The 56916-nt window shown below is 63.2% G+C and carries 53 protein-coding genes, 1 tRNA gene and 1 pseudogene (1 of these 55 only partly in view); 26 read left to right on the top strand and 29 right to left on the bottom strand.

Annotated elements, in window-relative coordinates; all coding sequences use genetic code 11:
* Positions 1-76: 76 nt before the first annotated feature.
* Positions 77-253: a type II toxin -antitoxin system TacA 1-like antitoxin gene (locus tag FCU66_RS41165; protein ID WP_168992161.1), complete on the bottom strand. Its 177-nt coding sequence runs from the start codon at positions 251-253 to the stop codon at positions 77-79.
* Positions 254-272: 19 nt separating this feature from the next.
* Entirely contained in the window at positions 273-1328 is a 1056-nt protein-coding gene (locus tag FCU66_RS16725) for a CobW family GTP-binding protein (RefSeq protein ID WP_136621875.1), read from the bottom strand.
* Between the two features lie 202 nt (positions 1329-1530).
* Between FCU66_RS16725 and FCU66_RS16730 the strand changes: the two genes are divergently transcribed.
* Complete coding sequence (locus tag FCU66_RS16730; protein WP_136621874.1) at positions 1531-2277, top strand: intradiol ring-cleavage dioxygenase; 747 nt, start codon at positions 1531-1533, stop codon at positions 2275-2277.
* A 217-nt stretch (positions 2278-2494) separates the two neighbouring features.
* Positions 2495-2965 carry a MarR family winged helix-turn-helix transcriptional regulator gene (locus tag FCU66_RS16735; protein ID WP_095084311.1) on the top strand — a complete coding sequence of 157 codons (471 nt, stop codon included), beginning with the start codon at positions 2495-2497 and terminating at the stop codon, positions 2963-2965.
* A 22-nt stretch (positions 2966-2987) separates the two neighbouring features.
* On the opposite strand, the gene FCU66_RS16740 is transcribed toward FCU66_RS16735, so the two are convergent.
* A complete protein-coding gene (locus FCU66_RS16740) occupies positions 2988-3860 on the bottom strand; it encodes an AraC family transcriptional regulator (protein WP_136621873.1) in 873 nt (290 codons plus the stop codon).
* 50 nt (positions 3861-3910) lie between these two features.
* On the opposite strand from FCU66_RS16740, the gene FCU66_RS16745 reads away from it, so the two are divergent.
* A complete protein-coding gene (locus tag FCU66_RS16745; protein ID WP_136621872.1) occupies positions 3911-4318 on the top strand; it encodes a DUF2000 family protein in 408 nt (135 codons plus the stop codon).
* Between the two features lie 6 nt (positions 4319-4324).
* On the opposite strand, the gene FCU66_RS16750 is transcribed toward FCU66_RS16745, so the two are convergent.
* Positions 4325-5518, bottom strand: coding sequence for a multidrug effflux MFS transporter (locus FCU66_RS16750; RefSeq protein WP_425462857.1), 1194 nt, complete (start codon positions 5516-5518; stop codon positions 4325-4327).
* Between the two features lie 535 nt (positions 5519-6053).
* On the opposite strand from FCU66_RS16750, the pseudogene FCU66_RS16760 reads away from it, so the two are divergent.
* The 5 genes and pseudogenes from FCU66_RS16760 (at position 6054) to FCU66_RS16780 (ending at position 10140) form a co-directional block, all read left to right on the top strand.
* Positions 6054-6931, top strand: a pseudogene (locus tag FCU66_RS16760) (DMT family transporter).
* A 77-nt stretch (positions 6932-7008) separates the two neighbouring features.
* Positions 7009-8031 (top strand): LacI family DNA-binding transcriptional regulator, encoded by a 1023-nt coding sequence (locus FCU66_RS16765; protein ID WP_136621871.1) that lies wholly within the window; start codon positions 7009-7011, stop codon positions 8029-8031.
* Positions 8028-9011, top strand: a complete 984-nt coding sequence (locus tag FCU66_RS16770; protein WP_136621870.1) for a 2-hydroxyacid dehydrogenase — start codon at positions 8028-8030, stop codon at positions 9009-9011. Before FCU66_RS16765 ends, FCU66_RS16770 begins: the two co-directional genes overlap by 4 nt.
* Positions 9012-9028: 17 nt before the next feature.
* On the top strand, positions 9029-9616 hold the full coding sequence (locus FCU66_RS16775) for a hypothetical protein (protein WP_136621869.1): 588 nt from the start codon (positions 9029-9031) through the stop codon (positions 9614-9616).
* Positions 9617-9735: 119 nt separating this feature from the next.
* A complete protein-coding gene (locus tag FCU66_RS16780; RefSeq protein ID WP_168992160.1) occupies positions 9736-10140 on the top strand; it encodes a hypothetical protein in 405 nt (134 codons plus the stop codon).
* Here FCU66_RS16780 and FCU66_RS16785 read toward each other — a convergent pair whose 3' ends face one another.
* Positions 10141-10914 carry a gamma-glutamyl-gamma-aminobutyrate hydrolase family protein gene (locus FCU66_RS16785; RefSeq protein ID WP_126067369.1) on the bottom strand — a complete coding sequence of 258 codons (774 nt, stop codon included), beginning with the start codon at positions 10912-10914 and terminating at the stop codon, positions 10141-10143.
* Positions 10915-11183: 269 nt separating this feature from the next.
* Here FCU66_RS16785 and FCU66_RS16790 point away from each other — a divergent pair, with 269 nt between their 5' ends.
* Positions 11184-12293: a TRAP transporter substrate-binding protein gene (locus FCU66_RS16790; protein ID WP_136621867.1), complete on the top strand. Its 1110-nt coding sequence runs from the start codon at positions 11184-11186 to the stop codon at positions 12291-12293.
* 158 nt (positions 12294-12451) lie between these two features.
* Here FCU66_RS16790 and FCU66_RS16795 read toward each other — a convergent pair whose 3' ends face one another.
* The 5 genes from FCU66_RS16795 to FCU66_RS16815 all read right to left on the bottom strand — a co-directional run bounded on the left by FCU66_RS16795 (position 12452) and on the right by FCU66_RS16815 (position 17702).
* Entirely contained in the window at positions 12452-12826 is a 375-nt protein-coding gene (locus FCU66_RS16795; protein WP_136621866.1) for a VOC family protein, read from the bottom strand.
* A gap of 365 nt (positions 12827-13191) precedes the next feature.
* On the bottom strand, positions 13192-14223 hold the full coding sequence (locus FCU66_RS16800) for a zinc-dependent alcohol dehydrogenase family protein (RefSeq protein WP_168992162.1): 1032 nt from the start codon (positions 14221-14223) through the stop codon (positions 13192-13194).
* Positions 14224-14242: 19 nt separating this feature from the next.
* Positions 14243-16024, bottom strand: coding sequence for a TRAP transporter large permease (locus FCU66_RS16805; RefSeq protein ID WP_136621878.1), 1782 nt, complete (start codon positions 16022-16024; stop codon positions 14243-14245).
* Complete coding sequence (locus tag FCU66_RS16810) at positions 16024-16608, bottom strand: TRAP transporter small permease subunit (protein ID WP_136621864.1); 585 nt, start codon at positions 16606-16608, stop codon at positions 16024-16026. Before FCU66_RS16810 ends, FCU66_RS16805 begins: the two co-directional genes overlap by 1 nt.
* Positions 16609-16796: 188 nt before the next feature.
* Entirely contained in the window at positions 16797-17702 is a 906-nt protein-coding gene (locus tag FCU66_RS16815; protein ID WP_136621863.1) for a branched-chain amino acid ABC transporter permease, read from the bottom strand.
* A 150-nt stretch (positions 17703-17852) separates the two neighbouring features.
* Between FCU66_RS16815 and FCU66_RS16820 the strand changes: the two genes are divergently transcribed.
* The 10 genes from FCU66_RS16820 (at position 17853) to FCU66_RS16865 (ending at position 30169) form a co-directional block, all read left to right on the top strand.
* Positions 17853-18464: a CGNR zinc finger domain-containing protein gene (locus tag FCU66_RS16820; RefSeq protein WP_136621862.1), complete on the top strand. Its 612-nt coding sequence runs from the start codon at positions 17853-17855 to the stop codon at positions 18462-18464.
* The gene (locus FCU66_RS41170; RefSeq protein WP_181956559.1) at positions 18457-18993 is read left to right on the top strand and encodes a hypothetical protein; all 537 of its coding nucleotides are present in this window, start codon (positions 18457-18459) and stop codon (positions 18991-18993) included. The genes FCU66_RS16820 and FCU66_RS41170 overlap by 8 nt, the downstream gene beginning before the upstream one ends.
* A gap of 221 nt (positions 18994-19214) precedes the next feature.
* Positions 19215-22709 (top strand): indolepyruvate ferredoxin oxidoreductase family protein, encoded by a 3495-nt coding sequence (locus FCU66_RS16830; RefSeq protein ID WP_136621861.1) that lies wholly within the window; start codon positions 19215-19217, stop codon positions 22707-22709.
* A 145-nt stretch (positions 22710-22854) separates the two neighbouring features.
* A complete protein-coding gene (locus FCU66_RS16835) occupies positions 22855-25170 on the top strand; it encodes a putative bifunctional diguanylate cyclase/phosphodiesterase (protein ID WP_136621860.1) in 2316 nt (771 codons plus the stop codon).
* A 318-nt stretch (positions 25171-25488) separates the two neighbouring features.
* Positions 25489-26268, top strand: coding sequence for an N-acyl amino acid synthase FeeM domain-containing protein (locus FCU66_RS16840; RefSeq protein ID WP_136621859.1), 780 nt, complete (start codon positions 25489-25491; stop codon positions 26266-26268).
* Positions 26269-26390: 122 nt separating this feature from the next.
* Entirely contained in the window at positions 26391-26540 is a 150-nt protein-coding gene (locus FCU66_RS16845; RefSeq protein WP_013528205.1) for a DUF3096 domain-containing protein, read from the top strand.
* Between the two features lie 206 nt (positions 26541-26746).
* On the top strand, positions 26747-26971 hold the full coding sequence (locus tag FCU66_RS16850) for an aa3-type cytochrome c oxidase subunit IV (protein ID WP_136621858.1): 225 nt from the start codon (positions 26747-26749) through the stop codon (positions 26969-26971).
* An 85-nt stretch (positions 26972-27056) separates the two neighbouring features.
* Positions 27057-28340: a Re/Si-specific NAD(P)(+) transhydrogenase subunit alpha gene (locus FCU66_RS16855; RefSeq protein WP_136621857.1), complete on the top strand. Its 1284-nt coding sequence runs from the start codon at positions 27057-27059 to the stop codon at positions 28338-28340.
* A complete protein-coding gene (locus tag FCU66_RS16860; RefSeq protein ID WP_136621856.1) occupies positions 28340-28765 on the top strand; it encodes a proton-translocating transhydrogenase family protein in 426 nt (141 codons plus the stop codon). Before FCU66_RS16855 ends, FCU66_RS16860 begins: the two co-directional genes overlap by 1 nt.
* A gap of 6 nt (positions 28766-28771) precedes the next feature.
* Positions 28772-30169: an NAD(P)(+) transhydrogenase (Re/Si-specific) subunit beta gene (locus tag FCU66_RS16865; RefSeq protein WP_136621855.1), complete on the top strand. Its 1398-nt coding sequence runs from the start codon at positions 28772-28774 to the stop codon at positions 30167-30169.
* A gap of 68 nt (positions 30170-30237) precedes the next feature.
* Here FCU66_RS16865 and FCU66_RS16870 read toward each other — a convergent pair whose 3' ends face one another.
* The 4 genes from FCU66_RS16870 to FCU66_RS16885 all read right to left on the bottom strand — a co-directional run bounded on the left by FCU66_RS16870 (position 30238) and on the right by FCU66_RS16885 (position 37295).
* Positions 30238-31155, bottom strand: a complete 918-nt coding sequence (locus tag FCU66_RS16870; protein ID WP_136621854.1) for a hypothetical protein — start codon at positions 31153-31155, stop codon at positions 30238-30240.
* Positions 31156-31386: 231 nt separating this feature from the next.
* On the bottom strand, positions 31387-33858 hold the full coding sequence (gene gyrB / locus FCU66_RS16875; protein ID WP_136621853.1) for a DNA topoisomerase (ATP-hydrolyzing) subunit B: 2472 nt from the start codon (positions 33856-33858) through the stop codon (positions 31387-31389).
* Positions 33859-34003: 145 nt separating this feature from the next.
* On the bottom strand, positions 34004-36634 hold the full coding sequence (locus FCU66_RS16880; RefSeq protein WP_246093928.1) for a caspase family protein: 2631 nt from the start codon (positions 36632-36634) through the stop codon (positions 34004-34006).
* Between the two features lie 91 nt (positions 36635-36725).
* On the bottom strand, positions 36726-37295 hold the full coding sequence (locus tag FCU66_RS16885; RefSeq protein WP_136621852.1) for an NADPH-dependent FMN reductase: 570 nt from the start codon (positions 37293-37295) through the stop codon (positions 36726-36728).
* Between the two features lie 176 nt (positions 37296-37471).
* Here FCU66_RS16885 and FCU66_RS16890 point away from each other — a divergent pair, with 176 nt between their 5' ends.
* On the top strand, positions 37472-38839 hold the full coding sequence (locus FCU66_RS16890; protein ID WP_136621851.1) for a cytochrome P450: 1368 nt from the start codon (positions 37472-37474) through the stop codon (positions 38837-38839).
* A 183-nt stretch (positions 38840-39022) separates the two neighbouring features.
* Here FCU66_RS16890 and FCU66_RS16895 read toward each other — a convergent pair whose 3' ends face one another.
* The 8 genes from FCU66_RS16895 to FCU66_RS16930 all read right to left on the bottom strand — a co-directional run bounded on the left by FCU66_RS16895 (position 39023) and on the right by FCU66_RS16930 (position 45785).
* Positions 39023-40000 carry a complex I NDUFA9 subunit family protein gene (locus FCU66_RS16895; protein WP_136625423.1) on the bottom strand — a complete coding sequence of 326 codons (978 nt, stop codon included), beginning with the start codon at positions 39998-40000 and terminating at the stop codon, positions 39023-39025.
* Positions 40001-40117: 117 nt separating this feature from the next.
* Positions 40118-40570, bottom strand: coding sequence for a DoxX family protein (locus FCU66_RS16900; protein ID WP_136618334.1), 453 nt, complete (start codon positions 40568-40570; stop codon positions 40118-40120).
* 194 nt (positions 40571-40764) lie between these two features.
* Positions 40765-41046: a hypothetical protein gene (locus tag FCU66_RS16905; RefSeq protein WP_136618333.1), complete on the bottom strand. Its 282-nt coding sequence runs from the start codon at positions 41044-41046 to the stop codon at positions 40765-40767.
* 243 nt (positions 41047-41289) lie between these two features.
* The gene (locus FCU66_RS16910; RefSeq protein ID WP_168991892.1) at positions 41290-42291 is read right to left on the bottom strand and encodes an Ldh family oxidoreductase; all 1002 of its coding nucleotides are present in this window, start codon (positions 42289-42291) and stop codon (positions 41290-41292) included.
* Between the two features lie 143 nt (positions 42292-42434).
* Complete coding sequence (locus FCU66_RS16915) at positions 42435-43244, bottom strand: ABC transporter permease (RefSeq protein ID WP_136618331.1); 810 nt, start codon at positions 43242-43244, stop codon at positions 42435-42437.
* Entirely contained in the window at positions 43244-43909 is a 666-nt protein-coding gene (locus FCU66_RS16920) for an ABC transporter permease (RefSeq protein WP_095084307.1), read from the bottom strand. The genes FCU66_RS16915 and FCU66_RS16920 overlap by 1 nt, the downstream gene beginning before the upstream one ends.
* A gap of 206 nt (positions 43910-44115) precedes the next feature.
* Positions 44116-44916 carry a transporter substrate-binding domain-containing protein gene (locus tag FCU66_RS16925; RefSeq protein ID WP_136618330.1) on the bottom strand — a complete coding sequence of 267 codons (801 nt, stop codon included), beginning with the start codon at positions 44914-44916 and terminating at the stop codon, positions 44116-44118.
* A gap of 53 nt (positions 44917-44969) precedes the next feature.
* Complete coding sequence (locus tag FCU66_RS16930) at positions 44970-45785, bottom strand: ABC transporter ATP-binding protein (RefSeq protein ID WP_136618340.1); 816 nt, start codon at positions 45783-45785, stop codon at positions 44970-44972.
* Between the two features lie 244 nt (positions 45786-46029).
* Here FCU66_RS16930 and FCU66_RS16935 point away from each other — a divergent pair, with 244 nt between their 5' ends.
* The 3 genes from FCU66_RS16935 to FCU66_RS16945 all read left to right on the top strand — a co-directional run bounded on the left by FCU66_RS16935 (position 46030) and on the right by FCU66_RS16945 (position 49371).
* A complete protein-coding gene (locus FCU66_RS16935) occupies positions 46030-46878 on the top strand; it encodes a dimethylarginine dimethylaminohydrolase family protein (RefSeq protein WP_136618339.1) in 849 nt (282 codons plus the stop codon).
* A complete protein-coding gene (locus FCU66_RS16940) occupies positions 46875-48476 on the top strand; it encodes a 5-guanidino-2-oxopentanoate decarboxylase (protein ID WP_136618329.1) in 1602 nt (533 codons plus the stop codon). The genes FCU66_RS16935 and FCU66_RS16940 overlap by 4 nt, the downstream gene beginning before the upstream one ends.
* Positions 48477-48663: 187 nt before the next feature.
* A complete protein-coding gene (locus FCU66_RS16945) occupies positions 48664-49371 on the top strand; it encodes an SDR family NAD(P)-dependent oxidoreductase (RefSeq protein WP_136618328.1) in 708 nt (235 codons plus the stop codon).
* Positions 49372-49471: 100 nt separating this feature from the next.
* Here FCU66_RS16945 and FCU66_RS16950 read toward each other — a convergent pair whose 3' ends face one another.
* The 7 genes from FCU66_RS16950 to aroA form a co-directional block, all read right to left on the bottom strand.
* A complete protein-coding gene (locus FCU66_RS16950) occupies positions 49472-49771 on the bottom strand; it encodes a hypothetical protein (protein WP_136618327.1) in 300 nt (99 codons plus the stop codon).
* Positions 49772-49880: 109 nt separating this feature from the next.
* Positions 49881-50504 (bottom strand): MOSC domain-containing protein, encoded by a 624-nt coding sequence (locus FCU66_RS16955; RefSeq protein WP_136618326.1) that lies wholly within the window; start codon positions 50502-50504, stop codon positions 49881-49883.
* The gene (locus tag FCU66_RS16960; protein WP_136618325.1) at positions 50501-50701 is read right to left on the bottom strand and encodes an MOSC N-terminal beta barrel domain-containing protein; all 201 of its coding nucleotides are present in this window, start codon (positions 50699-50701) and stop codon (positions 50501-50503) included. The genes FCU66_RS16955 and FCU66_RS16960 overlap by 4 nt, the downstream gene beginning before the upstream one ends.
* Before the next feature lie 237 nt (positions 50702-50938).
* The gene (rpsA, locus tag FCU66_RS16965; RefSeq protein WP_023811516.1) at positions 50939-52636 is read right to left on the bottom strand and encodes a 30S ribosomal protein S1; all 1698 of its coding nucleotides are present in this window, start codon (positions 52634-52636) and stop codon (positions 50939-50941) included.
* Positions 52637-52844: 208 nt separating this feature from the next.
* On the bottom strand, positions 52845-53495 hold the full coding sequence (gene cmk, locus FCU66_RS16970) for a (d)CMP kinase (protein ID WP_136618324.1): 651 nt from the start codon (positions 53493-53495) through the stop codon (positions 52845-52847).
* Entirely contained in the window at positions 53492-53818 is a 327-nt protein-coding gene (locus FCU66_RS16975) for a hypothetical protein (RefSeq protein ID WP_136618323.1), read from the bottom strand. The genes cmk and FCU66_RS16975 overlap by 4 nt, the downstream gene beginning before the upstream one ends.
* Positions 53819-53821: 3 nt before the next feature.
* Positions 53822-55180: a 3-phosphoshikimate 1-carboxyvinyltransferase gene (aroA, locus tag FCU66_RS16980; RefSeq protein ID WP_136618322.1), complete on the bottom strand. Its 1359-nt coding sequence runs from the start codon at positions 55178-55180 to the stop codon at positions 53822-53824.
* 207 nt (positions 55181-55387) lie between these two features.
* On the opposite strand from aroA, the gene FCU66_RS16985 reads away from it, so the two are divergent.
* The 3 genes from FCU66_RS16985 to FCU66_RS16995 all read left to right on the top strand — a co-directional run.
* Positions 55388-55777 carry a TIGR02300 family protein gene (locus FCU66_RS16985; protein ID WP_136618321.1) on the top strand — a complete coding sequence of 130 codons (390 nt, stop codon included), beginning with the start codon at positions 55388-55390 and terminating at the stop codon, positions 55775-55777.
* Positions 55778-55949: 172 nt separating this feature from the next.
* Positions 55950-56025 (top strand) — tRNA-Ala (locus FCU66_RS16990).
* Between the two features lie 164 nt (positions 56026-56189).
* Positions 56190-56916 carry the 5' portion of a 4'-phosphopantetheinyl transferase family protein gene (locus FCU66_RS16995; protein ID WP_136618320.1) on the top strand. 11 nt of this gene lie beyond the right edge of the window, so only the first 727 of its 738 coding nucleotides appear in the window; the start codon lies at positions 56190-56192; the stop codon falls past the right edge of the window.

Raw genomic sequence — 56916 nt, forward strand, 5'->3', positions numbered from 1 at the left:
TCGGCTGGACACCGGCAGGCGGATGAGGGGCGGCGCCGGCCGTTGGAGGATACCATGCATTGGCGTCGAATTGTTGCTACAGAGTATTTGGCAACGCTTCGATCACCCTAAGCAGCTTCGCATTCGGCTTTGGGGGGTGCTCCAGCAAATCCAGGATAAGCGCGAAATCGGGAGCAGATACTCTCACGACTTCGGTCGCATTGATCGAAATCTGCGGCTTATACCCTGTCTTGGTGTCGATGAGTTTCGACATCTCTGTCCTTAGTCAATGGTTAGGCCACCTGGCAGGCGTCGAAGCTCTTCTTCAGCCGTTCGGCGTCGAGTTCACGGCCGATGAACACCAGCCGGCTCTCGTGCTTTTCGCCGTCTTTCCAGGCGCGCTGGTGGTCGCCCTCGATGATCATGTGGACGCCCTGGATGACATAGCGCTCATCATCGCCTTTCAAGGCAATGATGCCTTTCAGCCGCAGGATGTTGGGGCCTTCCATCTGGGTGATCTTCTCGATCCACGGGAAGAACTTCTTCGGGTCCATCTCGCCGCCGCGCAGCGACACCGACTGCACCGTCACGTCATGGATGTCGGAAGCATGCGCGTGATGGTGGTGGTCGTGCCCGTCATGATCGTGGTGATGATGATCGTGGCCGTCATGGTCATCATGGTCGTGATCGTCATGCCCTTCGAGGAAATGCGGATCGTTTTCCAGCGCCCGCGACAGGTCGAAGGCACCGCGGTCGAGCACTTCGGACAGGGCGACGCCGGCGCGGGTGGTGCGATGGATCTTCGCCGCCGGGTTGATGGCACGGATCGTCGCCTCGACCTTGGCGAGCTCTTCGGGGGTGACGAGATCGGTCTTGTTGAGCACGACGACGTCGGCGAAGGCGATCTGGTCCTCGGCTTCCCTGGAATCCTTGAGCCGCAGCGGCAGGTGCTTGGCGTCGACCAGCGCCACCACCGCATCGAGCCTGGTCTTGGAGCGCACGTCGTCATCCATGAAGAAGGTCTGCGCCACCGGCACCGGATCGGCGAGCCCGGTGGTCTCGACGACGATGGCGTCGAAGCGGCCGGGGCGGCGCATCAGGCCCTCGACGACACGGATCAGGTCGCCGCGCACGGTACAGCAGACGCAGCCATTGTTCATCTCGTAGATTTCCTCGTCGGATTCCACGATCAGGTCGTTGTCGATGCCGATTTCGCCGAACTCGTTGACGATGACGGCGTAGCGCTTGCCGTGGTTTTCCGACAGGATGCGGTTGAGCAGCGTCGTCTTGCCGGCGCCGAGATAGCCGGTGAGAACGGTTACGGGGATCTGCGTCTGTGCGTCGCTCATGGCTTGCCTCGAAGGTGCTGGGCCGCGAAAAATCCGGCCCTCGAAAAAGGGATTGTCGGTTCCATATAGGATGTGTGCCGGGCTTTTGCACGAGGCAAACCGATGGGCCAAACAGGCTTGCCGACATTACCGAATTTTGACTGGCGAGAGCCGCTGTGACCGCCTAGATCAGGACGCGGGAGGCCAATTCGAGAGGCAAGATATGTCCTGCAAGCCATCCTCCTTCTCATTGAGCCGGCGCCAGGCGCTCGGTTTGATCGCGATCACCGCCGGCGGCGGTGCCTTCCTGCCGGCCTCGGCAATGGCAACCCAGTCTTCGGCTACCCAGGCCTCGCTCTATGCCGGACTGGCCCTGTTCGAAACCGGCACCGGCGTGTGCGCCATTACGCCTGAAGTGACCGAGGGACCGTTCTATTTCGACCCGAAACTCGAACGTGCCGATGTCACCGAGGGCAAGAAGGGCATAGCCCTTGACGTTCGGCTGCAGGTCGTCGACGCGGCCTGCCGCCCGCTTGCCGGCGCCCGTGTCGACATCTGGCATTGCGATGCACAAGGTGCCTATTCCGGCTATCCGGGACAGGGTGACGGCCGGGACATCGACACGTCGGGCCAGACCTTCCTGCGCGGCTGGCAGAAGACCGATGCAAGCGGCATCGTTTCCTTCGCCACCATCTATCCCGGCTGGTATCGCGGCCGCACCACCCATATCCATTTCAAGGTCTTCCCCGACGACAGTTCGATGATGACCGGCCAGTTGTTTTTCCCCGACAGCCTCAGCGAGCAGATCTTCGCCTCTGTCGCACCCTACAATGACCGGCCCGGCAAGCGCGACACCTCGAATGCCGCGGACGGCATCGCCAGGCAGGCCGGACCGCAGTCGCAGGCCGCATTGCGCGAGGTGGAGGATGCCTATCAGGCGCTGATGATCGTCGCGGTGAAGCCCGGTTGAGCGGCATTCCCTCACCCACCTTGCTCGCGACGAAAACTCCGGCCGCGAAAACTCGTTTGTCATCTAACTGAAATAAACATCTGGCATTAGCCACGGCGGACACCACAATGCTTGCCGGCAAAGCTGTTTGAAGCTCCGGAATCTTTTTGATCGTCGATTGCCAACCGGCCGGCTGTCTCTATGCTGCCCGCACCGGTACGGCCGAAGAGGGATGACCATGGCCAAGGCGGACAAGACTGCGACAATGAGCCGGCTGCATTCGGCGGCAAGACTGGCAAGAACCGCGCTGGCGGCTCGGCTCCTGGCGCACGGCTTCTATGCCGGCCAGGACCAGATCATGCTGGCGCTCGACCGCGAGGATGGCCAGACGCCTGGCAATCTTGCCGGCCGCCTCGGCGTGCGTCCGCCCACCATCACCAAGACCATCAACCGGCTGCAGGCCCAAGGTTTCCTGGAAAAGCGCGCCTCGTCGGCCGATGCTCGCCAGGCGCATATTTTCCTCACCGATACAGGCCGCGACATTATCCACGCCATCGAGAAATCGGTGAAGAAGACCGAGAAGCAGGCGCTGAAGGGCCTCGACAAGAAGGACCAGAAGGCGCTGTTCAAGCTGCTTGCCCGCATCGAGGCCAACCTTTCCAATGAGGAACTGGTGCTCATCGACGACGACGCCGAGACGGACGACTGATCGCCCGATCCCGCGACTACGATCAGGCCGCCATCGCGGCGGATCCGTGGATCAGCGACGACCAGCGCCCCGGCGTCATGCCGAACGCTTTCTTGAATTGCCTGATGAAATGGCTCTGGTCGCTGAAGCCGGCTTCGATGGCGATCTGCGCCAATGGCTCGCCGGCGGCGATCATCCGCCGCGCGCGCTGAAGCCGGCGCATCACCAGGAAGCGATGCGGACTGGTTGAGAAAGCGGCGCGGAAATGCCGTGACAAGGCATAGCGGTCGAGCCCGGTTATCACTTCCAGTTCGTCGGAACGCACCGGCCGGGTCAGGTTTTCCGTGAGATAGTCGCGCGCCAGTGCAGCCGCCCGCCACGCCGTCCGGGTCATCGGCTTCGTCGGTTGGCCGGCATGCCGTGTCAGGCTTTGCATCAGTTGCGTCAGGAAGTCGTCGACGAACAATTCGTCGAGTTCCTGCTCCAGCGGCCCCAGCGCTGAAAGCAGCGTTGCGCAGAAGGCGGCGTCCGTCACCACGCCATCCCTGACAAAAGGCAGCGACATGCCGCCAAGGCAGTCGAGCATCAGCGACGGCTCCAGGTAGAGCATTCGGTAGCGCAGGCCGTCCTCGGTGCCGGCGCCGCCGTCATGCAATTCGTCGGGATGCAGCACGATGATCTGTCCGGGCAGGCTGTGGCGCGCAGCGCCGAGATAGCGAAACGTCTGCACCCCGTGCAGCGTCACCCCGATCGCATAGGTGTCGTGGCGATGCAGGTCGAAGGCGCTGCCATGGAAGCGCGCCTCGATCCGCTCCATGCCGGCGGGATCGCGGGCGGAGATGATGCAGTTTTCCGCCGCATCGACGCACAAACGTCCAAGACCTTGGAGGGCCTGGCTGTCTAGATCGTGCGACATCGTCTCCTTCAGCCTCGCATTGGGGCACAAGCTCGAATGGTCAATGTCTCATGTTCGATACGAAATTTGCAATCGTGCTCAGGGAAGATCTGCCGGTCTGGCAGAAACTCAACGTCACCGCCTTTCTGACCAGCGGCATCGTCGCCCAGTTTCCGGACATCATCGGCGAGCCCTATGGCGACCGCGCCGGCAATCTCTACAATCCGCTGTCGATCCAGCCGGTCATCGTGCTGTCGGTCGACCAGGCGACGCTGGGCACCATCCACCGGCGCACGCTGGAGCGTGGCGTGACCACCTCGCTCTATGTCGAAGAGATGTTCGCGACCGGCTTTGACGCGGCCAACCGCGCCGTCTTCGCCGAATTCGCGCCTGAAGACGCCAAGGTGGTCGGTATTGCGATGCGCGCCGACAAGAAGCTGGTCGACAAGATCACCAAGGGCGCCCGCATGCAGGTATAGGGATACTCAATCGGTTGGCTGCCGCCGATCAAGAAGAGCGGCATAAAGTGCCGCCAACAACGCGAGTGCCGCCGATATCAGCATCATGACGAACAGCGCATAGATCGAATCTGCAAGGAACAGACCGGCGATGGAGGCTATGAGTGCCCCACCACCGATCCGCATTGCGGCGGCCAGTCCTGCGGCGGTGCCAACCAGATCCGGCCGTACCGACAAGGCGCCGCTGTTGGCGGCAGGCATGGTCAATCCATTGCCGATGCCGATGAACACGCAAGGTCCAAAGAAGACCAGAACGTGAGTGATGCCAAAGCTTGACAGGACCAGGCCGACCGACAGTCCCACGCAAGTCAGGAGGCGCGCAAAAACAAGTGTGGCGCTCAGCGACGTCTTCGAGGCGTAACGCCCGGCCAGATAGCTGCCGAGAATGAACCCGGTAGGAACCAACCCCATGTAAAGGCCGAGCTTCGCGCTTGACCCGCCGAGCGCGTCACCGACAACCAATGGGGCTCCTCCCAGGAACACATAAAGCACGCCCATCGAAGAGGCCATGCACAGGGTGTAGGCCCAAAACCGCCCCGAACTTAGCAGCAGCCCATATGAGGCAAGGTAGTTCCTATGGGATCTCGACAATGGGGAGGCTGTTCTTCTGAGCTCGCGCGCGGACAAGGCGAAGGTGGCTGCACCGAGTATCGCAAAGACAACGAAGCTTGACCGCCACCCGAACAGTTCGTCCAGTGACCCACCAAACAAAGGACCGACCATGGGTGCAAGCGCCCACCCCATGGCGAGATAACCAAATTTGCTGGCGGCTTCGCGCTCATCGGATGTCTCCTTGATGATGACCAGAGCGACGGAATAGCAGGGGCCAATACACGCCTGCATCGCGCGAAACAAAAGGAAAGTGCCGATATTGGGGGCCAGAGCGCAGCCGATGGACGCCGCAACAAAGATCGAGAGAGATGTCAGGACGACCGGCCTGCGCCCAAATCGGTCTGATATTGCGCCTCCGATGGCCTCTATGACGGCGGTGATGATCGCAAAGCCGGCAACCGACAGATTGACCAATGCGAAATCGGCTTGGAACGTTGCGGCAATGTTCGGCAGCGACGGCAAAATCATGTTCACCGGCAACACTGCAAGAGCCGAAAGCAGGATAAGGGTAATTGGTCGGGGTGGAGCAGCGGGTTCGGAGACCATCATTCTCCCTGATATGTCTGTGCCCGGACTCCGAATGGGATTATCGCTCGCCATGATCTCGTTCGCCTTGTCGGTGGGATTAAAGTGAGGTCTGACGAGGCGGCCCAAATTCCGGGCATAAAAAAAGGCCCCGTCAGGAGCCTGCTTACCGCGCATGGGTGCTTTCGCCGGATGGTTACACCATCCTGCCCATGCGCTCCTTTACTACGATCAAAGCGATTGCGATGTTCATGGCATCAGAGCTAGGCGCAAAAGGTGCATGTCGTCAAGGCAGCATGCTTGCGACGTCGATCAACAACAGAAACTGTGCATGTGCTGCCCTGAGGTCTGACCCGAGCGGGGCAGTGGTTTTGTGGCTATGCAAGACGAGGGCTGGCTAAGCCTGTCGACGCGTCTTGTTGTGCCAGACGCTTTTGGCTTGCCGGCAAGCGACAATTCCCGCAAAGGTGGGCTCCAGCCCAGCTTCCCACCCGGCCTGCAAGTGAGTGCTCCCCAAAGACATGTAGAAAGCGCGACGCCCCCGGTGGCGATTCTGTGCATGCTTTCCACCTATGTCTTCTTCACCTTCCTCGACACCAGCAGCAAATACCTCGTGCTTGCCGACGTCTCGGTGCTGATCGTCGCCTGGGTGCGCTTTGCCGTGCATGTGGTGCTGGTCGGCACGCTGCTGCGCGGCTGGCGCCAACCGGTGCGGTTTCGCCCGGTCAACCTGCCGGCACATGTCCTGCGCGGCCTGTTCCTGTTCGGCTCGACCATCTTCAACATTCTGGCGCTGCGGTCCCTGCAACTGGCCGAGACCACCTCGATCTATTTCTTCGGGCCGATGGTGATCACGGCACTGGCCGGTCCGCTGCTTGGCGAGTGGGCCGGCTGGCGGCGCTGGCTGGCGATCCTGGCGGCCTTTGCCGGTGTCCTCATCATCACCCGGCCGGGCGTCGGCGTTTTCGGCATCGGGCATCTCTTCGCTCTCGGCTCGATGCTGTCGAACTGCTTCTACGTCATCATGACGCGCCGCATGTCGGCAACCGAGACGTCGGAGAGCCTCATCCTGTTCTCGGCGCTGGCGCCGGCGCTGCTGTTGTTGCCGTTGCTGCCGTTTTCGTTTTCCCTGCCGCATGACGGCTGGCACTGGTTCGTGCTGCTGATGCTCGGCGTGTTCGGCGGCGTCGGCCACTGGTCCAGGCCTACCGATTGGCGACAACCACGGCCTTGGCGCCCTATCCCTATTCGCAGATGGTGTGGATGATCATTTCCGGCTGGATCGTCTTCAAGCAGTTTCCCGACCGCTGGACGCTGGTCGGTGCCGCCATCATTGTCGCCAGCGGCCTCTACATCGTCCATCGCGAGCACCGGCTTCGGCTGCAGAGCCGCGCGGCCTCGGATGTCGAGGCCGAAGCGCTGGCAAAAAAACTTTGATTTGCCCCCGATCGGTGGCATAACGCCGCCTTTAAACAGTTTAGGTCTGGAAATTCAGGTCCGGGGAGCGCAAGGCGCTGGCACAGAAAATCAAGCTTTCGACGATCGCGGATGCGCTCGGCGTGTCCACGGCCACGGTCTCGCTGGCGCTGCGCGACAGCCCTCTGGTTGCCGGGGCCACCCGTGATCGCATCAAGGAACATGCCCGCGCCATCGGCTATATCTACAACCGGCGCGCCGCCAGCCTGCGCACCTCGCGATCCGGCATTGTCGGCGTCGTCGTCCACGACATAATGAACCCGTTCTTCGCCGAGATCCTGCGCTCGATCGAAAGCGAGCTCGACCGCAGCCGGCAGACCTTCATCCTGTCCAACCACTATGATCAGCTCGAAAAGCAGCGCACTTTCATCGATACGCTTTTGCAGCTCGGCGCCGACGGCGTCATCATGTCGCCGGCCATCGGCACACCGGCTTCCGACATCGTGATGGCCGAGGAGAACGGCCTGCCGGCGGTGCTGATCGCGCGCACCGTGGAAGGCGCCGACGTGCCGGTCTTTCGCGGCGACGACTCTTATGGCACAGGCCTCGCCACCAACCATCTGATTTCGCTTGGCCACAAGCGCATCGCCATGATCGGCGGCACCGACCAGACCTCGACCGGCCGCGACCGCTACCAGGGCTATGTCAACGCCATGGAGGCGGCCGGGCTGGAAGTCAGGCCGTCCTGGCGCATCGCCGGCCCGCGCACCAAGCAGGCCGGCTTCGAGGCCGCCGGGCAGTTCCTGGCGCTGAAGGACAGACCGACGGCTGCCTGCTGTTGGAACGACCTCGTCGCCATCGGCCTGATGAACGGCATTGCCCGCGCCGGCCTCGTGCCGGGCGTCGACATCTCCGTCACCGGCTATGACGATCTCGAGGAGGCAGCGATAGCGACGCCCGCCCTGACCACGGTCTGGAACGGCCAACGCGAGGTTGGCCGCCGCGCCGCCAGCGCGCTGCTCGACAAGCTCAACGGGCAGACGGTGCGGCCTTCGCAGGAATTGATCAAGCCGGAACTGCATGTGCGTCAGTCGACCGGCAAGCCGGTGGAGCGTGCATGACCAAGGCCGGACAGCTGCAGACCGTCGCCATTCTGGTGCCGGGCGATTTCAACGACCATGCGGTCGACCGCATCAGCCACACATTCAGGCGTGTCACAGTCCAACGCGCCGATCCGTCCCTGGTCACGGACGAGATGCGCCGCAACGTGCGTGGCATCGCTTCGTTCGCCGGCATCAACGCGGCGATGATGGATGCACTGCCCAATCTCGAACTCATCGCCTCCTTTGGCGTCGGCTATGATTCGGTCGATGTCGGCCATGCGGCGGCGAAAAACATCATGGTCACCAACACCCCTGACGTGCTGACCGAGGAGGTCGCCGACACCGCCATCGGGCTGCTGATCAACACTGTCCGTGACCTGCCGCGTGCCGAAACCTGGCTGCGCGACGGCAGCTGGGTGCGCAAGGGCAACTATCCGCTGAGCCGGCTGACCTTGCGCGGGCGCAAGGTCGGTATCTTTGGTATGGGCCGCATCGGGCAAGCCGTCGCCCGGCGTTTGGAAGCCTTTGGCTTGCCGGTCGCCTACCACAATCGGCGCCATGTCGAAGGCCTTTCCTACCCGTACCACCCGACCCTGAAAGGTCTTGCCGAAGCCGTGGACACGCTGATTTCGGTGGCGCCTGGCGGCGCCTCGACGGAGAAGGCGGTCAACGCCGAAATCCTGTCGGCGCTCGGCGCCAACGGCGTCTTCGTCAACATCGGCCGTGGCAGCACGGTCGACGAGGCAGCGCTTGCGACAGCACTCGCCAACGGCACCATCGCCGCTGCCGGCCTCGATGTCTTTGCCGACGAACCGAACGTGCCCAAGGCGCTGCTCGACGCGCCCAACACCTCGCTGCTGCCGCATGTCGGCTCGGCCTCGGACCATACACGCCGCGCCATGGCGGATCTGTGCGTCGACAATCTGGTGTCCTGGTTCACCGAGCGCCGGCCGCTGACGCCTGTGCCCGAGACGGCGCATCTGAAGGCTCGAGGCTAGCCCAAAAGGCAAATCCGATGGCTTTGAAGCCGCCCGAAAACTCCACCATCTCGGTCGCAACCAGTGGCCGGGAGCAGGTCGTTTCGATCCCGTACCCAAAACCGCCCGCCACCACCTATATGGCAGGCGTATTCATGCTTTTCTGGCTTGGCGGCTGGGCTTTCGGAGAGATTTCCGCCGCTCACCAGATCATGACGATGCCGGTTGGAGGAGGAACGGCATTTCTCGTATTCTGGCTTTGTGCCTGGACGATCGGGGGCCTCCTCGCGGTGCTGATGGTTCGCCGCGTTTTCCAGAGATCCGTGCCTGAAATGATGAAGCTGGAGGTCGCTGGGCTCGTCTATGATCCGGGAGTACCCCCCTTCAAGATGCCTAGCTCTAGGTCCTTCCCGGTGTGGCCCTCTTTGATGCCGAAACGAACCGAACTTAAAATCGACCGGACGCAGCTCAAATCGCTGAAACTGCGCGAGGGCGATACGTGCAACCGCCTGACAGTCGACGCGGGTGCCCAGAGGGTCGAACTTGCCTCAGCCGCCACCGATGTCGAGCGGGAGTGGCTCTTCAAGCTCCTTTCAGATCGCTATTCGTTGGCAGCCCAGCAATAGTCCGACGGTTTCGTCCTCGACATCCGTTGATATCAGGAGTGGCGCTGCCACACTTATTAACGTCAGCTTAACCCTTTGGAATCATTCTCCATCTTGTCCGTGTGCGTGGATGAAGAATGATGAAAGCACTTTCCGCATTGATCGCTGTCGCAGCGCTGTTTGGCGGCGTTCAGCTGTTTCATCTAGGCAGCGGGGAAAGCGTGGCCAACGAGGCTGCCCCGTCCAACAGCTACAGGCTGGTCGCCAATGGCGATGAGGCGGCCTGTGCAGTCAGCCGCGGGGCCGAAATTTCGGACGGTTTGTCGCTGCTCACCGTTTCCCCGAAATGCCGCCGGCTCTTGCCGGGCATAGAGCAGGCGAAGTTCTGGCGCGAGCAAAACGACGGCACGGTCGCCTTCAGCGCCAACGGCGTCGATCCGATCGTTACCTTCGCGGTTGCCGACGGCAACGGCTACGAATCCTATGCCCCGGCGCTGCCGCTGCTGTCGCTGGCGGCCACCGGTGATTCGAAATCCGGCGACTGATTATTCCGCTGCGGCCCGCGCTCCAGCCTTCGCTGCGGCGTGCAGGCGAACCGCATCGCCGAAGGCACGGAATATTTTCACCGAGTTGCTGTCCGACTTGACCCAATATTCGGGGTGCCATTGCACGCCGACGGCGAAGGCGCGGGAGTCGCGCACCGAAACCGCCTCGACCGTGCCGTCGCTGGCGACGGCTTCGATCTGCAGCTTCGAGCCGAGCCGGTCGATCGCCTGGCGGTGCAACGAATTGACCTTGATGTCGCCGGCACCGAACACGCCGGCCAGACAGCTGCCTGGCTTGATCGAAATGGTCTGGTGGATGGCGAAGCGTTCGTCCTGTTTGTCGCTCACCGGCGCGCGGTGGTCGAGCGAACCCTCTCGCTCCTGGATCTCGGTGCCCAGCGTGCCGCCCAGCGCCACGTTCAATTCCTGAATGCCGCGGCAGATGGCGAGCAGCGGCACGCCGCGCTCGATCGCCCGGCGGATCAGCGGCAGCGTCGTGGCGTCGCGCGCCGGATCATAGGGGCCATTGGCTTCGCTGGCATCGCCGCCATAAAGCGAAGGATGCACATTGGATTTCGAGCCGGTGACCATGACGCCGTCGACCGACGACAGAAGCTCGTCGAAGTCGAGCCGGTCGCCGAACGACGGCACCAGCAGCGGGAACACGCCGGCGCCGGTGATCGCTGCTTCCAGATATTGCTGCGGGGCGGCATGCCAGGTGTAATTGTCGAACTGACGGACGTCGGTCGATATGGCGACGAGCGGCTGATGCATTTTGGCTCTGTGTTCCATCTGGGCAAGGGATGTCCTGCCTCTAAAATAGGCGATCCCTGGTTATTTTTCCATGGCAAGTTTCAGCGTGTCGCATGGGCCACGAAACGGCCTGTTAGACTATAGTTGCAGGGCAGCTGGGCTTCGCCGTCAAATCGGGCCGGCGTGCTGGACTCGACTTCTTGCCTGTGTATTGTTTTGCCCCAGACTGAGCCGGGATATCGAGGATGTTCCCGAATCTCGGTCTGTTTGATCCAAAAGGGAGGAACTGCATGGATCGTCGTTCATTCATTCGCAAGGCCGGTGTCACCGGCGTCGGTGCCGCAGCGGCGGCGGCCACGCTGGCGGCACCCGCAATCGCCCAATCCAATCCCAAGGTGACGTGGCGGCTGGCGTCGTCCTTCCCGAAGTCGCTCGACACCATCTATGGCGGCGCCGAGGTGTTTTCCAAGATGCTGTCGGAAGCCACCGACGGCAACTTCCAGATCCAGGTCTTCGCCGCCGGTGAGCTGGTGCCAGGCCTGCAGGCCGCCGACGCCACCACGGCCGGCACGGTCGAGGCCTGCCACACGGTGGCATATTATTACTGGGGCAAGGACCCGACATGGGCGCTCGGTGCGGCGGTTCCCTTTTCGCTCAACGCGCGCGGCATGAATGCCTGGCACTACCATGGCGGCGGCATCGACCTGTTCAACGAGTTTCTCGCCACGCAGGGCCTTTTCGGCCTGCCGGGCGGCAACACCGGCGTGCAGATGGGTGGCTGGTTCCGCAAGGAAATCAACACGGTTGCCGACCTTTCCGGCCTCAAGATGCGCATCGGCGGCTTTGCCGGCAAGGTGGTGCAGAAGCTCGGCGTCGTGCCGCAGCAGATCGCCGGCGGCGATATCTATCCGGCGCTGGAAAAAGGCACCATCGACGCCGCCGAATGGGTCGGCCCCTATGACGACGAGAAGCTCGGCTTCTACAAGGTCGCGCCCTATTACTACTATCCCGGCTGGTGGGAAGGCGGCCCGACCGTCCACCTGATGTTCAACAAGGCGAAATACGACGAGCTTTCGCCGGCTTACAAATCGCTGCTGCGCACCGCGGCACAAGCGGCCGACGCCAACATGCTGCAGAAATACGATTATTTGAATCCCGCGGCGGTGAAGCGGCTGGTGGCTGGCGGCGCGAAACTGCGCCCGTTCAGCCAGGAGATCATGGCCGCCTGTTTCGAAAAGGCCAACGAGGTCTATGCCGAAATGGAAGCCTCCAACGCCCCGTTCAAGAAGATCTGGGAATCGATCAAAGGCTTCCGCAAGGAGCATTATCTCTGGGCACAGGTGGCCGAATACAATTACGACACCTTCATGATGGTCCAGCAGCGGAACGGCAAGCTGTAGAGCAATTCCAGGAAAAGTGCGTAGCGGTTTTCCGTCCGGAATTGCGTCAAAACAAAGAGATAGAGCGGTTCACCGTTTCCCTGAAACGGTGAACCGCTCTAATCGGCCCATCGCCTTCATCCAAAGACCCCGGGCCTGCTCGCCCGGGGTCTTTCTTTTCAGGCCGCCGAGGAACTGACTTCGACCAGTATTCCGCCCGGCGCATGGCAGTAGAAGGTCGTCGAACTGACTCCGCCGCGCGTCAGCTCTTGCACCTCGCCCGGCGCGAAGCCCGCATCGGCAAGCTCGGCCTGCTTTGCATGCACGATGTCCGGTTTGCCAACGAAGAAGCCGATGTGAAAGCCGCCGGGATAGCTGGCGGTCTCTCCCTTGCCCGGTATCATCAGGTTGAGGATGAAGCCATCGGTCCCGCGCAGCACGGCAAAGGCATCCTTGCCGCGCATGGCGAGAAGCTCGAAGCCGAAATGGCTGGTGAAGAAGCCGGCAAGAGCCGCGACTTCCGGTGTAACGAGATTGGCGTGGTTCAGTTTCATGGTCTTTGTCCTGTCGCGGGTTGAAATGCGGACAGGCTTGGCTGCAGACCGTGAACCGGCGGGGCCGTGGCATCAGGAAATCCGGACATGACCCAACCGGCCCACGGGCTTTCGCCTCGCTTGCCGGCCGCGGGTTCTCCCGCAAATCATGCGGTGAACAGGCCTCCGCCAAGCATGATCCCGAAAAGTGGCATCCGGTTTTCACGGACAAACGGTTTCCGTTTGTCCAGAGATCATGCTCGAAAAACAGAAACGGAAGAGACCGGACTACCGGACCGGTCATGTCATTTTCGGCGCGCACCCAATAGCCGATCAATGGGTGGCCGGCAAGCCTGTGCGCAAGGCCAGGTGACGGCCCGGGCAACTCAGCCCGGGCGGCGCGGCACCACCAGCACCTTGACCTCGCCCGGCGCCGGTGGATTGGCGATTACTGCCGCCGCGTCTTCAAGCGGCACCTGCCTGGAGATCAGCCTGTCGACCTCGATCGCACCGGAAGCGATGAGTTCGGCCGCGCGGCGATGGGTGTAGGGATTGAGGAAGGAACCGAGCACCTTCAGTTCCCGAAACAGCAGGTCGAAGGGCTCGAATTCCGCTTTCATGCCTTGCGGCGTCACGCCGACGATGACGACCGTGCCGCCGGCCCTTGCCAGCCGCATCGACTGCTCGACGGTCTCTCGCACGCCCGCGCATTCGAAGACGACGTCGGCGCCGCCTGGCACCAGACCCGCTGGCCCGGCGATGGCATCGATGACATCGGCGGCGGTCGGATCGACCGTCGCTGTCGCGCCGAAATCCCTAGCAAGCGCGCGCCGCGAGGCTTGCCTGGTCGACAGCACGATGGTCGTGGCGCCGGCCAGTCTTGCCAGTTGCACGGTGAGCAGGCCGATCACGCCGCCGCCAAGCACGACCACCGAGCTGCCCGGTTTGATCCCGGCCAGGTCCACGCCATGCAGACAACAGCCGAGCGGCTCGCAGAAGGCGCCGTGCATCGGATCCAGGCCCGCAGGCAGGACAAAAGCCTGCTTCTGCGGCAACGCAAGATAGTCGGCAAAGCCGCCATCGCGATGAATGCCGATGGCGCGCAAATTGCTGCAGAGGTTGACCCGCCCGGCATGACAATGCACGCAACGCCCGCAGGCGATGTTGGGGTCGCCGGTGACGCGATCGCCGACGGCAAAACCCGAGACGGACTTGCCGATCGCCTCGACGATGCCGGAAAACTCATGGCCGGGCGTCACCGGCGGCGTGCACGGGAATTCACCGTGAAACAGATGCCGGTCCGTGCCGCAGACACCGCAGGCTTCGATCCGCACCAGAAGCTCGTCCGGTCCGATGTCAGGCCTGGCGACGTCGCACAGCGCTATGCTGCCCACCGCCTCAAGCCGCACCGCTTTCATCATCGTCGCCATGCGGGTTTCAATTGAAGCTCGGTGGCTGCGACAGGTCAGGCTGTGGCGCCGCTGGCTTGGCTGGTGCCGGATCGCCGAAACTCGGCGGTTGCGAAAGGTCAGGGGCTGCCGGCGCCGTGCCGCCACCAGTAGGCGCTGCACCATCCCCTGGCGGCGTGCCGAGCGGCGACAGGCCGGGCACCTCCGGCACCTTGTAGTCGATGGTGCCCGGATCGACGGTCGTTCCCTTGTAGTGCATCACCATTTGCGGGAAGGCGATGGTCAGCCCGATCATGATCACCTGGATACAGACGAAGGGCACCGCGCCCCAATAGATCTGTCCGGTGGTGACCGGCGCGATCTGTTTGCCGGTGAGGCGGTCGAGATAGGGCACGCGGGCGGCCACCGAGCGCAAATAGAAGAGCGCGAAGCCGAACGGCGGGTGCATGAAGCTGGTCTGCATGTTGACGCCCAGAAGCACGCCGAACCAGATCAGGTCGATGCCGAGCTTGTCGGCGGCCGGCGCCAGCAGCGGCACGATGATGAAGGCGAGCTCAAAGAAGTCGAGGAAGAAGGCGAGGAAGAAGACGAGAATGTTGACGCCGATCAGGAAGCCGACCTCCCCGCCCGGCAGCGAGGTCAAGAGGTGTTCGACCCAGATGTGGCCGTTGACGCCGTAGAAGGTCAGCGAGAACACCCGCGCGCCGATCAGGATGAACAGCACGAAGGACGACAGCCGCGTCGTCGCGGTCAGGGCCTGCTTGACCACGTCCAGCGACAGCCGACCCTTTGCCGCCGCCATGATCAAGGCGCCGACGGAGCCCATGGCGCCGCCCTCGGTCGGGGTGGCGATGCCAAGGAAGATGGTGCCGAGCACCAGGAAGATCAGCGCCAGCGGCGGGATCAGCACGATGATCACCTGCTGGGCGAGCCTGGACATCATGTTGAAGTTCAGCCGTTTGTCGGCAATGGCCACGATGTAGATGAAGAGCACCCCGGCAGAGGCGCCGAGAATGTCGGCATTGTCGCCATGCACCGGCGCGAGATAGCGATACGCCGCGTAGGAGATCGCGACCGTGACCACCAACGCCACCAGCAGGGACATCACGCCATGGCCGAGCGTGCGCGCTTCCAGTGGCAGCGCCGGCACCATTTTTGGCCGGAAGATCGAAACGATCAGGATGTAGAGCGCGTAGAGGCCGGTCAGGACGAGACCGGGAATCAGCGCCCCGGCATACATGTCGCCTACCGAGCGGCCGAGCTGATCGGCAAGCACGATCAGCACCAGCGAGGGCGGGATGATCTGGGCTAGCGTGCCCGAGGCGGCAATGACGCCGGATGCCAGCCTCCGGTCATAGCCATAGCGCAGCATGATCGGCAGCGAGATCAGGCCCATGGCGATGACGGAAGCCGCCACCACGCCGGTGGTTGCCGCCAAAAGCGCGCCAACGAAGATCACCGCATAGGCGAGGCCGCCGCGGATCGGCCCGAACAGCTGGCCGATCGTGTCGAGCAGGTCTTCGGCCATGCCCGATCGTTCGAGCACGATGCCCATGAAGGTGAAGAACGGAATGGCCAGCAGCGTGTCGTTCGACATCACCCGGCTGCCGTAGAAATTATCCGGCAATGCGTGCAGGAGCGGCCAGGCGAGGTTGATCGATCCGCCGGAATAGGGCGACAGGAGCACGCCGATGAAAAAGAACATCAAGCCGTTGGCGGCCAGCGAAAAGGCGACGGGATAGCCGATCAGCAGGAAGATGATCAACGAGGCGAACATGATCGGCGCCATGTTCTGCGCGATGAACTCCATCACGAGCGCACCTCATCGGCCAGTGCCTTGGCTTCGAGCTCGGCCTGCTCATGTGCCGATATGAAGGGATTGGGGTCGTCCATGTCGCCGCGCATGATGGCGATCTTCTTGATGATCTCGGAAATGCCCTGCAGCGCGAGCAGGAAAAAGCCGACGAGCAGGATGGCCTTGGCCGGCCAGATGATCAGCCCGCCGGAATTGTTGGACATCTCGCCGCTGCGAAACGACAGCGACACATAGGGAACGAAATAGATCACCATCAGCGTCACGAACGGCATCAGGAAGAGGAGATGGCCAAGCAGGTCGATCCAGTGCTGCACGCGGCGTGAGAACAGGCCGTAGACGATGTCGATACGGATATGTTCGTTCTGCTTCAGCGTGTAGGCGGCGGCCAGCATGAAGGCGGCGCCGAACAGATACCACTGCAGCTCGAGCCAGGCGTTCGAGGATATGTCGAACACCTTGCGGATGACGGCGTTGGCGGCGCTCACCAGGATCGCCAGCAGGATCAGCCACGACACCCATTTGCCGATGAATTCGTTCGCGCGATCAATGGTCCTGGATAGAGCGAGCAGCCCTGCCATGCATTCCTCCCTTGTACCGGAGGCGTGCCGGCTTCCCCCTTCTTGTCCGTCACGCCGCGTGGTCCAACGGTATGCCGCGCGTGGACTGACGGGTCAACAAGGATAGAGGCAGCAAAATATTATCGCATGGCAGGCAGTGCCGGATACCGGCGGTCTGCCCCCGCGTCATGCAACCAAAGTCTGATGGCTCAGGCGATCTTGCCGGTGTCGCGGCCGGCGCCGATCAGGATCAGCGTGGCGACCAGGAACAGATACATCCACGCATCGCGCCATTCGACCGGGAAATAGCCGGCCCACAGCGATTCGGCCATGCCGAAGGCGGCCGCGCCCAGCGCCGCCCGTGGCGGCGACAGATAGCCGCCGACCGCCGTCACGAACAGGATCTTCAACCCGTAGACGAGGCCCGAGCCGAAGCTGACATTGCCGTAATAGAGGCCGGCCATGACGCCGGCCAGCGCGGCGCAGAAGCTGCCGAACAGCACCGCATGCCGGAACACCGCGCGCACGTTGACGCCGCACATCGCCGCCGCCTTGGGGTCGTCGGAGACGGCGCGCCAGCGCCGGCCGAAGCTTGAACGGGCAAACGCCCAGCTGGCCAGCGCGATTGCCGCCAGCACCACCGCGCAGTCGATGAGCTGGATGAGCGTCAGCGTCGCCTTGAAGGTCGCATTCTGTGCGAAAACGATGGGCTGCGCCAGCATCGGCGGCAGCCACAGATCATGCGTGTCGGCGGCGATGCGGCTTGCCTCCGACAACAGCAGCAATATGCCGAGTGTCGTCACCACGATCGCGTTGGGTGTACGGTCGGCCAACGGTTCGAAGACGCTGCGCGACAGCACGTGGCTGATCAGAGCGGCATAGAGGAAAGCCGCGACGACGCCGAGCGCCACCGCCGCAAGCAGTGTCAGCCACAGCACTTGATAGCCGAAGGCCGTGGTGAGGATCATCGTCTGGCCGCAAAAGGCGAACAGCGCGCCATAGGCGAGGTTGGTGCGGTGCAGGATGCCGTTGGTCAGCACATAGCCGAAGGCGAGCAGCGCGTAGAGCGCGCCCGAATGCAGTCCGTTCAGCACCTGCTGGAAGAAGTAGAGCATGCGAAACCCTCGGAGCATGTCGCCCAAAAGCGCAAAGCGGTTTGGGACAACGACACGCTCAAGACAGAGGCTGCGGAGTCCGCGCCCGGTAGAGAAATTGCATCGCTGAATCTAACTTGTCAAATGCGATTTATCGGTTAGATTTTAGGCATGACGGTATCCTGGACCCCGCACCGCTTCACCGGCGGCCTGCTTGCGCTCGACACGGCGAATACCGTCGTGCTGCGCGGCGATCCGGAGCGGACCTTCGACCGCTTCGATGATCCGGCCGAGATTGCCCGCTTCGCAGATGCGGCGAGCCGCTTTCGCGCCGCCGAGCTTGGCGACAGGCCGCTGGCTGCACCGTCACCGGAGACGATCGCACCCGTCGTGCTGTCGATCCGCGAGGCGACGGACCGGCTGTTTCGCGGTGCGGTGTCGAAGGGCGCGGTTGTCACCACCGATCTGCCGGGGTTCCTGAGAGCCTGCGCCGATGGTCTGGCCGGCAGCCGGACCGAGATCGGTGCCTCGGGAAGGCCGTTCGGTGATCCCCTGACGCCGATCGCCTTCGAGGCGGCGCTGGCGGTGTCCGCGCTGTCGCTGCTGCGCGACGACACCGTCGCAAGACTCAGGATCTGTCCCAACTGCACCTGGCTGTTCGTCGACAGAAGCCGCAATTCCAGCCGTCTTTGGTGCGACATGGCGGTGTGCGGCAACAGGCAGAAGGCAAGTCGTCACTATCGCCGCCGCCGCATGGCGGAAAATGAGGTCAAGGATGCTTAGAGGTCTTTCCCGTTCGATCGTTGTCGGCGCGGCACTCATTGCCGCCGTTGCGCTCGGCGCCTGCCGCGATACCGGCAATGCCGAAGGCAAGCTGTTCGAGATTTCCGGCAAGATATTCGTCTTCAACTACCGCCTCGCCAGGGCGACCTATGTGGTGACGCTGCGGCCGCTGCAGCCGATGGGAGAGGGTCAGGTGGCGGTCGCCAGCTTCCAGGATCCCGCTGGCGGCGCGCCTCTGGTGGTCGAGCAGAAGGTGTGGCCGAAGCTCGACAAGGTGACGCTGGAGAGCCCGGCGCTGACCTGCGTCGTCAAGAACAAGCCCTATGCGATTGCCATCAGCATCAAGGGCGCCGACGGCGCGGTTCTGCAGAAGATCGACACCACGCTGATGTCGACGGAGGACCAGTCGGTGCTGCCCGACCGGCCATTGGTCATCGATCAGCTCTATACGGCCAATCCCGATCTCGTCGGCCATCCCGACGGCAAGCTGCCGGGCGAACCGAAGCCGGATTGCTCGAAGGGCAGCTGACGCATCGCTGCCAGCCCTGGTTGCAGCTGAAATTTTCGTGCGCCGGACAACGCTCGCTGATCGGTTTTGCACCGGATTCGAGATGGCCACGGACTGTTCGTTGCGCGTTGCCTGGCACCTGCGATTTTGTTTGACCTGCCTTGCAAGGGGAGAAAGGATGCGCCATCCGACCCCGACGTTGGCTGCCTGCTCCCGCGTGGCCTCCGCAGAGGAAATTCCTGATGACGCTGCACGACGTCGCGCTCGACGACAAGTTCGATCTCGCAAAGGAGCGCATCTTCCTCTCCGGCGCGCAGGCGGTCATCCGCATGCTTCTGATGCAGCGCGAGCGGGATCGCCGCGCCGGCCTGAATACGGCCGGCTTCGTCTCCGGCTATCGCGGCTCGCCGCTCGGCGGCCTCGACATGCAGCTTTGGAAGGCGAAGAAACAGCTCGCGCAGGCCGACATCGTCTTCCAGCCAGGCCTCAACGAGGAGCTTGCCGCCACCGCCTGCTGGGGATCGCAACAGACGGAGTTGCTGGGCGAGGGCACCCATGACGGCGTCTTTTCGGTCTGGTACGGCAAGGGGCCGGGCGTCGATCGCTCCGGCGATGTGTTCCGCCATGCCAATCTCGCCGGCTCGTCCAGACATGGCGGCGTGCTCGCCCTGATGGGCGACGACCATATGGCCGAATCCTCGACCAACGCGCATGCCACCGAATTCCTGTTCGTCGACACCATGGTGCCGATCCTCAACCCGGCCGGCGTCCAGGAGATCATCGACTACGGGCTCTACGGCTTTGCCATGTCGCGCTTTGCCGGCACCTGGGCGGCGATCAAATGCGTCAAGGACAACATCGAATCGACGGCCTCGGTCGATGCCTCGCTCGAGCGGCTGAACATCGTCGTGCCGGATTTCGACATGCCGCCAGGCGGTCTCAACATCCGCCACGAGATCGACATGCTCGGCCAGGAGGAGCGGCTGCATGAGCATAAGCGCGCCGCGGCCTCCGCCTTCATCCATGCCAACGGGCTGAACCGCATCATCTATTCGGGCGGCCGCAGCCCGAAGATCGGCATCATCACGCTGGGCAAGAGCTATCTCGATGTCCGTCAGGCTCTGGAGGACATCGGCATCGACGAGGCAGCCGCCAACCGCATCGGCGTGCGGCTGTTCAAGGTCGGTTGCCCCTGGCCGCTCGACCTGCATCATATCGCCGATTTCGCCCGCGGCCTCGACACCATCGTCGTCGTCGAGGAGAAGCGCTCGCTGATCGAGGTACAGCTGCGCGAAAGCCTTTACGGCACCGGCACGCAGCCGGTCATTGTCGGCAAGAAGGACGAGCGCGGCGACTGGCTGTTCCCGGCCAAGGGTGCGCTCGACCCCAACGAGATCGCCATCGCGCTTGGCGAGAGGATCGTCAGGACCATCGGCCCGTCCGAAGAAATCTTGGCGCGGGTGGCAAAGCTGCGCCAGTTCCAGGCGATGCTGGCCGACGCCACCGACATCGGCTCGCGCACGCCGTTCTTCTGTTCCGGCTGCCCGCACAATTCGTCCACCAAGGTGCCGGACGGCTCGATTGCCGCGGCCGGCATCGGCTGCCATTTCATGGCGCTGTGGATGGACCGCAACACCGTCGGTTTCACGGCGATGGGCGGCGAGGGCGCGCAATGGGTCGGCCAGGCGCCGTTCTCGAAGCGTGGCCACATCTTCCAGAATCTCGGCGACGGCACCTACAACCATTCCGGCACGTTGGCGATCCGCTTCGCGCTGTCGACCGACGCCAACATCACCTACAAGATCCTCTACAACGACGCCGTCGCCATGACCGGCGGCCAGCCGCACGAAGGTGGCCTGACGGTGGACATGATCGCCAGGCAGGTGCGGGCGGAAGGCGTCGACCGCATCGCCATCGTCACCGATGAGCCGGACAAATATGCCGGCAAGGCCGAATTCCCGGCCGGCGCCACCATCCATCACCGCGACGACCTCGACCTCGTCCAGCGCGAGCTGCGCGATGTCAAAGGCGTTTCGGTGCTGCTCTACGACCAGACCTGCGCCGCCGAAAAGCGCCGCCGCCGCAAGCGCGGCACATTCCCCGATCCCGACAAGCGCGTCTTCATCAACGAGCTAGTCTGCGAAGGCTGCGGCGATTGCGGCGTGCAGTCGAACTGCGTCTCGATCCAGCCGGTCGAAACCGAATTCGGCCGCAAGCGCAAGATCGACCAGTCGAGCTGCAACAAGGATTTCTCCTGCGTCAACGGCTTCTGCCCGTCCTTCGTCACCGTGCACGGCGCCAAGATCCGCAGGGCCGAGGGCCTCGCCGGCAAGACCGATCCGCTCGACGGCGTGCCCGTGCCGTCCGAATTCCCGCTTGGCGAGCAGGGCTGGGCAGCGATCATCGACGGCGTCGGCGGCACCGGCGTCGTCACCATCGGTGCGGTGCTCGGCATGGCGGCGCATCTCGAAGACAAGGGCTGCGGCATGATCGACATGGCCGGCCTCGCCCAGAAGGGCGGCTCGGTGTTCACCCATGTCCGCATCGCCCGCACCCCGGACGATATCCATGCCATCCGCGTTTCGGCTGGGAAGGCCGATCTCGTGCTTGGCTGCGATCTCGTCGTGTCGGGCGCCAAGAAGGTGCTGACCGCGGTGCGTGAAGGCCACACCATCTTCGTCGCCAACACCGCCGAGATCATGCCCGGCGAATTCGCTCGTTCGGCGGATTTCTCGTTGCCGATAGAGCGCCTGAAGAAGGCGATCCGCGCGGCCGCGGGCGACGACAAGGCGCATTTCTTCGACGCCACCCGCACCGCCACGGCACTTTTCGGCAATTCGCTCGGCGCCAACATGTTCATGCTCGGCTTTGCCTTCCAGCATGGCGGGCTGCCGCTGTCGGCCGAGGCCGTCGAGAAGGCGATCGAGCTCAATGGCGAAGCCGTGGCGATGAACATCGCCGCCTTCCGCTGGGGCCGTCGCGCTGCCCATCAGCCGGATTTCGTGCGCGGTCTCGTCGCCCAGCCGGGCCCAACCGTCGCTGGCAAGACCGGCCAGGCTGCCGACGTCGCCGAGACGCTGGATGATATCATTGCCCGCCGCGTCGCCTTCCTGACCGCCTATCAGAATGCCGCTTACGGCAGGCGCTACGGCGAAAGACTGGCCGTGTTGCGTGCCGTCGAAGCCAAGGCCGTGCCGGGTTCGACGGCGGTGTCGGAAGCCGCCGCGAAAAACCTGTTCAAGCTGATGGCGATCAAGGACGAGTACGAGGTGGCGCGTCTTTACACGGACGGCTCTTTCGCCGCTGAACTCGGAAAACAGTTCCAGAGCTACGAAAAGCTCGAATTCCACCTCGCGCCGCCGATCATGGGCCGGCGCGGCAATGACGGCAGCCCCAGGAAATCGAGCTTCGGCCCGTGGATGATGAAGGGTTTCCGCCTGCTGGCGGCGATGAAGGGTCTGCGCGGCACCGCCTTCGACCTGTTCGGCTACACCGCCGAGCGGCGCATGGAGCGGCAGCTGCTGGCGCGGTACGAGGCGGATCTGGAACTCATCGCCGGATCGCTGGCCCCGGCCAGGGTCGATGCGGCGGTTGCGCTGGCCTCGGTGCCGGCCCTCATTCGCGGCTATGGCCACGTCCGTCAAGCCAGCGCGGAAAAGGCCGCCGGCGAACGCCAAAGACTGCTCGAACGCCTGTCGGGCACGCCGGCGCGGCCGGAACTTCAGGCCGCCGAATGATCGATACGCCTTGTTTACCTGAACGACAGTTTCCCCACTTTCCGCAACGTCACCCGGCTTGACGGCAGGGACGCGAGGGGCTCTCTAAATCTTTCTTAAGGCGGATGTGACACTGCTTGGGTCCCCAAGGGTTGGGATTCAGGCGTTGAATCTGAGAAAAAAGAACGAGATCCCGGTCGACGTCTACATTCCGTTCGTGGAAACCCTGTTTCGCGACGGGCTGACGCTTTCAATCGGCATTCTCGCACAGACCTTCCTGATTGCCCTTGTCTGGTGGAAAAACGGCGATCCGCTGTATTTGCTGGTCGCGATTTCGATGGTTCTCGTCGGTATCTTCCGCATGAGAAACTTTCGAAAATACAACAGCATGCCGTCGCCGACGACCTGGGAAGAAGCGCACAAGCGCGAGAATGACTACATACTCTACGGCTCCCTGCATGGCTTGACGCTGGGCGCCTTCTGCCTGCTCGGCATCTATTTTGCGCGCGACAATTTTGCCGAAATCGCCTCCGTCTGCCTGACGCTGGCGACGGCGACCTCCATCGCCGGCCGAAACTACGGCTCGCCGCGCATGGTCACCATCCTGACCCTTGCCTTGACCTGGCCGATCTCGCTGGGCTTCCTGCTGCGCGGCGACATCTACCATGTCCTCCTCGGGCTCCTGTCAGCGCCGTTCCTGTTCGCCATCCGGAAATTCGCCAACACCGTGCGCGATGTGCTTTTTGCGGCGGTATCGGAAGAGAAGAAGGCCAACCGCATCGCCCAGCGCTTCAACCGGGCGCTCAACACCATGTCGCATGGGCTTGTCATGCTCGGCCCGGACGGCCGCGTCGCGGTGGCCAATGCCGAGGCCGCGCATCTGATGTCGCTGAAGTCGCCGGATGCGCTGCTCGGGCGGTCGATCCATGGTCTTTTGATGCGTGGCGTCGCCGGCGGCATGCTGGCGCCCAAGGATTGCCGCTATATCGAGGCTCAGCTGACGCGCGCCCTGCGCGAGGGCCGCGACCGCAAGGTGCTGGTTTCCCTCGCCAACGGCCAGCACTACGAATTCTCGGCTCGCGAAGGCAGCCAGGAGCTGGGCGTCATCACCTTCGAGGACGTCACCGCCCGTGTCGAGGCGGAAGACAAGATCCGCTTCATGGCACGCTACGACAACCTCACCGGCCTGCCCAACCGCGCCTATTTCCACGAACTGATCGGCGAGGCCATGGCGTCCGGTGATCGCGACCGTCTCTGCGGCCTGGCGGTGCTCGACCTCGACGATTTCAAGAGCGTCAACGACACGCTTGGCCATCCGATCGGCGACGGCTTGATCTACGCCGTTGCCGAGCGGCTTGCCGCCATTGCCGGGCAAGGCATCACGGTCAGCCGTTTCGGCGGCGACGAGTTCATGATCTTCTTCGACCGCGTCGAGGATGAAAGCCATCTGACCAGCCAGCTCGACGAGATTTTCGCCGGCCTGCAGGGGGAAGTCGACGTCGCCGGTCACGGGCTGCGCATCCAGGCCAGCGGCGGCGCGGTGCTGTCGCGGGTCAAGGATACCGATGTCGACGCCATGATCGTCAAGGCGGACCTGGCGCTCTACAAGGCCAAGGAGCTCGGCAAGAACAGCTGGCGGCTGTTCGAAGCTTCGATGGATGCCGCCTTCCGCAACCGTCAGCTGATGAAGGCGGATCTGCGCACAGCCGTGGAAAGCAAGAGCCTGCGGGTGGTCTATCAGCCGATCGTGGCGATGAGCACCATGCGCATCGCCAGCTGCGAGGCGCTGTGCCGGTGGGATCATCCCGATCTCGGGCCGATCTCGCCCAGCATCTTCATTCCACTGGCCGAGGAAATGGGCATCATTTCCGAGATCAGCACCTTCGTGCTGCAGGCAGCCTGCGCCGAATGCGCCAAATGGCCGGACCAGACCAGCGTCTCGGTCAATCTCTCCGCCAAGGATTTCCGCAACCGTGACGTCATCCAGAAGGTTCGCGATGCGCTGGCGAGCTCCGGCCTCGCCGCCAGTCGGCTCGAGATCGAGGTCACTGAAACGGCGCTGCTCGACGACAAGTCGCTGACGCGCCAGTACATCGAGGAGCTGAAGCAGATCGGCGTGCGCATCGCGCTCGACGATTTCGGCACCGGCTATTCGAGCCTGAGCTACCTGCACAAGCTGCCGCTCGACAAGATCAAGATCGACCGTTCGTTCCTGATGGACGTCACCCAGAACCCCCGTTCGCTCGAACTGCTCAAGGGCATCGTCAACCTGTCGCGGCCGCTGGGGCTTTCGGTGACCGTCGAAGGTGTCGAGACCTTCGAGCAGCTCAAGATACTGGCGCTGCAGGTCAAGCCCGACCTTGTCCAGGGGTTCCTGTTCGGTTCGGCGCTCAGCGCCTCCGGCATCGAGACCATGTCGAACACGGTATGGCCCTTCGCCAAGGACATCAGGACCGCCAAGAAGGCGGCGGTACGTCGCTGATTTGCGGCGCATGGTGCATGGAGATCATGCCCAGACACCGATGGAACAGGCTCCAGGTCTGAAGACATTCACGGCAATCCGAGGTTTCCTCGCACGTCACGGCGCCATACCAAAATCGCCGCCGCCTCCTATCAGGTTCGAGAACCGTTCTTTCTCCATCTCATTGCGGAAAACGAAGAAAATCGTCGAATTTTAGTAATATTTTACCGAATGTTAACCTTAACGACTGGTAAACGGCCTCCTTCCCATTTTCATCTTTACATCCCATGACCCTGTCGTAGTGTCGGATCGCGGCGGCAATGTACGGGGACCGAGTTTATGATTGTGCAGTTGAGTTCGCTTCGCCCCGTGGCGGGCGAGGCCGGCAAGGATGCCGCCGACACCATGTCCAGCTTCGCCCGCAACGTCTCGGCGATGCTTGAGCGGACAGAGTATCGCCGCTGCGACAAGGGCGAAGATCTCGAGGATATTTACCGCCTGCGCTACAAGTCATATCGCTCGAACGATATGGTGCCCGACAACGAGAACCACACCATTCATGATGAGCTCGACGAGGCACCGAATGTGTATCGTTTCGGGGTCTATATCGACCAGGAACTCGTCAGCACGCTGCGTATCCATCACGTCACTTTGGCGACGCCGATGTCGCCTTCCACCAAGGCGTTCGGCGACATTGTCATGCCGATGCTTCATGAAGGGTTGAGCTTCATCTGCCCCAGCCGGTTTGCGTCCGATCCCGAATGGTCGCGCGTCTATCCGCAGATCCCCTATCTGACGTTGCGGCTGGCCGGCATGGCGTGCTTCCATTTCAACGCACCCTACTGCCTGTCGACCATTCGCGAGGATCACGCCGGCTTCTACAAGCGCATCTACTACTCGGAGAAGATCAGCGAGTCGCGCGCCTATCCGGGCGTGTTCAACAAGGTCGTGCTCTATCGCGCCGACGTCAACGCCATCCGCGAGCGGTCCTTCTCACGGTTCCCGTTCTTCCGTTCGACGCCGATGGAACAGCGCATGCTGTTCGATACGCCGCATGTCGGCGAACTTGCGCCGCTGACCATCCTGCCCACGGCAAAGTATTATCACGAAGCCGCCTGATACGGCAGGATCGCACGATTTCGCCAGATGGACATGGAGCCTTTCGGCCGCTTCGGCGTTCTGGATGACGCCAAAGGCGCTGCCGCACTCTGGCACGGCCACGAAGTCTTTGAGGAACCGACATGACCATTTCCACGCTTGCGCTCACCCCGCTCATCTCGCTGATCGCCGGCGTGCTGATCCTCGTGATGCCAAGGCTGTTGAACTATATCGTCGCGCTCTATCTGATCGTCGTCGGACTGCTCGGGCTTTTCCCGCATCTTGCCGGCTGACGGCGCCGGTTGAGGCAGCGAAAGCGTTCGCCTCGACCGCCTTCGCAGCATCTTTCCACATCAAGCGCCTGGACTCAGGGCCGCGTCGGCAGTCGGCTTCAATTTTCCTTTGAGGCAGTTGTCGGCTGCAATGCGGCAATAGCGCCATTGCTCTCGGCCCGGCTTTTCGCTATGTGCCTCAAAGATGTCTTCGAAGGGGTATTCCTATGGCTGATCACTCGCCGACCGGTCCTGTCGAACTGGGCGCGAAGATGGACTATGCCGAGCATGACCGCACCTATGCGGGCTTCCTTATGCTGGCCAAATACGGCTCGCTGTTTTGCCTCGCCCTCCTGTTGGCGATGGCTTTCGGCTTCTTTGCAGGCGGCTTCTTCTCGGGGACCATCCTGTTCGTGCTGATTCTGGCTGTCGGCGCCTTTATCCTCCGATAGATTTTTCCGACACCTTGTCCATGGCGCCGCCGCGAGGCCGGCCGGCGTCTTGCGGGAAACAGCTTCCGGCCGAAAGGATCATGCGGTGGGACAGACGGTTTTCATCCCTCGTGAACTCGATGCCAACGAGCCTCGCGTCGCGGCCTCGCCCGATACGGTGAAACGGCTGGCGGCGCTGGGCTTCGACGTCGTTGTCGAGGCCGGTGCCGGTCTGAATTCCCGCATCGTCGATGCCGATTATGCGAGCGCTGGCGCCGTCATTGGCAAGGCTTCCGATGTCGCCAAGGCCGATGTCGTGCTGAAGGTGCGTCGGCCCGGTGATGCCGAGCTGAAGAGCTACAAGCCCGGTACGGCGGTCATCGCCATCATGGATCCCTATGGCAACGATGCCGCCGTGGCAGCCCTTGCCAAGGCCGGCGTCACCGCTTTCTCGATGGAATTCATGCCGCGCATCACCCGGGCCCAGTCGATGGACGTTTTGTCCTCCCAGGCCAATCTCGCCGGCTATCAGGCGGTGATCGACGGCGCTTCGGAATATGATCGCGCCTTGCCGATGATGATGACGGCGGCCGGCACGGTGCCGGCGGCAAAGGTCTTCATCATGGGCGTCGGCGTTGCCGGCCTGCAGGCGATCGCCACCGCGCGCCGGCTAGGCGCGGTCGTTACCGCCACCGACGTTCGCCCCGCCGCCAAGGAACAGGTCGCCTCGCTCGGCGCAAAGTTCCTCGCGGTCGAGGACGAGGAGTTCAAGGCGGCCGAAACGGCCGGCGGCTACGCCAAGGAAATGTCGAAGGAATACCAGGCCAAGCAGGCGGCACTCACATCAGAGCATATCGCCAAGCAGGACATCGTCATCACCACGGCGCTGATCCCCGGCCGGCCGGCGCCGAAGCTGGTGTCGGCGGCCATGGTCGCCTCGATGAAGCCGGGCTCGGTGCTCGTCGACCTGGCCGTCGAGCGCGGCGGCAATGTCGAGGGCGCTGAAGCCGGCAAGGTCGTCACCACGGCCAACAACGTCAAGATCGTCGGCCATCTCAATGTGCCCGGCCGCATCGCCGCGTCGGCATCGCTGCTTTACGCCAGGAACCTGTTTGCCTTTCTCGAAACGCTGGTCGACAAGACGACCAAGACGCTTGCCATCAATCGCGACGACGATCTGGTTAAGGCGACGATGCTGACCGATGGCGGCAAGGTGGTTCATCCGGCCTTCGCCAAGGCCGACCAGCAGCCACGCATCGAGCCGGCCGCGATACCGGCCACCACCATGGTGGCCGACGCTTCAGTCAAACCTGCCACTGCAAAGAAAGCCGCGTCCAAGAAGGCGGCCGCATCCAAGTCGCCCTCGTCGAAGCCGAAAGGGATCGCGTGATGGACCAGACCCTGCAGAAAGCCCTCGACCAGCTCGACCAGGCCTCCGCCGCCGTTCGGCTGGCAGTGCACAATATGGCGACCGCGCCCGGCGGCGCCGAGGCGGCGGGTGACGCCGCGCACGCGCTCTCCGGCGGCGCCATCGATCCCTTCGTCTTCCGCTTCGCCATCTTCGTGCTGGCGATCTTCGTCGGCTACTACGTCGTCTGGTCGGTGACCCCCGCCTTGCACACGCCGCTGATGGCCGTCACCAACGCCATCTCTTCGGTCATCGTCGTCGGCGCGCTGCTTGCCGTCGGCATTGCCGCTTCCGGCGTCGCCGCCGGTTTCGGCTTCGTCGCGCTGATGCTGGTGTCGGTCAACATCTTCGGCGGCTTCCTCGTCACCCAGCGCATGCTGGCCATGTACAAGAAGAAGGACAAGTAGAGCGCCATGAACGCCAACTTCGCGTCCTTCCTCTATCTGGTCTCCGGCGTCCTGTTCATCATGGCGCTGCGCGGCCTGTCGCATCCGACCACCAGCCGCCAGGGCAATCTCTACGGCATGATCGGCATGGGCATTGCCATCGCCACCACACTGGCGCTGGCGACCCCGTCGGCCGGCCGCTTCGGCCTGATCGTGCTCGGCCTCGCCATTGGCGGTGGCGTTGGCGCGATCACCGCGCGCCGCATCGCCATGACCTCGATGCCGCAGCTGGTTGCTGCCTTCCACTCGCTGGTCGGCCTTGCCGCCGTCATGGTGGCGGCCGCGGCCATCTATGCGCCGGAAAGCTTTGGCATCGGCACGAATGGCGACATCCATGCCCAGGCCCTGATCGAGATGAGCCTTGGCGTCGCCATCGGCGCCATCACCTTCACCGGCTCGGTCATCGCCTTCCTCAAGCTCGATGGCCGCATGTCCGGCAAGCCGATCATGATCGGCGGCCGCCACTTCATCAACGCGGCACTTGCCATCGCGCTCGTCGTCTTGATCGTGCTGCTCGTCACCACCGAGTCCAAGCTGGTCTTCTGGTTGATCGTTGCCGCCTCGCTGGTGCTCGGCATCCTGCTGATCATCCCGATCGGCGGCGCCGACATGCCGGTCGTCGTCTCGATGCTCAACTCCTATTCGGGCTGGGCGGCGGCGGCCCTCGGCTTCACGCTCGGCAATCTGGCGCTGATCATCACCGGCGCGCTGGTCGGCTCGTCCGGCGCGATCCTGTCCTACATCATGTGCAAGGGCATGAACCGAAGCTTCATCTCGGTCATTCTCGGCGGCTTCGGCGGCGAGACGGCGGCTCAAGCCGACGACGGCATCGAGCGCACGGTCAAGCAGGGCTCGGCCGACGACGCCGCCTATCTGATGATGAACGCCCAAAAAGTCATCATCGTGCCCGGCTACGGCATGGCGGTCGCCCAGGCGCAGCATGCGCTGCGTGAAATGGCCGACAAGCTCAAGGCCAACGGCGTCGACGTGAAATACGCCATCCACCCGGTCGCCGGGCGCATGCCGGGCCACATGAACGTGCTGCTCGCCGAAGCCAACGTGCCTTATGACGAAGTGTTCGAACTCGAGGATATCAACTCCGAATTCGCGCAGGCCGATGTCGCCTATGTCATCGGCGCCAACGACGTCACCAACCCGTCCGCGCGGGACGACAAGAGCAGCCCCATCTACGGCATGCCGATCCTCGATGTCGACAAGGCCCGCACCTGCTTGTTCGTCAAGCGCTCGCTCGGTTCCGGCTATGCCGGCATCGACAACACGCTGTTCTACAAGGACGGCACCATGATGCTGCTCGGCGATGCCAAGAAGATGACCGAAGAGATCGTCAAGGCCATGGATCACTGATCCAGTCTCAACGCGCGCAAGAAAAGCCCGGCTTCGCGCCGGGCTTTTCTTTTGAACGGCGTAGCAGTTCAGCGTGTCGTGAGGAAAACCGCTTCCTCGTCGTCGCGCTGCTTGCCGCCAAGCGCTGCGGCGGCGCTGGCGATGAAGGCGCCGATGACCAGCGACAGCGCACCAAGCAGCGCAAAGGTCGCACTGCCCTTCCTGGCGGTGTCGGCGGCCTGCTGCGCCTTGACCTTGGTGTCCTGGACCTTGGCGACCAGCGCATCGACACGTGCCTTGGCGTCGGCCTCGGAGAGGCCGGTGCGAGCGGCGACCAGTTGCGACAGGTAGGTCTTGTCGTCGGCCGAAATCTCGCCTGCCGCGGCACTCGCGACCAGGATGCGCGAGGCTTGGCCTACCGCGGCTGCATCGCCGTCCGGACTGGCCGCCGCGAGCTTGCTCGGATCAGCCGGACGAAACAGCGAATCCACCAGATAGGAGGTCGCATTGTCGGTCGACCCGCCGCTGGCATTGGCGGAAGTGCCGGCCGATGCGCCCATGGCGGCGCCTGAAGCCACGGTCGAAACCGCCTGCACGCCCGTGCCAAGTGCTGCGGACAAGGCAGAGCCAAGAACGCCAACGACGATCAAGGTGGCCAATGCCCAGGCGAGGAAGCCGTGGGCGGTGTCACGGAAATACACTTCATCGGTGTGGATGCCGACCCATTTGGTGCGCAGGCGACCGGCAAGGTAGCCGCCGACACCGGAGGACAGCCATTGCACGATGACCAGCCAGATCGCCGTGGAGACCGCGAAAGTGGTGACCGAGGCGCCGGAGCCCGACCACGGTGACACCATGCTCAGCCCCAGCCCGGAGCCGAGCAGCATGAGGATGAGGGTCAGCGTCGAGGCCGCGAAGGCACCAGCGATGATCGGTCCCCAACTGACGGCCGTGGCGGATGATTCTGTTGGAGCGGAAACGTCGACAGCCGATAGGGTGGACTGCATGAATTCCCCCTAACGTACGAACAGCATGATCAGAATGATGATCGGGATCGGAATACCAAGCAACCAGAGCAAAATGCCGCGTCCCATGAAGGCCTCCTGTGAGAAATTGTGATCGATGTTGTCACAATGTCCCGAAGAGACTTCCGTTCCGGCGGGTTATAAAATGATTTTGTTTGCCATGGATGGAACAATTGGCGCGCCGCAGCGCGCCAATTTCAGAGACTATCGAGATCAGATATCCAGATTGGCGACAGACAGCGCGTTGTCCTGGATGAACTCACGCCTGGGTTCGACCTCGTCGCCCATCAGCCGCGAGAACAGACTATCCGCATCCGTCGCGTCATTGACCTTGACCTGGAGCAGCGAGCGCACGTTCGGATCGAGCGTGGTTTCCCAGAGCTGTTCGGCGTTCATCTCGCCGAGACCCTTGTAGCGCTGCATGGTCAGACCCTTGCGTCCGGTCGCGAAGACCGCGTTGAGCAGCGCCAGCGGCCCCGAGATGGTCTCGGAGATATCCTTGCGGCGCAGCACCGGTGGCTCGCCATAGACTTCCGTAAGGCGCGGCGCATAGCGGTCGAGCTGACGTGCATCGGCCGAATTGATCAGCCCCAGATCGAGATGCGCGTATTCCTTGACGCTGCGCACCGTGCGCTCGAACACATAGCCGCCGATGCCCTCGTTCGAGGTCGACATACGACCGGTCCAGCCGCGTTCGGTGTCCTCGGCGATGATGTCGAGACGCTTGGCGATACGCTCGGCCATGGCGTTGGCTTGGGCGAGATCGGTAAAGACGTCCGGGTTGAGGCCGCCGGCGATTGCCGCCTGCTCGACCACGCCCCTGTTGTAGCGCGTGTGCAGGCCGTTGATCAGCTGGCGCACCGCCAGCGCGTCGTCGATGGCGCCGCGCAGGTCCTGTCCGATGCGAACCTCGCCCGAGCCGAGCGTAAGCGATGCCTCCTCCAGCCCCGAGCCGATCAGGAATTCCTCGAAGGCGCTCTCGTCCTTGATGTATTGCGAACTCTTGCCGCGCGTCACTTTGTAGAGCGGCGGCTGGGCGATGTAGAGATGGCCGCGCTCGATCAGCTCCGGCATCTGCCGGAAGAAGAAGGTGAGCAGCAAGGTTCTGATATGGGCGCCGTCGACGTCGGCGTCGGTCATCAGGATGATCTTGTGGTAGCGCAGCTTGTCGGCGTTGAACTCGTCCTTGCCGATCGAGGTGCCGAGCGCGGTGATCAGCGTGCCGATCATCTCGGAGCCGAGCATGCGGTCGAAACGAGCCCGCTCGACATTGAGGATCTTGCCGCGCAGCGGAAGGATGGCCTGGTTCTGGCGCGAACGGCCGCCCTTGGCCGAGCCGCCGGCGGAGTCACCCTCGACGATGAATATCTCGGATTTCGCCGGGTCGCGTTCCTGGCAGTCGGCCAGCTTGCCGGGCAGCGAGGTGATGCCGAGCGAACTCTTGCGGGTGATGTCGCGGGCCTTGCGGGCCGCCTCGCGCGCCGCGGCAGCCTGGATCACCTTGTCGATCACCACCTTGCCTTCGGCCGGATGTTCCTCGAGCCAGGTGCCGAGAGCCTCGTTGACCAGTCCTTCAACCACCGGGCGGACCTCGGACGAGACCAGCTTGTCCTTGGTCTGCGAGGAGAATTTCGGGTCGGGAACCTTGACCGACAGCACCGCCGTCAGGCCCTCGCGGCAATCGTCGCCGATCAGTCCCACCTTTTCCCTCTTGGTCAGCCCCGAGGATTCGCCATAGCCGGTGATCTGGCGTGTCAGCGCGCCGCGGAAACCGGCCAGATGGGTGCCGCCGTCGCGCTGCGGGATGTTGTTGGTGAAGGCCAGCACGTTCTCGTGGTAGCTGTCGTTCCACCACATCGCCACTTCGACGGTGATGCCGTCGCGCTCGGCCTTGATGGCGATCGGCTTGTCGATCAGCGGTTTCTTGACGCGATCGAGATATTTGACGAATTCTTCCAGCCCGCCATCATAATGCAGTTCATGGCGCACGATGTCGGCATGGCGGGCATCGGTCAAAATAATGCGCACGCCGGAATTCAGGAAGGCGAGCTCGCGCAGCCGGTGTTCCAGCGTGCCGAAGTCGAACTCGACCATGGTGAAGGTCTCGGACGACGGGAAGAAGGTGATCTCGCTGCCGCTGCGTCCTTCATAGGTGCCGGGCTGCTTGTCCTGCTCATAGCTGCCGGTGGCCTTCAGCGGCGCGTCGGCATTGCCATGCGTGAAGCTCATCTCGAAGATCTGGCCATTGCGGCGAATCCTGAGTTTTAGCCAGGCCGAAAGCGCATTGACCACCGAGACGCCGACGCCATGCAGGCCGCCCGAGACCTTGTAGGAGTTCTGGTCGAACTTGCCGCCGGCATGCAGCTGCGTCATGATCACTTCCGCCGCCGAAATGCCTTCTCCGGTGTGGATATCGGTCGGAATACCGCGGCCATTGTCGATCACGGTGACCGAACCGTCGGGGTTGAGCGTCACCGTGACGAGGTCGGCGTGACCCGCCAGCGCCTCGTCGATGGCGTTGTCGACCACCTCATAGACCATGTGATGCAGGCCCGAACCGTCGTCGGTATCGCCGATATACATGCCGGGGCGTTTGCGGACAGCATCCAACCCCTTCAAAACCTTGATGGAATCGGCGCCGTATTCGGCTTCAGCGCCGTTGTTGTTGTCGATCTGATCGCTCATGAAAACCTGTTGTCTGGGTGCCGCTTGCACGGCTCGAAAAATCGGCCCCGAATCGCGCCTCTGATATGCACTAGATATAGGCGCTAAAGGCGGTTTTTCCAAGGTTTGCGCGCATTTCGGAGGCGAACTCCCAGCCGGCAGCCGGCTATTTTTTTCGGGCGCCGAATTTGGCGAGAAGGCCGCGCAAATACTTGATCGTGGATTTGTCTCTCGGCGCCAGCCGGCCTGTGCGGTCGAGCTCCAGCGTCAGGTTCAGCGCCTTGGTCAGCACAGCCTTCGGATCCTTCGCCACATAGGCGTAGTTGATGTAGGCCTGTACCAGATCAAATTGCCAGATCGCGTTGTCCGGATCGGACTGGGCCAGGTGCTGGCGGATGCCGAGGCTGGCTTCGAAGGCCTTCCTGGAGCTCTCGAAGTGGCGCTGCTTGGTCTCCAGCATGCCGATTTCCGAGAGCGTGATCGACAGGTCGCGTTGCCAGTCGGAATTGGCTGGGTCGAGCTTGGCCAGGCGGTCGGCAATGGCAAAACTGTCCTGATAGTTTTGCAGCGCGCCGCCGACATCGCCCTGGACATCAAGCACACCGGCGACCTTTTCCAGACAGACCGACAGGTCCCGCTGCCAGTTTGTGTTGCCAGGATCGGTGGCGGCCAGTTCACGCACTATGGCCAGCGCTTGCCGATAGGAAGCCAATGCTGGCGACCAGCTCTTCTGGTCGCTTAGCGCATTGCCGGCCTTGGCGTAACTGATCGACAGGTCGCGTTTCAAGTCGGTATCGTTGGGGTCGCGGCGCACCAGCTCTTCGGCGATCGCCTGGCTCTTGTTGTAGGCCTCCAGCGCACCGGCGGGGTCGCCGCGCTCGCGCAGCACGTCACCGATCCTTTCATGGCTGACGGCGACAGCGCGCTGGCGCTCAGGCTCATCGGGTTTGTTCTCGGCCAGTGCCAGCCGAATTCTCAGGCTCTCTTCAAAGGCCGTCTGGGCGCCGTCCAACTGGCCGGCGGTACGGGCAAGGTCGCCGATTTCATCATAGGTGATGGTCAGATCGCGCAGCAGATAGGCGCGGTCCGGCTCCGCATTGGCCAATTGCTGCTTGATCGACAGGCTTTGCTGATAGGCCTGGGCGGCCGCGCCAACATCGCCTTGCGTCGCCAGCACGTTGCCGATCTTGTCATTGGCCATGGCCAGATCGCCAAGCCAGCCTTTCTCGTCCGGCAGGCTTGCGGTCAGACCCTGCAGCATGTCCCTGGCGGCTTCGTAGTTTTCCAGGGCGATTGGCAGGTCGCCTTGCACCATCTCAGTGTTGGCGAGCTTGATATGGCTGATGGCGAGATCGCGCTTGACGCTGGGATCGGTTTCCTGACGCGAGCGCTGCTCGAGGTTGGCCAACAATGCGGTAAAGGCGCGGCCGGCCGCCTCGACATTGCCGACCGTCGTATAGAGGATACCGAGTTCCTCCAGCGTGCGGCTCTGGCGGTCGGCCTGTTCCAGGCTGAGCGAGGTTTGCCCGGCCTCGCCATACAGCGACAGCACGGTTTCGTAGCCCTTGATGGCCGCCGCATAGTTGAGGTCGGCGCGTGCCGCGCCCGCCGACAGGAACAGCGTTGCGGCTTGCGACAGCGTGCGGTCGACGAAATTCACCTTCAGCGCCTTGCGCGACACTTCGTCGATATCGACCGCTTCCGCCAGTTTTGCCTGTGCCGCGCCGAAGGCGCCCAGGGCCAGCTGCTCCTCGGCCTGCCGGCGCAGTTCCGTCACACGCGGATCGTCGGCGGCCAGCGTCTTCATCTCGCCGCGCACCTTGACGAAGGCGTCCGCCGCCTCGCGCAGGCTGGCGTCCAGGCTCTCGGCGGAAAGGTGCTTGGTGTCGAGACCGATCAGCGCGCCATAAAGCGGCGCCAGCGGCATGTCGGCGTCACTGGCGATCTGCTCGACCTGGCCGCGCATTTCGGGCGTCACATCGGCCATGGCGAGCAACAGGCGCTCGCGCTCTGGCAAGTCCTGCCTGGCCTTCGCGGCAAAAAAGAGCTGCGGCAGGCCACTCTCGACATAGGGCAATTGCTTGCCCCGCGACTGGTCATAGACCTCCTGCTGCACCAGCGTCAGCACCGAGCGGATCTCGAGCCCGTCAGTGCCGAGATATTTGGTCAGCGCCGTCGTGAAGGGCGAGTTCTGGCCGGTTCCGTCGGCAGCCGTCTCACCCGGTGCGGCCGAAAAGGCGAACAGGATGTTTTCCGCACGGCCAGTCCGGCCGAGACCTGGCCGGACTTTTTCCACGACATCCTTTGCCAGCGATGTCGCGCCTCGACCTTCGCTCACCGTGCCCGAAAACGGATCGCTGCGGCAGGCGTCGAGCATGATCAGGCCGACCTTGGCCGTGGCGACAACAGCGTCGCGCACCTCCTCCAGCGGCAGGCTGGTCTTCTCCAGTGCGTCGAGCGAGGAGGCGTCGGCATCGACCGGCAGCAGCCGGTTGTCGCCCGAGATTTCGACGCCATGGCCGGAGAAATAGACCAGCGCCACGTCTGCGCCTTTGGCATCCTCGCGAAAATCGTCAAGCGCGCGGCGCATGCGCCGCAGGTCGCGGTTGGTTTCGAGGACGACCTCGAAGCCGAGCGTCTTCAGCGCCGCGCCCATCGCCTCGCCGTCATGGACCGGATTGGCAAGCGGCCGGATCAGGCGGTAATCGTCGTCGGCGATGACCAAGGCCACGCGCCGCTCAGCCACCGCGGTGGCGGTGGTCATGAGCATCAGCAGCAAGGCAAGAAGCAAGCGCAAATCGAACCGCCCCCCGGCTTGTCCATTTGCGCGAACATTCCACCTCTTTATGGCATGAGCAAGCCGGGCTTTTGGTGGAAGACCAGCTCTTTCAGCCAGCCCGCATCGGCTTCAAGGCGTCGCTCCAGCGCAACAGCTCGTCGAGCATGGTTTTGGCCCCGCCCTGCACCTGTTCGCTGGCGTTGAAATCGCCGTTCTCGTCGAGCAGTTTCTGATACATCGGCAGCGCGACGCCTTCCGAGATCGGCATGACACCCACCGAGGTCAGCAGCGGCTTCAGCGCCTGCGCCGCACGCAAGCCGCCGGAGACGCCGCCATAGCTGAAAATAGCGGCTGCCTTGTACTTCCATTCGCGCGAGAGATAGTCGATCGCGTTGACGATCGCCGGTGCCACGAAATAATTGTATTCCGGCGCCACGAACACGAAGGCATCGGCGGCGTCGATCGCCTTGGACCAGGCTTTGGTGTGGTCGTTCTGGTAGTTGCCAAGCCTTGGATGGTGCGGTTCGTCCAGCACCGGAAGCTTGAACGTATCGATGTCGGTCAGTACCGGCTCGAATTTCCCATGCTCTCGCGCGAATCTCTCCAGCCACTCGGCAAAAACCGGTCCTGCGCGGCCTGGCCGCGTGCTGCCGATGATGATGTTCAACTGGTGCTTCAAGGTGGGCTCCTGCGGTGGCGGTATCTATTGGTGACTGCCACCTAAGGCATGCCGCTCGGGGCAACAAGAAGGCACTTCGCGGTAACCGGTCACATTCCGGAGAGCAGGGCTTGCCGTTCGGTCACATGGACGCCTGCTTTGCGGCTCACTACATTGGTGTATCAGCGGAGCAGCCCATGGACATCCAGCCCGCCCCATTCGTCCCCCCGGCGCCGAAGCCGCGCACGACGCCGCCCTCGACGCTGGAGATGATCCGCATCGTCTACCGCAACCCGCTCGAACTGTGGGGCGAGCATACCTACAACGAGCCCTGGATTTCGGCGAATGGCGTTGGTGGACATCTGATCGTCGCCAACGATCCCGGCCTGATCCGCCACGTGCTTGTCGACAACGCCAAGAACTACAAGATGGCGACGGTGCGCCAGAAGATCCTGCGGCCGATCCTGCGCGACGGCCTGCTGACCGCCGAGGGCGAGGTCTGGAAGCGGTCGCGCAAGGCGATGGCCCCGGTGTTCACGCCGCGCCACATCTTCGGCTTTGCCCAGCCGATGCTCAGGCGTACGCTGGACTTCGTCACCCGTTACGAAGACGGCGGCACGTCTGACATCGCCCATGACATGACGCTGCTCACCTATGACATCCTGGCCGAAACGCTGTTTTCCGGCGAGATCGCTGGCGAGCCCGGCAGTTTCGGCAACGAGATCGACCGCCTGTTCGAGACCATGGGCCGCGTTGACCCGCTCGACCTGTTGCGCGCGCCCGACTGGCTGCCACGTCTCACCCGCATCCGCGGCCGCAAGACCATGGCCTATTTCCGCAAGATCGTCACCGACACGGTCAAGATGCGCGAAGCGAAATTCAAGCGCGATCCCGATGCCGTGCCGCAGGATTTCCTGACGCTGCTGCTCAAGGCCGAGGGGCCCGAGGGGCTGACGCGGGCCGAGGTCGAGGACAACATCATCACCTTCATCGGCGCCGGCCATGAGACGACGGCGCGTGCGCTCGGCTGGACGCTGTATTGCCTGGCGGAATCGCCGTGGGAGCGCAACCGGGTCGAGCAGGAGATCGACCACGTGCTGGCGCGTGAGCCCGATCCGACGAAATGGCTGGACGCCATGCCGTTCACGCGTGCGGCTTTCGACGAAGCGCTCAGGCTCTATCCGCCGGCCCCGTCGATCAACCGCGAGCCGATCGAGCCGGAAATGTGGAAGGATCTTTATATTCCGAAGCACGCCGCGGTGCTGGTCATGCCGTGGGTCGTTCACCGCCACAGGAAACTGTGGGACCGGCCGGATGCCTTCCTGCCGGAGCGCTTCCACCCGGGAAACCGCGAAAAGATCGACCGCTTCCAATATCTGCCGTTTGGCGCGGGCCCGCGCGTCTGCATCGGCGCCAGCTTCGCCATGCAGGAGGCGATCATCGCGCTGGCGATCATGCTGTCGCGCTTCCGCTTCGACACCACAGCCGAAACGAAACCCTGGCCGGTACAGAAACTCACCACCCAGCCACAAGGCGGTCTACCGATGCAGGTCACGCCCCGCTAGGCGCGCCGATATTCAGGTGATGCCGGCCTGCGAACGATGGCTTCCTGCGCTTCCCAGTTCTACTGCGTCGCAGTAGAACTGTGCTCACGTACCTTAAGTACGCTCCGCTCCGGTTCTCGGAAGCCACCATTCTCGACTCGGCCTGAGCTGAATCTCAACACACCTTCAGGCAGCTGTAATGAGCTATGCAGCAGGCTTGCGCTGCTGGAACTGGCCGGCGGCGCGGTAGCGCCAGAGGTAGCTGGGCAGGATCGTCGCGATCGATTGCGGCTGGATGCCGAGTCCGGCAAGCGTCCTGTTGGCCTTGGCGGCCGCATCCGAAACGATGTTGTGCTCGCGCAACTGCATCACCTGGTCCTTGGTCAGCAGCGGATTGGGCAGGAGACCGAGGAACGATGCCTGGATGTTGGCCACCCACCACGGCACCGGCACCAGCAGGCGCTTGCGCTCGATCACCTCAAGCAGCTCTTCCATGCATTCCTTGAAGGTGAGCACCTTCGGCCCGCCGAGCTCATAGATCTGGCCGCCATCGACCTTGCCGTCGACCGAGCGCGCCACCGCTTCGGCGACGTCGCCGACATAGACCGGCTGGAACTTGGTCTGGCCGCCGCCAATCAGCGGCAGCACCGGCGAATAGCGCGCCATGTTGGCGAAGCGGTTGAAGAAGTCGTCCTCTGGCCCGAAATTGACCGACGGGCGAAAGATGACCGCGTCTTTGATCGTCTCCAGCACGGCCTTTTCGCCAAGCGCCTTGGTGCGCGCGTAGCCCGATTCGGAGTTCGCATCCGCGCCTAGCGCCGAGACATGGGTGAGGCCGGCGCCGACGGCGCGGGCCGCTTCGGCCACAGCGCGGGCGCCGAACTCGTGCACGGCGGAGAATTTCTGACGGCCGCTCTCATGCAGAATGGCGACCAGATTGACGACATGGTCGGCGCCCTGAACGGCGCGGTCGACCGACCAGCGTACGCGCACATTGGCCTGCACCGGCTGGATCTGGCCGACATTGCCGAGCGGCTGCAGATGGCCGGCGAGATCGGGCCGCCGGCAGGCGACGCGGATGCGATAGCCGCGCTTGGCCAGTGCGCGCACCACATGGCGGCCGACAAAGCCTGACCCGCCAAAAACGACGACGAGCTTTGGGGTCTGCAGGATTTCGGTCATGGCTGGCTCCGGCGCTCGCAAGCTTGGCTGAAGCCGTTTCATAATCCGTTTCGCGTCAAAGGCAAAGGGCGACGCGTCGTCGCTGCTGCCCTTGTTTTCAGAGCAATTTCAGCCTTGTCAGAACGCCTTGCCGATGCGGGCGTCGATCGAATGGCGGTTGCCGCCGCGAATGACGAAGAAGAGCAGGATTGCCACCCACAGCAGCGACTTTTCCGCGCCCGAAAAGCCCTGGCCCATGGTCACCCAGTGGAACCAGACCGTGACCAGAAGCACGAACAGCCCGGCAAAGGCGGCCGGCCGTGTCAAAAGCCCGATGGCGATGAGAATGCCGCCGAAGAATTCGGTGCAGGCCAGGAGCAACGACCACAAGGCGCCCGGATAAAAGCCGAGGCCCTCGACCATCTCGGCGGCGCCGAAAGGATTGCTGATCTTCTGCGAACCATGAATGGTGAGAAACGTACCGGCGACGACGCGAAGAACGGTTTCCGCACCATCATGCAAGGCTGCGTAGACCCTGCCAAGGCCCGGGATGACAAGGCTGTTGCGGGGATTGTCCGTGCTTGCCGACATTGTGGCTCCTCTGTTTGCTCAATCAGCGCAAACGGCCGATCAGGTCGGGCGAAGTCAAATAAACAAAAGTTGACCAAAATACGAATGTTTATCATTGCGGCGACGAAACGCAGAAAACCCCGCCGAAGCGGGGTTTTCCGGGTGACATCCATGCGAAGTCAGGGGCCGACGGAGCGGCCTGACCTGAGACGGTATCAGGAGGGCGTGAAGCAAGTACGCCCACCCCAGCCCTGAACATCCGACATGGTGCCGCCAACCTTTTTGCAGGCCGCGATGAAATCGGCGCTGCAGCTGGCGAATTTTGCATGGCCGTCCTTGCAATAGTGATCCTCGGTGGCGCCGCCACTCGGGGCGGTGATGACGCCCGGGCTGGACGGCTTGACCGGCGCGGCCTTCAGACTGGCTGCCTGCGTGGCACCCATGAACGAGCCGAGCAGAAGGACGGCGGTCAGCATGGTGATCTTGGCGTTGGTCATGGTAATTTCCTTTGATTTGGGTTGAATTTTCCGAGGCGCAAAGGGACATCCTCCGCGTGAAACAGGCCTTCGCTTTTCGGTTTGCTGCTTCCCTCGGTATGGATCGGGCAAGCTCGCCTTGCCCTGGACAAAGCTGGGTCGCAGCAAGGCGCAGAAAGGTTCAGCGGCGCGCAAAGAAAAATCGCACCGTGCCGCGCCTCAGGCGGGCAGATCTGAGATAACTATCTGATATCTAATGGATTATCAGGAAGAATAGCGGGCAGCGAATTCGGAAATGCGCTGCACCACCGCCTTGGATGCGGTGATGCCGCGCGCTTGCGCCTTCTCTGCGGCCTCTGCGCGGGCACGCCCGGGCACGTGCACGCCGAAGCGCCGCCGCAGCCGGTCGAGCTGGTCCTTCATCCGCTGCTCGAAATCCGGATCGAGCAGCTTGGGCTCGACGGCAAGCACGAACAGCCCGGTGCCGGGACTGTCCGGTCCGCCGCTGAACCATGGCGCGTCGAGCGACCAGTTGGCGCCCGACAGGCCCGCCGCCAGCACCTCGACCATCAGCGCGATGTTGGCGCCGCGCTGGCCGCCGAAGGCAAGCATGGCGCCTTTCATGGCGGCGGCCGGATCGGTGGTCGGGTTGCCGCTGGCGTCCAGCGCCCAGCCCTCGGGGATTGTCTTGCCGTCCTCAGCCGCCTTGCGGATGTTGACGAAGGCGGTGGCGCTCGACGACTGGTCGATAACCAGCGGCGCGCCATCGGCTGCGGGCGCGGCAAACGACATCGGGTTGGTGCAGTAGACAGGCTTGACCGAGCCGGAGCCGGCAAGCACGGCCGGCCCGTTGGTGGCTGCGAACGACACCAGTCCTTGGGCTGCCAGGCGCCCGGTGAAATAGCCGAGCGCGCCGCACGTATAGGCGTTCTTCTGCGAGAAGATGGCGACGCCGAACAGTTTTGCCGCCTTGGCGAGGTCGTCGATGGTGCGGTCGAAACCAGTATGCGCCAGCCCGCCGCGCGCATCGGAGAGATAGACCGCCAGCGCCGGCCGGGTGATCACCGGGTCGGCATTGCCGTCGATGCGTCCGGCTTCCAGCGCCTCGAGGTAATCGATGAAATGCGACAGCCCGACGGAGGAAAGCCCTTCCGCCTCGGCGGCGATGATCGATGCAGTGAGCGATTGTGCCGCTTCCTCATTGGCGCCGGCGCCAAGGGCCGCCATCCGGCACAGTCCTTTTGCCTGGTCGAGACTGAGTTGCATCATGGCCGTCCTGAGATCGCGGATTGCGGTTATGGGGTTGGGTTTGTGAGTAGCAGCACATGAGGGGGCTTTTGTGTTGAAAATCGTCCGCAACTGCAAGAAAAGCGGCGAACGCGTCCGCCGCCGCCGTCTGCTGTGCGCCTCTAGCCGATCTTGTTCGGGATCCTGGCCTCGATCCTGCTGAAGGCGAAGACCAGAATACCGGTGATCGTCATGTAGATCAGCGCCAGCAGCAGCAAGGGCTCGTAGGTGAGGTAGGTGTCCTGCCGCACCTTGGACGAAACGGCGAAGATATCGATGACGCTGATCGTCGCCACCAGCGGCGTCGACTTCAATTGCAGCACGGTCTCGCCGGTCAGTGTCGGCAGCGCCCGGTAGATGGCTTGCGGCAGCCAGATGCGCCGGAACGCCTTCCAGCGGCTCATGCCGAAGGCGCGCGCGGCCTCCAGTTGCCCCTTGGGCACGCCGGCAAAGGCGCCGCGCATCACCTCGCCCTCATAGCCGGCGAACGACAGGGTCAACGCCAGCACGCCATAGGGCCAGGCTTGCCTGAGATACGGCCACATCCAGGATTCGCGGATCCACGGATATTGAGGGAACAGCGAACCCAGGCCGTAATAGAGCAGCCACAGCTGGATCAGCAGCGGCGTGCCCCGGATCACCGTGCAGAACACCTTGGCGGGTGCGGCGAACCAGAAGGAGCCGGTGGCCTGCGCCAGCCCCAGCGGCACGGCGAGCAGGAAGCCCAGCACGCAGGTGACGGCCAGGATCCACAGCGAGCGCCAGATGCCGATCAATCCCATTTCATAATATTGCGGCAGCCAGTCCCAGCGCATGAAAAAGGCCGCCGACAGAACCAGGCCGAGTGCGATCAGGATCAGCACGATGCGGTGCGGCTGCAGCCACAGCGACGTTCGCGCGACGGCGTTGATGATGGCCGCCTCGTTGGCCATCAGCGCGCCTCCTTGAGCGAAGGCATGCCGCGCCTGGACCAGGCCTCGATCCGGCCGATGATGAGATTGGAAAACAGCGACAGCAGCAGATAGAGCACGCCCGCTGCGAAAAAGAAGGTGAAATAGGCTTTGGTGACGCCCGCCGCCTGCCGCGTTGCCAGCGCCAGCTCGTAGAAACCGACGACCGCCAGCAGCGCGGTGTCCTTGGTGGCGATCAGCCAGAGATTGGCGAGGCCAGGTATGGCGAAGGGCAGCATCGCCGGCAAGGTGATGCGCCGCAACAGCAGGCCGGGAGACATGCCATAGGCGCGGGCCGCTTCGATCTGGCCCTGCGGAATGGCCAGGATCGCGCCGCGGATCACCTCGGTGGAATAAGCACCCTGAACGAAGCCGAGCACGGCGATGCCGGCGGCAAGGCCGCTGATGTCGACACGCTGGTAACCCATTGCCGTCAGCGCCTGGTTGATCAGGTCGGTCCCGGCATAATAGAGCAGCAGGATCAGCACCAGTTCGGGCACGGCGCGCACGATGGTGGTGTAGACCGCCAGCAGATCGCGCACCACCGGACCGCCATAGAGCTTGCCATAGGCGCCGCCGGTGCCGATCAAAAGACCGAGGCAGGTGGCGCCCAGCGCGATCTCGATCGAGTGCAGCAGCCCAACCAAAAGGGTCCCGCCCCAGCCCGGCGGGTAGGGCGAGAGAAGTTCGATGATGCCGGCCGCCGAGGCCGAAAGAAGTGCGTCGATCAGCGTCGCCCCCGGATTGTTGGCTCTAACCGCCGACGGCTGCGTCGGCGGCAAACATGCCTGGGAAAGATCGGGCAGGTGGGGCATGGCGCTGACGCCATGCCCCACAGCTCATGCGAGGATCGTCAGTTCGACTGCGCGCCGCCGCCGCCGTAAATATCGAAATCGAAATACTTCTTCGAGATCTCGTCATACTTGCCGTTGGCGCGGATGGCCTTGATGCCGGCGTTGATTTTGCCCTTCAGCTCGGTGTCCTCCTTGCGCACACCGGCGCCGACGCCCGGTCCGAGCACTTCATCGTCTGGAGCCACCATGCCCTTCAGATCGCAGCAGGCCTTGCCCTGGTCAGACTTCAAGAACTCGCCAAGCGCGATGGAATCGGCCTGCACCGCATCGAGGCGGCCGGCGGCAAGATCGTTGTTGGCTTCGTCCTGGGTCTGGTATTCCTTGATCTCGGAGGCTGTGCTGCCAAAGTGCTTCTTGGCGTAGACGGCATGCACGGTCGACACCTGCACGCCGACGACCTTACCCTTGAGGTCGTCCGGCGTGGCGCCGAATTTCTGGTCCTTCGGGCCGATGATGGCGGTCGGAGTGTTGTAGTATTTGTCGGAAAAGTCGATCGTCTTCTCGCGTTCGGCGGTGATCGACATCGAGGAGACGATGAGGTCGATCTTCTTGGTCGTCAGCGCCGGAATGATGCCGTCCCAGGCAACCGGGGTGATGACGCAATCAAGCTTCTCTTCGGCGCACACCGCGTCGATGAACTCGATCTCCCAGCCGACCCATTTGCCGGAAGCGTCCGGCGAGGTGAAGGGCGGATAGGGCTCGGCGGCGACGCCGATCTTGACCGGATCGGCCTTGGCCACACCCATGGCGGCGACGCCCAGCAGCAGCGCTGCGGCGAATGTCTTCAGAACAGTCTTCATTTCACGACTCCCAGTTTGTTGTTGGTTCCCGGTTTTCTTCCGTCCCGGCCTTCCTAGCCGATGTTGCGGATGAACTGCTTCAGCCTTTCGGATCTGGGCGCGCCGAAGATCTGCTCGGGCGGTCCCTCTTCCTCGACCAATCCATTGTAGAGATAGACGACATGCGTCGCGACCTCGCGGGCGAACTTCATCTCGTGGGTGACCAGCACCATGGTGCGGCCTTCGCGCGCCAGGTCGCCGATCACTTTCAGCACCTCGCCGACCAGCTCGGGATCGAGCGCCGAGGTCGGCTCGTCGAACAGCATGACGCGCGGATTGATGGCCAGTGCCCGGGCGATCGCGGCGCGCTGCTGCTGGCCGCCCGACAGATAGGCCGGATAGACGTCGCGCTTTTCAGCCAGACCGACGCGGGCGAGCAGCTTTTCGGCCTCGCTGATCGCCACATCGCGCTTGATGCCGAGCACATGCACGGGAACCTCGATGACGTTTTCGATCAACGTCATGTGGCTCCACAGATTGAAGTTCTGGAACACCATGCCGAGCTTGGAGCGGATGCGCTCGATCTGCTTGCGGTCGGCCGGAACCGTGTGGCCATGGCTGTCGGCCTTGAGCTTGATCTCCTCGCCATTGACGCGAATGATGCCGCTGGTCGGGTTTTCCAGGCAGTTGATGCAGCGCAGCAGTGTCGATTTGCCCGAGCCTGAGCCGCCGATGATGGCAATGACCTCGCCGTCGCGCGCCGACAGCGAGACGCCCTTCAGCACATGCAGCTCACCGAACCTCTTGTGCAGGTTCTCGACATGGATGGCTTCGGCGGCGCCGTCCTGCGCCGTGTGTTTCAATGCGGGTGCGGCGCCTTGCGCCTTCATCCCGGATGCGGCGCTTGTCGCCGTCATCCCTTCGACTCTCCGCGAAGCGGTCGAGCCCGTCGCTGCTGGTATCTTTTACCCATTAACCGTCACTGGACAGAGTTCCCATTCTCAGGATGGACCGTTCCGCTTGCCTCCGTCAACCATGGTTTTTGGACTATTGATCACAGCCTGCTGTAGTGGTTAGTGGCGGCAACGGACGTTTCGGGAGAATTGAGTGGGCAAATCATACGGGTCGCAGTCCATGGCCGGACCCCTGAAACGCGTGCTGATGCGGTCCGCCGCCAGCGCCATGCGCCATGCCAGGGCACAGGAATGGCACTATGGTCCGGGTTTCGATCCGCAAAAGGCCGCAGCCCAGCATGAGCAGTTGACCGGCATGGTCGCGGCCTCCGGCGCCGAGATCGAGTGGCTGACGGATGCCGATGACGGGTTGGCCGATTCCGTCTTCACCCATGATCCGTCGCTGATGACCGATCATGGCGCGATTATTCTCTCAATGGGCAAGGCGCTGCGCCGGGCCGAGCCAGGCCTGCATGAGGCCGCCTACACGCGCATGGGAGTCCCCATTCTCGGCCGGATTGATGATCCGGGCCAGGTGGAAGGCGGTGACTGCGTCTGGGTGGATGCAAACACGCTGGCCGTCGGCCGTGGCGTGCGCACCAACCAGGACGGCATCCAGCAGCTTTCGAACCTGCTTTCGCCCAAGGGCATTTCGGTTTTCGGTTTCGACCTGCCGCTCTGGCACGGCGAGGAGGCCTGCCTGCATCTGATGTCGGTGATCAGTCCGCTCGCCGACGATCTGGCGCTGGTCTACGCGCCCTTGCTGCCCGCCGCCTTCTACCAGCTGCTGCGGGCGCGCGGCATCAAGCTGGTCGAGGGCGATGCCGACGAGTTCTTCGCCTCCAACGGGCTCAGCCTCAACGTGCTGCCGACCGCGCCGCGCCAGGTCATCGCCGTTGCCGGTTTTCCCAGGACGGCGGCTGCCATGCAGGCGGCCGGCTGCGCGGTTTCCACCTTCGAGGCGGATGCGCTCTGCATCGCCTGCGAGGGCGGCCCGACCTGCCTGACGCGACCGGTGCTGCGCCAATGACCGCCACTGGGGCCACCATTGGGACGACCGTCGGCGAGGCGCTCATTTCGCTGCTCGAAGCCCATGGCGTCGACACGGTCTTCGGCATTCCCGGCGTGCACACGGTCGAACTCTACCGCGGGCTGGCGCGCTCGAAGATCCGCCACGTCACGCCGCGTCACGAACAGGGCGCCGGCTTCATGGCCGACGGCTATGCGCGCGCCAGCGGCAGGCCGGGTGTCGCCTTCGTCATCACCGGACCGGGGCTGACCAACACCATCACCGCCATGGGCCAGGCGCGCGCCGATTCGGTGCCGATGCTGGTCATATCAGGCGTCAACGCCATGCCGACGCTGGGCAAAGGGCTGGGTTTTCTGCATGAATTGCCCGATCAGCGCGGCATGATGGAGAAGGTGGCGCTGTCTTCGCAGCGCGTTACCGAGGCCAGCGAATTGCCCGGTGCCCTGGCGCAGGCCTTCGCCCTGTTTTCATCGGCGCGGCCCGGGCCGGTGCATATCGAGATCCCGACCGACGTCATGGTCAAGCCGGCGGATGGCATCGCTGCCATGCTGAGCAATGTGACGCCACCCGCGCCTGAAGGTGCCGCAATTGCCAGCGCGGCCGAACTCATCGCCGCTGCGCGCCGCCCGCTGATCCTGGTCGGCGGCGGCGCCAAACGCGCCGAAGCGCCCTTGCGGCGTCTGGCCGAACAGCTGGGAGCGCCGGTCGTCCAGACCGCCAATGCGCGCGGCCTGCTGCATGGTCATCCGCTTTGCGTGCCGGCCAGTCCCAGCCTGAAGGCAGTGCGGGCGCTGATGGCCGACGCCGACCTGGTCATTGCCGCCGGCACCGAATTCGGCCCGACCGACTATGACGGCTACAGCGATGGCGGCTTCGTCCTGCCCGCCAACCTGATCCGCATCGATATCGGCGCGGACCAGCTTGCCCGCCGCCCGGCGACGGTTTCGATCCAGGCCGATTGCGCCGAGGCGCTCGAAGCGCTGCTTCTGGAAACCGGCCATGTCCCGGCAAGCGAGGGCGGTTCGTCGCGCGCCGCTGCTACACGAAAAGCAGCCTTTGCCGAACTCAATCCGACGCTGCAGGCGCAGGTACGCGCCGTCGAGATGATCCGCGACGCTTTGCCGGGCGCGCTCATCGTCGGCGATTCGACGCAACCGATCTATGCCGCCAACCTCTACTACGACCATGATCGGCCAGGCGGCTGGTTCAATGCCGCCACCGGCTTCGGCGCGCTCGGCTATGGCCCGCCGGCGGCGATCGGTGCCGCCCTCGCGGTGCCCGATGCGCCGGTCGTCTGCCTCACGGGTGACGGCGGCTTCCAGTTCACGCTGCCGGAACTGGGCGCCGCGCTCGATGCCCGGGCGCCCGTCATCTTCGTCGTCTGGAACAATCGCGGCTATCGCGAGATCGAAACCTCGATGCTCGATGTCGGCGTCGAGCCGGTCGGCGTGTCGCCGGCGCCGCCGGATTTCTGCAAGCTGGCCGAGGCCTATGGCATCAGCGCCGAACGGCTTGCCGACATCGATGGTCTGGCGGATGCGCTGAAACGCGCGCGGGCCACCGGACTGCCGCGCGTCATCGAAATCACGGTTGACTGAACATCGGTGGCGCGTGCTCCGTCTCGGCTGGCATGACCCATGGCTGACCGGTGGGCGGACGCATGCAAAGACGCAACAACTGCCATGTCGAGATTTCAGTTGAGTGACGGCCCGAAAGGCGCGACGCTTCGCGTCGGCGTGGCACAAGAAACGACCTAACGATAAAAAAATGACAGGAGCGTCCAAGATGACGGAAACACTTGAAGGCAAGCATATCGTCGTGACCGGCGGAACCGGTGCGCTCGGCGGTGCGGTTGTCGGCAAACTGCTGAGTGACGGCGCGATCTGCCATGTACCCAATGCCCATGCCGCCGCACCGACGCATTTCCCCTTCACCACGCATGACCGTGTCGAGCTGGTGCACAATGTCGATCTCTCGGACCCCGCCAAGGTCGAGGCGTTCTACAGTCAGGTTCCAGGCCTCTGGGGCTCGATCCACCTGGCCGGCGGCTTCACCTCGGCACCTGTGGAAAAGATCGAGTCGGCGTCCTTTGCCGAGATGATGGACACCAATGCGCGCACTGCCTTCCTGTGCTGCCGCGCCGCGATCCGCTCGATGCTGTCGTCAGGCACGGCAGGCCGCATCGTCAACATCGCTGCACGGGCGGCGTTGGAACCGCGCAGGGGCGCCGGTTCGGTCGCCTACGCCGCCAGCAAGGCGGCGGTGGCGGCGATGACGGTGGCGATGGCCGAGGAGCTGAAGCACAAGGGCATCCTGGTCAATGCCGTGGCACCGTCGACGCTCGACACGCCGGCAAACCGCGCCGATATGCCGGACGCCGATGTCACCAGATGGGTCAGCCTCGAAGCCGCCGCCGAGGCCATCGCCTACCTTGCCTCGCCGGCCAACCAGGCGATGAGCGGCACGCTGGTGCCGCTTTACGGCAGGGCCTGAGGAGTCGCTGCAGCGCGGCCGCCGGCTTTGCCTGACACGGCGATGAAGCGGTCGCCCCGCTCGAGCATCTCGGCAGCCGTCGGCGGTGGAGTCCGGCGGCTCATTTGCAGACGAGCTTACCAACCTGCAGCTTGAACTTGCGCGGGCCCGGCATCGGCTTGGCGCTCGTGTCGTCGACGATCAGCACATCGAGCGTGCAGCCGCCGGCCCCCACCCGGTAGCGGTCGGTTCCCATATGCTCGATCGCGTCGATGGGGCGGCTTTCCAGTTTGCCGGCGACATCGGCACTGTCCGCGATGGCCTGGATCTCGGCCTGTCGTTGCCAGTAAGGCGGCAACGCCGCCGACGCTGCCACGGTGCCGGTCAACAGGAATGCGGCAACAAAGCCGATACGGATCATAAGTCCTCCGATCGTTTGGCTTCCAAGGGCGGCCTGTTGCCGACCTTGTCAGTCTACAGCCAAGGTCGGCCTTTCCAAGCATGGCGGCCGCCGACGCTCGGAGCAGCGACTATGTCAGGTTCGAGCCCCCCGCCTCCATGACCTCGACTGCGTCGCCGATGGAGATCGTGCCGGCGTTGTTCGGAATCGCATTCTGGCCGAAGATGATGCCGCCCTTGGCGGAGCGATGGAGTTTGCCAAGCGTCTGCAACGGCTCGCGCGGGTCCGGTTGTTCGCCGCTGTACGGATCGCGGGTGGTGATGACACAGCGCGCGCAGGGCTTTGCGATCCGCAACTCGACAGAACCGATACGGATCGTCTTCCAGCTGTCTTCGGGCCATGCGCCTTCTGCGTCGAGGACGATGTTTGGCCGAAACCGCGCCATCTCGATGGGCCTGGCAAGATGGCTGTTCAGATGGTCCAGCGAGCCCGTCGTGGCGACCAGCAGCGGAAAACCGTCGGCAAAGCTGACGTAATCGCCAGGCTGGCCGAATTCCGGGTCGACCGGCCGGTTTTGCGGATCGTCGAAATAGACGAGATCGACGGGCCGGCCAAGAATCGTGGAGAGATAGGCGCCGGCGGTAGGGTCACCCGGCCGCGCAGCAACCATATCCTTCCAGATCTTGACCTGACGGAGCGCAGCGTCTGGGGCTGGAGCCTCGACAGCGTGCGAACCATGCTTGTCATGCTTCAACAGGATGCCCGTGCCGCGATGTCGACGTCGATCGTCGTCATTGCCGGTATCTGGCGAATGGTGAGGAAGTGTCCATCCTTGTCGACGACCATCCAGCGGCGGTCCCCCGCCATGCCTATGGTCTCGATGTCAGCACTCTGTACGGCATGGCCGCGCAGGCTCTTGACCGGATAGCGATAGATTCCGACGACCTTCATGCGCAATGCTTCTCTGTTGCCCGAAGGGCATGGCTTTCCGATGTCTACCTGCAACGACGGCCCGAACTTACAGCCGCGAGTGCGGAATTGAAGGTGTTCTATCGTCTTTGTCTTGTGCCAACCCCATCGCAAGGCCACCACCACCCGGCTCTATCGCGCATGAAAAAACCCGCGAGCCTTGCGACCCGCGGGTTTCCTTGTTCAGGCCGCGCGCGAGGCGCGGCAGACAGCCGAAGCTTAGCTGCCCTGCTTCTTCAGCGCGGCACCCAGGATGTCGCCCAGCGAAGCGCCGGAGTCGGTCGAACCGTACTGAGCGACGGCTTCCTTCTCTTCGGCGATTTCCAGCGCCTTGATCGAGACCTGCAGCTTGCGGGTCTTCTTGTCGAAGGCGATGACGCGGGCATCGACCTTCTGGCCGACGGTGAAGCGCTCGGGGCGCTGCTCGTCGCGGTCACGGCTCAGATCGGAGCGCTTGATGAAGGTTTCGATGCCGCTGTCGACCAGCCGCACTTCCAGACCGCCATCCTTGACGCCGATGACTTCACAGGTGACGACCGCGTTCTTGCGCAGTTCGCCTGAAGTCGCCGCTTCGCCGACCGTATCCTTGGCCAGCTGCTTGATGCCGAGCGAGATGCGCTCCTTGTCGATGTCGACGTCGAGCACCTGCGCCTTGACCATGTCGCCGCGATTGTACTCTTCGATGACCTGCTCGCCCGGACGGGTCCAGTCGAGGTCGGAAAGGTGCACCATGCCGTCCACGTCGCCTTCGAGGCCGATGAACAGGCCGAACTCGGTCTTGTTCTTGACCTCGCCCTCGACCTGGCTGCCGACCGGATGGCTCGAGGCGAAAGCCTGCCACGGATTCTCAAGCGTCTGCTTGAGGCCGAGCGAGATGCGGCGCTTGGCCGGATCGACCTCGAGCACCACCACGTCGACTTCCTGGGTTGTCGACAGGATCTTGCCGGGATGCACGTTCTTCTTCGTCCACGACATTTCCGAAACGTGGATGAGACCCTCGATGCCCGGCTCCAGCTCGACGAACGCGCCATAGTCGGTGATGTTGGTGACGGTACCCTTGATCTTCTTGCCGATCGGGAACTTGGTGCCGATCTCGGACCACGGATCGCTCTCGAGCTGCTTCATGCCGAGCGAGATGCGGTGGGTTTCCTGGTTGATGCGGATGATCTGCACCTTGACCGTCTGACCGATGTTGAGGATTTCGGTCGGATGGTTGACGCGGCGCCATGCCATGTCGGTGACATGCAGCAGGCCGTCGATGCCGCCGAGGTCGACGAACGCACCGTAATCGGTGATGTTCTTGACGACGCCTTCGACAACCTGGCCTTCTTCGAGGTTCTGCACGATTTCCGAACGCTGTTCGGCGCGGCTCTCCTCGAGCACGGTACGGCGCGACACCACGATGTTGCCGCGGCGGCGATCCATCTTGAGGATCTCGAAGGGCTGCGGGTTGTGCATCAGCGGGGAGACATCGCGGATCGGGCGGATATCGACCTGGCTGCGCGGCAGGAAGGCCACGGCGCCGTCGAGGTCGACGGTGAAGCCGCCCTTGACCTGATTGAAGATGACGCCTTCGACGCGCTCACCCTTGGTGAACTTCTCTTCGAGACGGACCCAGCTCTCTTCGCGGCGGGCCTTCTCACGGCTGAGCATCGCTTCGCCAAGCGCGTTCTCGATGCGCTCGACATAGACCTCGACGGTGTCACCGACCTTGAGGGTGGTGTCCTTGCCCTTGACGCCGAATTCCTTCAGCGGCACGCGGCCTTCGACCTTGAGGCCGACGTCGATGATGGCCATGTCTTTTTCAATGGCGGTGATGATGCCCTTGACGACCTGGCCTTCGCCGGAATGGCCGGCGGTAAATGATTCTTCGAGCAGGCTCGCGAAATCATCGCGAGTGGGATTTGCAGCTGACATTGTTTCTCCTGGAGTGCCCCGCATCTCAAGCGGGACGGGCGCCGTGGGTTAGCGTTGCGTTGGCCTGCCGGCGTTCCGGGCTACAAAAGCCCTGGGCCGCTCTTTAAGCGGCAATTCCGGCGCATGAAGAATGCTGGCAGGCTGGTTCGTGCCCGATATGGGTATTTTCTTCGCCTCCGACAACGGAAACACGAGGGAAAAACCCGGATCAGGCCTTGTCTCTCTTGGCCAGCACGTCATCTATGATCGCCATGGCTGCAAGAAACGCGGCTTCTATAGCCATTTCGCTGGTATCAAGCAAGTGCGCGTCGGTCGCCGGCTTCAAAGGCGAGTCCGCACGGCCCATGTCGCGCTCGTCGCGGCGCACGATATCGGCGAGAATCTCGGTGAAATCGGCGGTCCCGCCGATGCTTTCGATCTCCGCCAGCCGCCGCCGTGCCCGCACCTCGGCACTCGCTGTCACATAGAGTTTTATGTCGGCGTCGGGGCAGACGACGGTGCCGATATCGCGCCCATCGAGCACCGCACCGGGCGGCGTCTTGGCGAAGTCGCGCTGCTTTTCGACCAGGATGCGCCGCACGGTCGGGAAAACGGCGACTTTCGAGGCGGCCTCGCCGACGGCATGCGCTGACAAGACCGCCCGGTCGAGCCTTGCCAGGTCGACCTGACGGGCAGCGGTCTCGGCGGCCGAGACATTGTCGAGCGGCAGCGCGTGCTGGATCAGCGCATAGGCGACCGCGCGATAGGTGAGACCGGTGTCGAGCAGGTTCAGCCGGTAATGGTCAGCGAGCCGGCGCGCGAGGGTGCCCTTGCCGGCGCCGGCGGGGCCGTCGATGGCGATGGTAAAGGTCGGATTCATTTGGCTGGTCTGAAAAAGTGAAATGCCAACACCGCCGCAGCGATCAGAATCGACAGCGGCAGCGCTATAAACGGCACGACGCCAATTGTTACAAAAGCCATTGCGCCGAACCCTTTGATCAGCATCGCAAGGAAAACCCATTTGTTGTTTTCCAGGAGCGTGGCTGCGTAAACCGACAGATACATCATCAGAAATTGAAGTGCCAAAATCCAAAAAAGAAAGGCAAAAACGCCTATGCGTTTTTTGAAAACAAAACGCTCAATCAGATAGGGGGCCAACGCCGCTCCCAGGCAAGCTGCTAGCATTGGCCAGTCGTGTAACATTTGCTACCCGATCTCCGCGCCCAGAGCCTTCATCAGGCCCATGAATTCCGGGAAACTCGTCGCGATCATCGCCTGATCGTCGATGGTAACAGGCTTTTCGGTGGCCAGCCCCATGACCAGAAAGCTCATGGCGATGCGATGGTCGAGATGGGTCTCAACGATGGTGCCCTGTCCATTGGGGTGCTGGCCCAGCCCCTTGCCGCCCGGTTTGCCGCGCACGGCAAGCGAAGCTTCGCCCTCCGTGCAGTCGACGCCGTTGAGCTTCAGTCCGTTGGCGACGGCCGACAGCCGGTCGGATTCCTTCACCCGCAATTCCTCCAGCCCCTGCATCAGCGTTTCGCCCTCGGCGAAGCTGGCGGCGACGGCGAGCACCGGGTACTCGTCGATCATCGACGGCGCCCGCTCGGGCGGCACGGCGACGCCCTTCAATTCGGAGTAACGCACGCGCAGGTCGGCGACATCCTCGCCGCCGGCATTGCGTGGGTTCAAAATGTCGATCTTGCCGCCCATCTCCTGCAGCGTCAAAAGCAGGCCGGTGCGGGTCGGGTTCATCAGCACGTTTTCGATTGTTATGTCCGATCCCGGCACGATCAGCGCGGCCACCAGCGGGAAACCGGCCGAGGACGGGTCGCCCGGCACCGCGATGGTCTGGCCGGTCAGCTTGCCCTGGCCTTCTATGAAGATGTGGCGCACGCCGCGTTCGTCGGTCTCGACCGACAGGTTGGCGCCAAAACCTTTCAGCATCTTTTCGGTGTGGTCGCGCGTCATGACGGGTTCGATGACGGTGGTGATGCCCGGGGTGTTCAGCCCGGCGAGCAACACCGCCGATTTCACCTGCGCCGAGGCCATCGGCACGCGGTAGGTGATCGGCGCGGCATGCTTCGGCCCATGCAGCGTGATCGGCATGCGGTCGCCAGGCGTCGCCTTCAGCACCTGCACGCCCATCTGGCGCAGCGGTTCGAGCACGCGGCCCATCGGCCGGCCGGACAGCGAGGCATCGCCGATGAAGGTTGTTTCCATGTCATAGGTGCCGACCAGGCCCATGGTGAGCCGCGAGCCGGTGCCGGCATTGCCGAAATCGAGCGGACCTTCCGGCTGCAGCAGCGCGCCATTGCCGGTACCGCGGATTACCCACTCGGCGCCGCGTTTTTCTATATGCGCGCCCATTGCCTTCATGGCCGCACCGGTGCGCATCACGTCCTCGCCTTCGAGCAGGCCGGTGATGCGGGTCTCGCCGGAGGCGAGGCCGCCGAACATGAAGGAACGGTGCGAGATCGACTTGTCCCCCGGCACGCGAGCGATGCCGGAAAGGGCTTGACATTTGCGAGCGGTGGCCGGCTTGGGGGCGGCGGCGTGAGACATGGAATTTCCCTGGACGGAATGCCGGCGGGCCGGCGCTTTTCATTTGTTGCGGCGGTCTCGTATCACGGCGGGCCGAAATGGTCATCCCCAATGGTTGTCACTTGACGCGAGGCCTTCCAATGCATGGTTTTGTGACGCCGGCTTTTCGCTTTGACAGCGCTGCAAACTGTGGTTAAGGGGACCACTCTTTTATTGACGAGGCTTGCCGTGGCAAAAACCGAACTTGGCACAAAACGTATCGACCCGGAGACGGGCCGAAAATTCTACGACCTGAACAAGGACCCGATCGTCTCGCCCTACACCGGCAAGACCTATCCGCGTTCCTATTTCGAGGAAGGCAAGATTGCCGCTCTCGAGGAGGAAGAGGAAGTGGCCGAGAAGGAAGTGGACGCCGAGGAAGAAGAGGGCGTTGAGGTCGTGTCGCTCGAAGAGGCCGACGAGGACGTCAAGGGCGACGACCTGCCGGATCTCGGCGACGACGAGGACGACGTCGATCTCGGCGACGACGAGGAGGACACTTTCCTCGCCGACGAAGAGGAAGAAGACGACGACGTCGCCGACATGATCGGCGTTGGCGACGACGACGACGAGGTCTGATCGGCCTTGAAAGCGGGCGTTTGCAGGCTTTCATGGCCTGTGGCGAAAAAGCGGCTCTCGAAGGCTTGATATTGACGAAAGGCGGGGTTAGAAGCCGCCTGCACTAACGGCGCGGTCTCCAACCCGCGCCGGATCTCTTCGCCGGAAACGGCGCCGGTTGACTGCCGGAAGTGGGGCCATAGCTCAGTTGGGAGAGCGCTTGAATGGCATTCAAGAGGTCGTCGGTTCGATCCCGATTGGCTCCACCAAACAGTCTTTCTGCAAAACTGGCTATTTCCTTGCTGGAATAACCGCGCCTCTTCGGAGGCTTGCCAGCGTCGCGTTTTACGACGCCTGACAGAGACGGCGTTTGTCTCAGCCCCAGGCCTTGGCCGGCTCGCCGACGCTCTGATACAACTCGCGACAGCATCGAATGGGCGGCAGTTGGGCCGGCAAAGGAATGGTATTGCCTGTTGAGCCGGAACTCCGCGACGATCGTTCTTCAGTCCATCTGGTGGCAGCTGTCCGGCAGTTGGTTAGCCATGGCCTCGTCGTCGAGGGCGGCGATCTCACACCAGCCGATCGCGACCTGAGGCTTGAGGAAGAACTTTCGCTGGGCAATGTCGTGCCGGCGCGACGCCGTGAATTTCGCGCGGGACGCTTCTACGCCCGGCAGGCGTTGCATGGCCTTGGCGCAGGCGGTAGCGTCCCGATCGGGGACAATCGTGCGCCGCTATGGCCGACAGGTATTGTTGGTTCCATCTCTCATACCCGAAGCCTGTGCGTCGTCGCCGTTGGATCATCCACCGAATTCCTCGGCGTCGGCATCGACATCGAGGAGGATTCTCCCCTTTCGTGCGAACTGGCGCAATTGGTGTCCGACGCCGCCGAACTAGAGGGGCGGGAAGGGATCGAAAGGCGTCTAGGCTGCGACCTGCCAAAGCTTCTGTTCGTGATCAAGGAAGCGTTCTACAAAATGTATTTCCCGCTTACCGGCCGTTTTTTGGCGTTTCACGATGTTAGCGTCGAACTGGATGTGGAGAAACACGCCGCCAAGGCCCAGATCGTTCCATCAAAGCGACTGGCGGCGATCGACAGCCATTGTTTTGAAGGTCGCTTCGGCAGCAGCTGCGGGACCCTGTTTTCATGTTTTGAGCTCT

Source organism: Mesorhizobium norvegicum (genome assembly GCF_004919685.1).
Taxonomy (GTDB): Bacteria; Pseudomonadota; Alphaproteobacteria; order Rhizobiales; family Rhizobiaceae; genus Mesorhizobium; species Mesorhizobium norvegicum.

Bases quoted from the DNA above. Each gene is read 5' to 3' on its own strand.
- FCU66_RS16960 (WP_136618325.1), bottom strand. From the start codon at position 50,701: ATGAAGGTCGTCGGAATCTATCGCTATCCGGTCAAGAGCCTGCGCGGC.
- FCU66_RS16940 (WP_136618329.1), top strand. From the start codon at position 46,875: ATGACCGCCACTGGGGCCACCATTGGGACGACCGTCGGCGAGGCGCTC.
- FCU66_RS16730 (WP_136621874.1), top strand. From the start codon at position 1,531: ATGTCCTGCAAGCCATCCTCCTTCTCATTGAGCCGGCGCCAGGCGCTC.
- FCU66_RS16780 (WP_168992160.1), top strand. From the start codon at position 9,736: ATGAAAGCACTTTCCGCATTGATCGCTGTCGCAGCGCTGTTTGGCGGC.
- aroA (WP_136618322.1), bottom strand. From the start codon at position 55,180: ATGTCTCACGCCGCCGCCCCCAAGCCGGCCACCGCTCGCAAATGTCAA.
- gyrB (WP_136621853.1), bottom strand. From the start codon at position 33,858: ATGAGCGATCAGATCGACAACAACAACGGCGCTGAAGCCGAATACGGC.
- FCU66_RS16805 (WP_136621878.1), bottom strand. From the start codon at position 16,024: ATGGAGTTCATCGCGCAGAACATGGCGCCGATCATGTTCGCCTCGTTG.
- FCU66_RS16790 (WP_136621867.1), top strand. From the start codon at position 11,184: ATGGATCGTCGTTCATTCATTCGCAAGGCCGGTGTCACCGGCGTCGGT.
- FCU66_RS16815 (WP_136621863.1), bottom strand. From the start codon at position 17,702: ATGCTCTACTTCTTCCAGCAGGTGCTGAACGGACTGCATTCGGGCGCG.
- FCU66_RS16895 (WP_136625423.1), bottom strand. From the start codon at position 40,000: ATGACCGAAATCCTGCAGACCCCAAAGCTCGTCGTCGTTTTTGGCGGG.
- FCU66_RS16915 (WP_136618331.1), bottom strand. From the start codon at position 43,244: ATGGCCAACGAGGCGGCCATCATCAACGCCGTCGCGCGAACGTCGCTG.
- FCU66_RS16735 (WP_095084311.1), top strand. From the start codon at position 2,495: ATGGCCAAGGCGGACAAGACTGCGACAATGAGCCGGCTGCATTCGGCG.
- FCU66_RS16950 (WP_136618327.1), bottom strand. From the start codon at position 49,771: ATGATCCGTATCGGCTTTGTTGCCGCATTCCTGTTGACCGGCACCGTG.
- FCU66_RS16900 (WP_136618334.1), bottom strand. From the start codon at position 40,570: ATGTCGGCAAGCACGGACAATCCCCGCAACAGCCTTGTCATCCCGGGC.
- FCU66_RS16930 (WP_136618340.1), bottom strand. From the start codon at position 45,785: ATGAAGGCGCAAGGCGCCGCACCCGCATTGAAACACACGGCGCAGGAC.
- FCU66_RS16905 (WP_136618333.1), bottom strand. From the start codon at position 41,046: ATGACCAACGCCAAGATCACCATGCTGACCGCCGTCCTTCTGCTCGGC.
- FCU66_RS16845 (WP_013528205.1), top strand. From the start codon at position 26,391: ATGACCATTTCCACGCTTGCGCTCACCCCGCTCATCTCGCTGATCGCC.
- FCU66_RS41165 (WP_168992161.1), bottom strand. From the start codon at position 253: ATGTCGAAACTCATCGACACCAAGACAGGGTATAAGCCGCAGATTTCG.
- FCU66_RS16785 (WP_126067369.1), bottom strand. From the start codon at position 10,914: ATGCATCAGCCGCTCGTCGCCATATCGACCGACGTCCGTCAGTTCGAC.
- FCU66_RS16740 (WP_136621873.1), bottom strand. From the start codon at position 3,860: ATGTCGCACGATCTAGACAGCCAGGCCCTCCAAGGTCTTGGACGTTTG.
- FCU66_RS16800 (WP_168992162.1), bottom strand. From the start codon at position 14,223: ATGAAAGCGGTGCGGCTTGAGGCGGTGGGCAGCATAGCGCTGTGCGAC.
- FCU66_RS16830 (WP_136621861.1), top strand. From the start codon at position 19,215: ATGACGCTGCACGACGTCGCGCTCGACGACAAGTTCGATCTCGCAAAG.
- FCU66_RS16820 (WP_136621862.1), top strand. From the start codon at position 17,853: ATGACGGTATCCTGGACCCCGCACCGCTTCACCGGCGGCCTGCTTGCG.
- FCU66_RS16840 (WP_136621859.1), top strand. From the start codon at position 25,489: ATGATTGTGCAGTTGAGTTCGCTTCGCCCCGTGGCGGGCGAGGCCGGC.
- FCU66_RS16925 (WP_136618330.1), bottom strand. From the start codon at position 44,916: ATGAAGACTGTTCTGAAGACATTCGCCGCAGCGCTGCTGCTGGGCGTC.
- FCU66_RS16810 (WP_136621864.1), bottom strand. From the start codon at position 16,608: ATGGCAGGGCTGCTCGCTCTATCCAGGACCATTGATCGCGCGAACGAA.
- FCU66_RS16975 (WP_136618323.1), bottom strand. From the start codon at position 53,818: ATGTTACACGACTGGCCAATGCTAGCAGCTTGCCTGGGAGCGGCGTTG.
- FCU66_RS16775 (WP_136621869.1), top strand. From the start codon at position 9,029: ATGGCTTTGAAGCCGCCCGAAAACTCCACCATCTCGGTCGCAACCAGT.
- FCU66_RS16850 (WP_136621858.1), top strand. From the start codon at position 26,747: ATGGCTGATCACTCGCCGACCGGTCCTGTCGAACTGGGCGCGAAGATG.
- FCU66_RS16910 (WP_168991892.1), bottom strand. From the start codon at position 42,291: ATGCAACTCAGTCTCGACCAGGCAAAAGGACTGTGCCGGATGGCGGCC.
- FCU66_RS16795 (WP_136621866.1), bottom strand. From the start codon at position 12,826: ATGAAACTGAACCACGCCAATCTCGTTACACCGGAAGTCGCGGCTCTT.
- FCU66_RS16770 (WP_136621870.1), top strand. From the start codon at position 8,028: ATGACCAAGGCCGGACAGCTGCAGACCGTCGCCATTCTGGTGCCGGGC.
- FCU66_RS16935 (WP_136618339.1), top strand. From the start codon at position 46,030: ATGGCCGGACCCCTGAAACGCGTGCTGATGCGGTCCGCCGCCAGCGCC.
- FCU66_RS16865 (WP_136621855.1), top strand. From the start codon at position 28,772: ATGAACGCCAACTTCGCGTCCTTCCTCTATCTGGTCTCCGGCGTCCTG.
- FCU66_RS16945 (WP_136618328.1), top strand. From the start codon at position 48,664: ATGACGGAAACACTTGAAGGCAAGCATATCGTCGTGACCGGCGGAACC.
- rpsA (WP_023811516.1), bottom strand. From the start codon at position 52,636: ATGTCAGCTGCAAATCCCACTCGCGATGATTTCGCGAGCCTGCTCGAA.
- FCU66_RS16870 (WP_136621854.1), bottom strand. From the start codon at position 31,155: ATGCAGTCCACCCTATCGGCTGTCGACGTTTCCGCTCCAACAGAATCA.
- FCU66_RS16725 (WP_136621875.1), bottom strand. From the start codon at position 1,328: ATGAGCGACGCACAGACGCAGATCCCCGTAACCGTTCTCACCGGCTAT.
- FCU66_RS16890 (WP_136621851.1), top strand. From the start codon at position 37,472: ATGGACATCCAGCCCGCCCCATTCGTCCCCCCGGCGCCGAAGCCGCGC.
- FCU66_RS16745 (WP_136621872.1), top strand. From the start codon at position 3,911: ATGTTCGATACGAAATTTGCAATCGTGCTCAGGGAAGATCTGCCGGTC.
- FCU66_RS16860 (WP_136621856.1), top strand. From the start codon at position 28,340: ATGGACCAGACCCTGCAGAAAGCCCTCGACCAGCTCGACCAGGCCTCC.
- FCU66_RS41170 (WP_181956559.1), top strand. From the start codon at position 18,457: ATGCTTAGAGGTCTTTCCCGTTCGATCGTTGTCGGCGCGGCACTCATT.
- cmk (WP_136618324.1), bottom strand. From the start codon at position 53,495: ATGAATCCGACCTTTACCATCGCCATCGACGGCCCCGCCGGCGCCGGC.
- FCU66_RS16750 (WP_425462857.1), bottom strand. From the start codon at position 5,518: ATGATGGTCTCCGAACCCGCTGCTCCACCCCGACCAATTACCCTTATC.